The sequence below is a fragment of the Flavobacterium nitratireducens genome (genome assembly GCF_029625335.1).
GTDB classification, from domain to species: Bacteria; Bacteroidota; Bacteroidia; order Flavobacteriales; family Flavobacteriaceae; genus Flavobacterium; species Flavobacterium nitratireducens.
This window is the reverse complement of record NZ_CP121111.1, coordinates 2,249,048-2,306,718: the sequence shown is the minus strand read 5'-3', so window position 1 is coordinate 2,306,718 and position 57,671 is coordinate 2,249,048. Positions and strand designations below refer to the sequence as shown.

The window sequence follows — 57,671 nt, the reverse complement described above, 5'->3', positions numbered from 1 at the left end:
TTATCGATTTTACCATTTTTATTTTTGGTAAACAAAATTAACTTTTGATTAGGCAACAACTCATCTGCAATTTCAACCGCCTCTTCCAAATAACCACCACCGTTGTCCCTCAAATCAATAACAAGCGATTGAGCACCTTGTTTTTTTAAACGAACTAAAGCAACTTTGAATTCCTCGTAAGTGGTTTCGGCAAAACGATTGATTTTAATATAGGCGGTCGTAGGATTCAACATTAATGCTGCATCGACACTTTTAAGAGGAATAATTCCTCTTCTTATCCTAAAATTAATTTTTCTTTTTTCTGATTTTCGATACACTGTTAACACCACCTGAGAACCTTCCTCCCCTTTAAATTTTGAGAACAAAGAATCTGTTGGTAATTTCCGCCCAAACAATTTCAAGCCATCGGCATATAAAATTCGGTCACCTGGTTTGATTCCAGCATTAGCCGAAGGACCATTTTCAATAGGTTCAATCACAGCAACCGTATCTTTAAAAAGAATAAAACGAACACCAATACCAACAAAATCACCTTTCATATTTTCGGCAACTTCTTTTTGTTCGCTTGCTGGGATATAAACAGAATGCGGATCTAGTTGAGCCAAAATATTATCGACTGTTTTGTTTACAATCGAGTCGGTATTTAATTCATCGACATATTCGTTTTCTATAAAGTCTATTAACTTATTTAGTTTCGCTTTAGAATCATTTGAATTCAACGATTGACGTTGAATCGAAAAACCCAAAAACACACCTATTAGTATTCCTACTGAAAGAATAATACTAATGTAAATTGGCATGTATTTGTAATTTATTTTCACCTTAGTCTTCTAATTCTGGGATATGATCGACAACAACTCCCGCTTTTTTCAAAAATTCAATTCCTGATTCGTCACGATATCCATTTTGATACACCACTCTTTTTATCCCTGATTGGTGAATCAATTTACTACATTCTTTGCAAGGAGAAAGCGTGATGTACAAAGTTGCTCCTTCACAGGATTGGGTAGAACGCGCTACCTTAAGAATTGCATTTGCTTCGGCATGCAAAACATCCCATCTTGTTAAGCCTTCCTCATCTTCACAACAATTGTCAAATCCTGTTGGAGTGCCATTATAACCATCAGAAATAATCATTCGGTCTTTTACAATTATTGCCCCCACTTGCTTGCGCTTGCAATACGATAATTGCCCCCATTCCTTCGCTATACGAAGATAAGCCTTATCGTATTTGTTTAATTTTTTTTGTTCCATAATTCTATCTTAACCAAATTTCATTACCTAAAATTATTGGTAAAACTACACCAATAATGAATGCCGACATCACTAAAGTCCAATCTCTTTTAGAAAATCTAAAAACAGTCTGTACAATATAAGCTAAAATTAAAACAACTAAGATAACCACTAATTGAGCCACCTCAATTCCTAATGATGTTTCCAATATTGCTAAAAATTTAGACATCGATGCCTCTTTATGAATATTCCTAAAATGGTTTGTAAATCCTAAACCATGAATTATTCCAAAAAACAGTGTTACTATGAAAACCAAATTCACACTTTCCTTTTTCCCTGATTTGCCTGCAGTAAACAGATGAAACAAAGCAACAATCAAAATAGTAATAGGAATTAACAATTCAATAACAGCAACTTTCACTGTAATAATTCCATACAAAGTTAATAACAAAGCCACCGTATGTCCTACTGTAAAGGAAGTAACTAATGCCAATATTCTTTTCCAATCTTTAAAAGCAAGCGGAATAGACAAGGCTATCAAAAACAAAATATGGTCGTAGGAATAGATATTTAAAATATGTTTTAATCCTAACTGAAAGTAGATTAAAAATTGGGACATCATAGGTATTATTAATTGATAAGGGATGTAAACTTACGATTAATTTTGAAACTCCTCAATTCAATCTAACAATTCCTTGTGAATAATTATATTCCAAATATAATTTCTCTTCAAATAATATTCAAAAGGAAATTAATAATTTAAAAATTGAATTATATTTGTCTAAAAAAACAAGTATTATGTCATTTTCAGATTTATTTGATAGCGAATTTAAAGAAAGAAATAGAGGTCATTTCTCTGCGATTGTTCGTGTTGCTTTAGCAGATGGAATTGTTTCAACAGAAGAAAAAAACTTCTTAAACAAATTAGCAACGAAACTTGAAATTTCTGATTCAGAGTATGAAGAAATTTTAGAGAATCCAACAATACATCCGATTAACCCTCCTTATTTATACTCTCAAAGACTAGAGCGTTTATATGACCTAGCAAGAATGGTTCATGTAGACCACCAGTTGGGAGATAAACAAGAAACAATCTTAAAGAAAATTGCCATTGGTTTAGGTTTTACACCTAGCAATTCTGGATATATTGTGGGTAAAGCATTATCATTAGTAGACAAAAAAGTAGATTTTGACACTTTTGCTTACGAAATGCAAAACATGCACAAATAATATTTTACGTTAACCATACAAAAAAAGCTCTTGAGTAAATCATTCAAGAGCTTTTTGATTTCTAGAAATACTGATTTAACTATTTCTTACTAGCGTTAAGCATAAATTCTTCTGCTTTAGTTACCATGTTATAACTTCCACAGAAAAATGGTACGCGTTCGTGTAATTCAGTTGGTTTAATTTCCATAATTCTTCTAAATCCATCCGATGCTTTTCCACCGGCTTGCTCAGCTATAAAAGCCATTGGATTACATTCATAAAGCAATCTTAATTTTCCTTTTGGTGCTTTAGAACTTGTAGGATAAATATAAATTCCACCTTTAATCATGTTCCTGTGGATATCCGAAACTAAACTTCCAATATATCTTGAAGTATAAGGACGATCTCCTTCTTCTGATTGACAATATTTAATATAATCTTTTACGCCTTGCGGAAACTGGATATAATTCCCTTCGTTAATCGAATAAATATGTCCGTCTTTAGAGAATTGCATATTGGGATGTGACAAATAGAAAGTACCAATTGCAGGATTTAATGTAAACCCATTTACCCCATGACCAGTCGTATAGACTAACATTGTTGATGTACCATAAATTACATATCCAGCTGCCACTTGCATAGTACCCGGTTGCAAAAAGTCTTCAAGAGTAACCGGCGTCCCAATAGGAGTAATTCTTCTGTATACCGAAAAAACAGTACCCACTGAAACATTTACATCAATATTAGAAGATCCACCCAAAGGATCCATCAAAACCACATATTTATTTTATGATTTTTATCTTGTCCTTCGACGGTTATAAAATCATCATTTTCTTCCGAAGCGATACCACAAACTATCTCTCGATTTTTTAATGTTTGAATAAAAATCTCATTAGTATACACATCTAGTTTTTGCTGATCTTCACCTTGAATATTCCTTTCGCCAGCAGCACCAGTTATATCCACCAGACCAGCTTTATTCACCTTGTAACTAACTACTTTTGCGGCTAATCGTATTGAATTGATTATTCTTGATAACTCACCAGATGAGTATTGAAATGCATTTTGATTTTCGATAATAAATTCCCCTAGAGTTTTAGTACTTTGTTCCATTCCGAAATCGATATAGTTATATTTGCGATAACAAATATCGTTTTTTTTGTGATAATGATTCAATAAAACCTACTTAGTTTTTCAGTATTGTATATTTGCTAAGAATTTAAAGTTGCATACAAATAAAAAAAGCCATATTATTTTTCAAACCTTAATAATACGAATTCATGAATATCAGAACTGGTAAAAAAGAAGACATGGCTGCTGTTCTTAAACTCATTCAAGAATTAGCTGTTTTTGAAAAAGAACCTGAAGCAGTTATGATTACGGAAGAGGACTTAATTAGAGATGGTTTTGGAGAACACCCTTTATTTCATGTCTTTGTTGCCGAAATAGATTCTGATTCAAATGAAAAAGAAATCGTAGGAATAGCATTTTATTATTACCGTTATTCGACTTGGAAAGGTAAAATCATCCATCTTGAAGATTTAGTTGTAAAAAATAATATGCGTGGTAAAGGAATTGGATATGCGCTTTATTCAGAAATTATCAAGCAGGCCCAAAAAGATCAAGTACGAAGAATCGATTGGAATGTACTAGACTGGAACACACCAGCGATTGATTTTTATGAAAAAACAGGTGCCAAAGTATTAAAAGAATGGCATGTTGCTCAGATGGATGAAGAAGGAATTGCTAATTTTATGAAAAATAGAGTAAAACAAAATTAGAAAAAACAAAATATGAAAGTATTTAAATTTGGTGGAGCATCTGTAAAAGATGCCGCTGGAATAAGAAACGTTTACGACGTTTTACAAAAAGCAGGGTATCAAGATGTATTGTTAGTTGTTTCTGCTATGGGCAAAACTACTAATGCATTAGAAGTGGTAATTAAAAATTACTTTGACAAATCAGCTGAGCTTAACGCTTCGGTACAAGAAATAAAAAAATACCACAATCAAATTCTTTTGGATTTATTTGAAGATGAAAACCATGAAGTTTTTGCTGCGGTACAAAATCACTTTACCGATTTAGAATATTTCTTAGCGCACAATAAATCGCCTAACTACAACTTTGTTTACGATCAAATTGTAAGTATGGGAGAAATTATTTCGACTACCATTTTAAGTTATTTCATGAACTTCATGGGAATTGAAACCCAATGGATCGATGTGCGCAACTACATCAAAACCAACAACAACTACCGAGATGCTGAAGTGGATTGGGAATTAACTCAAAAAAATATTGCTAACAATATTAAAACTAAAAGCTTAAACATTACTCAAGGTTTCTTAGGTTCTGACGAAAATAACTTTACCACTACTTTGGGTCGTGAAGGTTCTGATTATACTGCTGCTATTTTTGCATATTGTTTGAATGCCGAAAGTGTTACCATCTGGAAAGACGTTCCTGGAGTTATGAACGCTGACCCTAGATATTTTGAAAACGCAAGTTTGCTTAATCAAATCTCCTACAGAGAAGCAATTGAATTAGCGTTCTACGGAGCAACAGTAATTCACCCAAAAACACTACAACCTTTACAAAAAAAGGAAATTCCTTTACACGTAAAATCTTTTATTAATCCATTACTAAAAGGAACTGTAGTAAGCAAAGGAGCTACTCTTGAACCATTTATGCCATGCTTCATTGTTAAGAGAGAGCAATTATTGATTTCTCTTTCATCAATTGATTTCTCTTTCATTATGGAAGAAAATATTAGTGAAATATTTGGTTTATTCCACGAATTCAAAATCAAAGTAAACCTAATTCAAAACTCTGCTATTAGTTTTTCGGTTTGCGTAGAAGATAAGTTTGGCAACTTCAAAGACTTATTAGCAATTTTGTCTAAAAAGTTCAAAGTAGGTTACAACGAAGATGTTACACTTTACACTATAAGACATTTTAATGATGCAGCTGCACAAACAGTTATGGAGGGCAAAACAGTACTGTTAAAACAACTAGGTACTGAAACAATGCAAATTGTGACTAAAGAAAGCTAAGCCTTTTTTATATAACGCTATCAAAGACACTGTTGTTAAACTATTAACTTCAGTGTCTTTTTTTATTCAAATTGCGCATTAAATTATTACATTAGGAAATAATAACTTAATAGTTTGATAATTCATAGGAAAAAATCTAAAAACTTTGTTTGACTATTTTTATCAAAATGTTTAAAACTATGAATTTAAGTACACCAAATAAAACCATACTAGTAGCGCCTTTAAACTGGGGACTAGGCCATGCCACTCGTTGTATCCCTATCATTAAAGCTTTATTAGACAATAATCACATTCCAATAATTGCTTCGGATGGTGTTGCTTTGGACTTACTAAAAAAAGAATTTCCTTATCTAAAATTTCTCGAATTACCTTCCTATGAAATTGAATACGCTAAAAATGGGAAATATTTCAAATGGAAACTTCTTAAAAATTGTCCAAAAATGATAGAAGCTATCCTTGAAGAAAAAAGGTTAGTTAAGAAATGGATAAAGAAACACGATATTGAAGGTATTATTTCAGACAACAGATTAGGTGTATTTAATAAAAAAATACCCTCTGTTTTTATTACGCATCAGTTAAATGTTTTAACAGGCAACACGACTTGGCTCACCAGTCTTTTACATCAAAATATTATAAAAAAATTCACAGAATGTTGGGTACCGGATTCGAATGGCACCACTAATTTAGCGGGTGAATTAAGTCATTTAAAAAACCCTGATTTCAACATTAAATACATTGGTCCAATAAGCAGAATGCACTGTAAAAAAGTAGCTAAAAAATATGATTTAATGATCACTCTTTCAGGACCAGAACCACAAAGAGGAATGCTTGAGGAAAAATTAAAAGCAGAAATAGTTAATTATAATGGCTCTATACTTTTTGTAAAAGGAATTATTGAAAAAGAACAAGTCAAAGAACAAATAGACCATGTTACTTATTATAATTTCATGCACAGTCGCCAGCTGGAACAAGCGCTGAATGAAAGCGAACTAATACTTTGTCGTTCAGGATACACTTCCATAATGGATTTATCAAAACTCAATAAAAAAGCATTTTTCATTCCTACACCTGGGCAATTTGAACAGGAATATTTGGCTCAAAAACTCAAAAAAGAAGGTCTTGTCCCTTTTGTAGATCAAGAACATTTTACGATAAAGGATTTAGAAAAAATAAATAATTTTAAGGGACTATCCGAAATAAAAACCGATTTTAATTGGGTAGAAATTTTTAAGGTTTTTCAATAATAGAAAGTAAAATTTCAATAAAAAAGCTAGATAATCAAATAGACAATCTAGCTTTTTTAGTTAAAATTACATACTTTATTACATTTCGTCAAATTTTTCATGCTTAATAATTTTAGCATGAACCATAAAATAAACGGATTCTGCAATGTTACTGCAATGCTCAGAAATACGTTCCAAATGTTTCAAAACTAAAACAAGATTAGTTCCCGAAACAACTACTTTAGAGTTCGCTTTCATTTCAGCAATAATACCATTAATAAGTTCGTCAACATTAGCTTTTATCGAATTATTTAACGGAAAAATTGAAGCAATAATATCAGAATCTCTAGTTAAAAAACACTCATTCGTTTTTACCATTATTACTTCTACTTCTCTCGCAACATCAGCAATATTAAACTTCCCGATTAAATCGTGCTTTTCTTTGATATTTTTAGTTTTCTTGATGATGCTAATAGCCAGATCCCCAATTCGTTCAATCTCATTACTAATTTGCAATGAAGCCATGATAAATCTTAAATCAGAGGCTACGGGTTGTTGTAGCGCAAAAATTCGTTGACAAATTTCGTCAATCTTAATATCTAATTTATCAATTTTATTCTCAACTTTCTTTATTTCTTTTCCTTCAACTACAGCTTCAGCAAGTACCGCTTTAACTGCTTCACTCACTTGATTTTCTGCTAAAACCCCAATTTTTTGAATTACATTTTTTAATTTATCTAATTCTATTTCAAAGTGTGTCATCCTATTATTTTGTTTTAAAACTGTGTAGATTAAAAATACCTCTTACTTAAGTAATATGCTATTTTATCCAAATCTACCCGTGATATAATCCTCAGTTTGTTTTTTCTCAGGTTTGGTAAAAATTGCATTTGTTTTACCCATTTCAATCAATTCACCCATATAAAAGAATGCAGTATGATCACTGGTTCTTGCTGCTTGTTGCATGTTATGAGTTACAATAATAATGGTATATTGCTCTTTCAATTCGTGAACCAATTCTTCAATTTTAGAGGTAGAAATTGGATCCAGAGCACTCGCTGGCTCATCCATCAAAATAATATCTGGGCTAACCGCCAACGTTCTGGCAATACACAAACGTTGTTGTTGCCCTCCAGAAAGTCCTAAAGCCGAATCACCCAAACGGTCTTTTAATTCATCCCAAATTGCCGCCTGACGTAATGAAGTTTCAACAATTTCGTCTAATTTTTTTTATCATTAATCCCATTAATTCTGGAACCATAAACCACATTTTCATAAATTGATTTTGGAAAAGGATTTGATTTTTGAAACACCATCCCGATTTTTTTTCGGATGTTTACAACATCTACATTCTTATCGTAAATATCAACTCCTTCCACAAGCATTTGACCTGTAATTGATACACTAGGAATCAAGTCATTCATACGGTTAATACATCTTAAAAATGTCGATTTCCCACAACCAGAAGGACCAATTAACGCAGTCACTTTATTAGCTGGAATTTCCATTGTAATCTCCTTTAACGCCTTCTTTTCACCATAATACAATGACAAATCATTTACTTGTATTTTTATGTCTTTCATTTTTATTTTATTATAATCTAAAAGTAAATTTTATTAGTTAATGAGCAAAATTATTTTGCTTTTCTTCTGATTCTAGAACGAATAACTACCGCCACTAAATTTAATGACAAAGTCAAAATCAATAACACTAAAGTAGTTGCAAATTGAATAGGCATTGTCTTTTCAACATCAGAAGATTGAGTAGCCATAATATAAATATGATAACCTAAATTCATAAACTGATCACTCAAAGAACCTGGCAAAGAAGCCAAATAATAAGCTGCTCCAGTAAATAAAATAGGAGCTACCTCACCCGCACCTCTACTTACCGCAAGAATTGTTCCTGTCATAATCCCAGAAATTGAACCCGGAAGAACCACATTTTTAATGGTTTGCCATTTAGTTGCTCCCAATGCCAAGCTGGCTTCGCGCAATTCACGTGGTATGGTTTTTAAAGCCTCTTCTACCGAAACTATAATCACTGGCAATGTTAATAATGACATGGTTAAACTTGCCCAAAGAATATTAGGCTGTCCCCAACGTAATTGTCCTCCATTGAAAGCGTTATCAAACCCTGCTCCGATAAATTGAATAAAAAATCCAAGTCCGAAAAGACCAAAAATAATAGAAGGAACTACGGCTAAAGTTCGAACAGAAAAACGAACTGCAGCGGCAAACTTAGAAGTTTCACTCGCATACTCCGTCAAATAAATTGCTGTAATTGTACCAAAAGGAACTGCAGCAATTGACATCACAATAACCATGATAAAAGTTCCAATCAATGCAGGAAAAATACCTCCTTCGGTCATTCCATTAGTTGGAAAAGAACTGATGAATTCCCATGAAAATTTTTCACGCCCTTCATAAATAATAATTCCTAAGATAACAAAAAGGATAGCAATAATAGTGTAAACTGCTAATTGAGTTAGTCCTACAATAACTTTACCTTTTATATCAGTACTTTTGTTTTGAGTTGAAAGCAAGGAACTGTTGATTTCTTTAGTTGCTGTACTCATGATTTATTTTCCTTGAAATTTCTTAATTAATCTACCTTTTACATAAAATTCAGCCAATGCATTTAATCCAAAAGAAAAAATGAATAACAATGAACCAATAAAAAACAACACACTATAATGTGTTTCTCCAAAAACAGTTTCTGCCATTTCAGCACCAATTGTAGCAGCAAAAGTTCTTACACTTTCAAAAGGATTTGCCGACATTAAAGCCGCATTACCCGTGGCCATCAAAGCAATCATGGTTTCTCCAAAAACCCTTCCTACACCTAAAAGCAAAGCAGCAAAAATACCCGGAGTAGCGGCGGGTAACACCACATAAAAAGCAGTTTGCCATTTATTAGCACCCAAAGCTAAACTTGCTTCAGTATAGGTTTTAGGAATAGACGAAAGCGCATCTTCAGAAATAGTATAAATAATTGGGATAGAAGCTAAAGCCATCGCAACACCACCTACAAAAGCATTTAAACGGGAATCATATCCAAAAATATCCTGGAAAAAAGTTGCCATCACCATCAAAGCAAAGAAACCAATAACTACCGATGGGAATGCAGCAAGCATTTCTATAATCGGTTTAATAATTTCTTTGGTTCTTTTAGAAGCGAAACATGCCGTATAAAGTGCCGCCAAAATAGCAATTGGACCTGCAATAAGCATTGAAATTATAGTCACTTTTAAAGTTCCAATCAATAAACTTAACAATCCGAATCTTGGATTCTCAGAAACAGGAACCCAATCAGAAGTTAATAAGCTATCCCAAATGGAATCTGATTTCTCTTCAATTACTTCTGTTTTTTCTGTGGATTCGTCTCCTGCGACCAATTCTTCTTTTTCAACTCCACCATAGGACTCTGGTTGTAAATCTTCCTTTTCAACCCCACCGTAGGATTCTGGTTGTAAATCATCTGTTTCAACTCCACCATACGATTCTGGTTGTAAATCTTCTTTTTCAACCCCACCGTAGGATTCAGGCTGTAAGTCTTCTTTTTCAACTCCGCCATAGGATTCTGGTTGTAAATCATCTGTTTCAACTCCACCATAGGATTCTGGCGTATTGTTAGCATCCGATGATTGCTGTATTTCCGTTTGAGCTGATTCTTTAGCTGAACTAAAAATTGGCAAAGACTCTTTAAAAACAAAAATAAAGATCAGAAAAATAATTGCAATAGAGAGAAAAGCAACAGATGAAATTATTTTTTCAGCAAGAAACTCCGAAAGCCTAAACTGTTTCTTCAAACTTTCTTTGGTGAAATTTTTTTTGATCGGAATTTGAGAATTCATTTTGAATAATTAAAAATTCATTAATTTATAAATACAACATATCCTTTATCGGGTAGTATAGCCGATAAAGGATAGTATTATTTATCATTTTATTATTTTACTGGAAAATAACCAGTTTCAACAACTAATTTTTGTCCCTCTGGGCTTAAAATCCAATCAATAAATGCTTTTGTTTCGCCAGTTGGTTTCGATTTCAAATACATAAATAAGTATCTTGAAATTGGATAGGTTTTATTTTTGATAGTAGCAGCAGTTGGTAATACACCTTTACTTTTAGCATCTTTTTTCACTTTACAGTCTTTAACACCTTCTGCATAAGCAGCTCCACCGTAACCAATTGAATATTTATCTTTAGCAACAGCATTTACAATCGCAGCAGTACCAGGCAATGTTTGTACATTAGCAGCAAAATCACCATTTACTACATGCTCTCTGAAGAATTCAAAAGTACCTGAACTACTTTCTCTTCCATACAAACGAATCTTAGCATCATCTCCACCTACTTCTTTCCAGTTTGTAATTTTACCAGAAAAAATAGCTCCTAATTGCTGAATAGATAATTCAGAAACTTTATTTCCTTTATTTAAAAACACAGATAAACCATCTTTTGCACATGGAATTTCAATACCTGCTGTTTTAAATTTCTCTTTCAATTTTTTAACCTCAGCCGGTTTTATTGGACGACTTGCATTAGCAATTTCTGTAGATCCATTTAATAAAGCAGCCAAACCTACTCCAGAACCTCCACCTGTAACCTGAATTACGGTACCAGGATGTTTAGCCATATAAACTTCCGCCCATTTTTGAGACAAAATTACCATAGTATCTGATCCTTTTACAGTGATTTTTTTCAAAGCTGTAAAAGATAAACCAACAGTCATTATTACTGCTAAAAGAGCGTATAATTTTAAATTAGATTTTTTCATTTTAATTGTTTTTAATTTAGCACAAAAGTACCCTATATACCTCCTGCCAATGTTAAGTTAACATTATGTTTGTTTTATTAAAAAGCTACCTAATTACCTATAAATTAGAAGTTAAACTGAGCCTGAAGTCTCAACAAATTCCCTTTTTGTCTGTTATTAGGTAATGAACTATCTTCAAAAGTTCTATCCGCTATAACCCATTCCGCTACTAACTCAAATGCCTTGAATGGTTGCCACTCTAAACCTAATTCGTAATCCCTCACTACATAGCTTCTGGCGTCTTTTTCAAATTTCTTACCTCCATTATAATATTGGAATTTAGCAAAAGGATACAATAAGTGGCGTTTAGGCAAATCCAATTTGTAGTTCAAAGTCACATAACCTCCTTCTAGATGTGAAACATCAACAGAATTTGTTACTTTATTATAGCGAGGTCCTTTACCTATATTATATTCTGCTTGCACTCCAAATGGTTTTGGATACAAAATAAAAGAAGCTGCAACCCTTTGATCTAAAGTATTTTGTTTGTTAGCTGTAGTAACGCCTGTAGAAAGCTCACTACCAAAAGCCCATTTTCCTGTGTAAGCCTGAATTCCTGGCTCAATAATTTGATCACCAATAACAAAAGGATAACTCAATCTTGTAACTACGTGTAAATTTCTATTTCCTTCAGACTTATTAGCTGTTTGACCATTATACGCCCCTAATGCAAATACTCCATAATCACCAGATCCTTTATAACCATCTTTCACTAACATTGCAAAACGCTCTCTTACTTCGCTTGGTGCCCAATAAAAGAAAGCTCCCAAATCACGCTCATTTGCAACAGCACTATTTAACGCATCGTTACGATCCAAAGTCAATCTGTTTTGACTTGATTGCATGTTTTCAAAACCATAAGGCACTTTACTTTGCCCTAAACGAACTCTAAATTCTCTTTTTTTATCAAATGACAAATCAAAATAAGCATCTCTAATTTGCATAAAATGATTCACTCCTGATGCAGGCGAACTAGCTAAATCTGGCTGAATATAAATGTATACATTAGGATGAATTTGACCCGAAAATACTAAACGTGCACGTCTAATAAAAAACCCATTATTTGATTTTGCATCCGGAGCTGTTGAAGTTGTCCCCCATGATTTATCACATTGCTCACAAGCTACTTTATCGTTAGTAGACAACAAACCATTGTAACGTACTTGTACATAACCTCTTAAACCGATGTTATCATACCAGTGTTCTTTTTTAGGCTTTGCATTTTCTTGAGCAACCTTAACTTTATTTATCGAATCCAGTACACGAACTACCTCTTTCGCCACTGCCACCTTATCAACCTCTTGCGCATTCATTAAAAACGAAACAAATAGCAAACCTGTAAATAAATATTTTTTCATTTTAACTTTAAATCAATATTATATTATTTTTATGCAAACCTAATATTAAACTTTATCTCAAATATTAAGCGTGAGTTATCATAAAGAGAACTTAACGTAAACATTTGTTCACATTAGCTACTTTTTAATGTGAGAATTTATTTTACCAATATGAGAAAGCCCAACAAATTCAAGCCTTGAAGGAGTTATTTTTAGTTAACATTAAATTAACATTGGACAAAAGCCGAAAAAAACATGATTCTGAAAAACGATAAATTGGCTTGGATTTTGAATAAAAGCAACAAAAAAGGCGTAGTTTATAACTACGCCTTTGGTATTAAAAAAGGAAATAAAGACTACTCTTCGTCTTCGTCCTCGATAATAATTTCTTCTTGTTTTTGTTTTTCCTGTTCTTTTTTAACTGCTTTTTCAATTGTAAAAGAAAACTCAGAACCAACTCCAAATTCACTTTCCACATAAATCTTTTCTTTATGGGCTTCGATGATGTGTTTTACAATAGCCAATCCTAAACCAGAACCTCCTTCGGCTCTAGACCCGCTCTTATTTACACGATAAAAACGCTCAAAAAGCCTTGGGATATTTTGTTTTTCAATTCCTTCACCATCGTCAGTAATTCGAACTAACACTTTTTCTTTAGTCAAATTGACTACGGCCACTTCTGTTGTCCCGTCTTTTTTACCATACTTAATAGAATTTACAATCAAGTTTTCAATCACTTGCTGAATTCTATCTTTATCTGCTTTAACAAAATTAGGACGGATGTACTCGTTTTCGAAACAAAGGGTAATTTTTTTCTTGTCGGCTTTCATTTCTAACAAGTCAAAAACATTTCGAATTAATTCGACAATATCAAATTCAGTAATATCCAAATTCAAATCTCCAGACTCTAATTTGGTAATCATATCCAAATCTTCTACTATATATATAAGACGCTCCACACCTTTGTCGGCACGTTTTAAATATTTTTTACGAATTGTTTTGTCTTCCATCGCTCCGTCAAGCAAGGTAGAAATATATCCTTGAACGGTAAAAAGAGGTGTTTTTAATTCATGAGAAATATTTCCTAAGAACTCTCTTCGGTATTCCTCACGAACTTGCAGCATTTCGATTTCTAGTTTCTTATCTGTGGCAAACTTCTTCACTTCACGTGTTAAAGTTTCCATATCCGTTGTGATAGGCTGATTAATAAGTGTACTAGATTCTAGGAGAGAAACATCGTCGTAAATTTTCTTTACTCTTCTGTAAATAAATTTCTCTACACGATATTGTAACACCAAAAAGGAAAAGAGATAAATTACAAATACAAATACTATCCCAAAAGTCCATAAGCTTTTAGGACTAGTATTAAAAATAAGCATTGCTAAAAAAAGAACAAAGGCAGTAGAAAAAACACTAATATAAAATGCCGACTTAATGGCGAACTTATATGTTTTTTTAAAGCTAATTTTCATTTAATAAATTGTTCTTGATTATACTGAAGTAAATATACATATATATGTTATACTTCAAACTTATAACCTACTCCTTTTATAGTTTTAAAAAGGTCATCGCCTATTTTCTCGCGAAGTTTTCTAATATGAACATCTATTGTTCTTCCTCCTACTACTACCTCGTTGCCCCAAACTTTATCTAAAATCTCATCTCTTTTAAATACTTTTCCAGGTTTTGAAGCTAATAAATAGAACAATTCAAATTCCTTTCTAGGTAACGCAATCTCAACATCGTCTTTAATAATTTTATATTCCTCACGATTAATTTCGATTCCACCTACATTCAAAGTTTCACTGTCTTGCTCACCTGATTCTTTAAGTCTTCGCAATAAAGCTTTTACCTTACTTACTAGTAATTTTGGTTTAATAGGTTTAGTAATATAATCGTCAGCTCCAGCGTCAAAACCAGCTACTTGTGAATAATCTTCACTTCGAGCAGTTAAGAAAGTTATAATAACTTCTCTCAGTTCAGGAATGTTTCTAATGTTTTCACAAGCTTCCATGCCATCCATTTCAGGCATCATCACATCCATAATAATTAGATCTGGTAATTCTTTTTTAGCCTTAGCTATAGCCTCTTTACCATTAGAAGCAGTAACAATTTGGTAGCCCTCTTGAGTAAGGTTATAACCAACAATTTCTAAAATATCTGGTTCGTCATCAACCAATAAAATCTTCGTGTTTTTCTTTTTCATAATCTAGCAAATTTTCTTTTGCGATGTAAATGTAATAATAAAAAAACAGCCCAAAAGTCGTGTTAACCGTAATTTAAAGAGATAACAATTTAGTAATACTGGAGCAACATAATCGTAACAAGTGATTAACATGAACTTTACAAAGCTACCATTTCTTTGCAAAAAATTTAACAAAACATGAAAATTAGATTTATCATTTTAACATTTTTTATTACTGCATTGAGTTTTGCACAAGGTAAAGGTACGATTTCAGGAGTAATAACAGACAAGGATTCTAATAATGAGACATTACCATTTGCCAATGTTTTTATAAAAGGAACTCAAATTAGTGCTACTACAGATATAGAAGGAAAATACACTATTAGTATTGCTCCTGGAAGTTATGTAGTACAGTTTACATTTGTAGGCTACGAACCTAAAGAAGTAGCTATAAAGATAGCTGCCGGTGAAAAATTAGTATTGGATCAGGCATTATCTTCAGGGGCTTATGCACTTAAAGATGTTGTCATCACCTCTACAGTAAATCGTCAAAAAGAAACAGCTTTATTGTTAGAACAAAAAAATGCTGTAGAAATAAAACAAGCTATTGGAGCTCAAGAACTATCAAGAAAAGGAGTTAGTGATGTTGAGGAAGGTTTAACAAAAGTAACAGGAATTGCAAAAGTAGATGGCCGTGGTTTATTTGTTCGTGGACTTGAAGACAGATACAACAATTTATTAATTAACGGCTTACAAGCCCCATCTAATAGTCCTTTCAAAAAAATCATTCCAACAGAATTGTTCCCTACAGATATTGTTGGTGTATTAAACATCTACAAAACATTTAATCCTGACATTTCAGGAGATTTTGCTGGAGCTACTGTTAACATTGAAACTAATGAAGCTAAAAACAGATTAACTAAAATTTCTGTAGGTTTTACTCACGTTACCAACAATAACGGGGAAAGATTTTTAAAAGCACAAGAAGTTAGTTCTACAAAAGGATATTTAGGATTCTTAGGTAATGACAAAAGTTTACCAGGATATTTTGGTGGAAAACCATCTGGATACATTCAATCACCTGCAGAATATTTTGATTACAACAAAAACTCAAATTGGGATGTAAATTCGAATACAAGCCCACTAAATACAAGCATCAATTTTATTCATGGAGATAACCTAAAAATTGGTAAAGAAAATAACAAATTGAGCTATTTACTTAGTTTGAATCAGGACAACACTTACCAAGTTAGAAAAGGAGTTGAAAGAACATTCAATTTTGGTCAAGGAAATTATGACAACAATTTAGCAAACAGCTCTTACGAATACAAAAATACAATTTCAACCTTAGGAAATATCAAATATAAAACAGACCGTTTTGATATCAGCTTAAATTCATTCTTATTAAGAGCTACATCTTCAAAAATAGAAGATCAGTTTGGTTACACAAATAGCCAGACAACCCGTCCTAATTTAATTATAAGATTAAATCAATTTGAAGAAACTCAATATTGGAATAATCAAATCTTAGGTAGTTACAACCTAACAGAAGATAAAAGACATAGCATTAAAGGAGGTTTTTCATATGTTAAAACTTCTTTTGGTCAACCTGATAGAAAGTTCTTAGTTGGAGAACTAAATGGAGAAGAAATAACAGCTAATTATGGAGGAAACAACTTAATTAGACAATACTTAGATATTTCGGGAGATCGTTTCTTTTCTGGTAAATTAGAATATAACTACATCATTAGTACTACTTCAGATGATAAAGAAAATAAATTATCGGTAGGTTATAATGGATTTAGCAACGAGGAAATTTCTTCTTATAGATTTTTATTTGGAAGACCAATATCAAGTTCATTACCAAGTTTTACTACAAATATCAATGAAGTAAATAGAGTGATCGATAATAGCGTTGAAAACGGAAACATTCGTTTTACAGAAACATCTAACGAAGATTATAAATCAAAATTATACCAAAACGTTCAAGCAGGATATTTCAATTTATTTTGGAATTTTGGTGAAAACTTCGAAATCAACGGAGGTATTCGTGCTGAAAAATCTTTAAGAGAAATCAAATTCAGACGTCTTGGATATGGATTAAATAGTAATTTCTCAACATTTACAGATGACAAATTAGATATTTTACCATCGGCAAATGCTAAATTAATTCTAAATGAAAAAAGCAACTTGAGATTTGCAGTTTCTAAAACAATCACAAGACCAGCTTCTGCTGAATTATTACCTATCGAATATTTAAATGCTGATGGTACATCAGTATTAGGTAACAAACCATTAGCATCATCTGTTTATGGTTCTGAAAAAGATTGGAAATCATTAACCAACACGGATAATTACAACTTTGATTTAAAGTATGAAATTTTCCCTGAAAACAATGAATTAATCGCTTTAGGAGTATTTGGCAAACAAATTCAAAATCCAATTGAGCGTTTATTTATTCAAAGTGCCAGTAGTGGAGGACAAATTACAACATTTGATAATTCAAAATCAGCTAGAATTTTTGGAGCAGAGTTAGAATTCCTTCTTTCTTTAAAAAGAATAAATCCTGTTTTAGAAAATATTTCTTGGGGTTTCAATACTTCGTTAATGCATACAAAAGTAAATGTTGATTTAATCAAAAATCCAGCTGAAAATTCAGCTTCAAGAGAATTACAAGGAGCAGCAAAATGGGTAATTAACTCTGATTTAAAATACGAATTTAATTTAGGAAAAGAAATTAAAAACACAACAACATTAGTTTATAGCGTAACAGGTGACCGTATATATGCTGTAGGAACTGCGGGAATTGATCATGTATATGAAAAACCATTCCATAAATTAGATTTTGTTTGGACAACTAAATTGACAAAAAACATAGATACTAAATTATCTGTTGATAATATTTTAAATCAAAACTTTAGGAGAGTTCTAGGTGATTCAAGTAGTAAAATCATTACTGAAAACGATCTTACAGTAAGACAATTTAAAAAAGGAACAGGAATAGGATTTAGTATTAGTTATACTTTCTAAACAATATAAAAAAACTGCTTAGGCAGTTTTTTTTGCTTTATAAACCTCAAACATTCTCTTAACTTTTAATTAATAATAAAACAAGTTAAACATAACAATCTCATAAATTTAAGATAACCTAACATCAATACAAGCACTATAAATTTGCTGAAGTAAAAAATATAAACAATTATGAAAAAATTAATTTTAAGCTTATCTATAATAGCTACATTATTAACTTCTTGTACAAGTTCAGAAAATGACTCAGCTGCTCTAGGACCAGTTGAAGGACAACTTTCTGGTGACATTACTGCTGACAAAACATTGGTTAAAGGAAACTACGAATTAACAAGTGCTGTACGTGTAAAATCTGGAGCAACTTTAACTATTGCTGCAGGCTCAATCTTAACTGCTGATGATGCTAATGGATTAATTTCACTAACTGTTGAAAAAGGAGGTAAATTAATCATGATAGGTACTGCTGCCGAGCCTATTGTTTGTACTTCAAAAACTAAAACTCCTGGTTCATGGGGTGGAATCGTAATGTACGGTGATGCTGCAATTGTACCATCTTCTTCTTCTACAACTGCAACTTCTGAAGACGGAACTAATACAGTTTATGGTGGTTCATCTAATGCAACAAGTGGAACTTTAAAGTTTGTACGTGTTGAATACGCAGGTAGAAAAATTGCAGATGGAACTAAAGAATTGAATGCCTTTTCATTTTATGCTGTAGGTAGCGAAACAGTTCTTGAAAACTTAGTTGCTTACAAAGGATCAGATGATGGTTTTGAATTTTACGGAGGTACTGTAAGCTTAAAAAATGCTATCTCTTATGGAAATACTGACGATTCATTCGACTGGCAAGATGGATGGAGAGGACAAAACAATTCAAACTGGTATGCTTACCAAACAGGTACTGCAAACTACGGAATGGAAATAGAAGCAAAAGGAGTAAACAATAGCTTCTACCCTGTAGTTAGCAACATTACTTTAAAAAGAGCAGCTGGTACAGTAACTGAAGGAGGATCTTCTGCAGCAGAGTATGACGCTATACAGTTTAAAAAACAAGGTAATGGTTTCTACTCTAACATCTTAATCGAGGGATACACTGATGCTAACGCAGTAGCTGTTAGAATCCAAGATCTTGCAACAAATACTGATCAAGTAACAGGAAGTAAAATTAAATTAACTGATGTGAAAATTGCAGGTAGTACACCTTTACAAGGAGCTGGAGCTACAGGTTATACAATTTCTTTCCCAGTAGGTTTTTACACTACAAGTACAACTTCAACAGGTGCTAATTTAACAACAGGTGCTTGGGCAACTGTTGATGGAGTAAGCTTAATCAAATAATTGAAGTATTAAAATATCCTTAAAAAACCTCTCATAATGAGAGGTTTTTTTGATTAGTAAGTATTTTTTATATAACTTTACGATATATAAAATTTATAGAATGATAAAAAACTACTTTTATATTATTCTCTTAGCGGTTTTTTTCTGTTCCTTGAGTATGAATGCTCAGGAAAATAAAACGCAAAACAATCCCAATAGCTCCTCGGTTATTGAGGGCTTGAATTTGTATCCTAATCCTGTATACAATGGAAAGATAACTATCACCACAAAAAATGACGGCGAAAAAGAAATTATTATTTTTGATCTGTTAGGAAAAAAGGTTATACAAACGAATCTGAATGCTAATTCTAGAGAACTTAATATTTCCAGCCTTATACCAGGCGTGTATATTATCAAGATTAACGAACAAAACAGTTCGGCTACACGAAAACTCATTGTTCGATAATAAACAAAAAACATCCTAAAGCTTCAATTGAATTTGAAGCTTTTTTTATTTCTAAAAAAAGGATTAAATGATACCTTTGCAAAAAAAATCTTGATAAGCACTACCGATATATTTACGATTTCCAATCAAAAGCAATTTGAAAAAATAGCTTTAAAAATATTTCGTTTTCAACACGAAAATAACGCGGTGTATCGAAAATTCTGTGATTTCCTAAATACAGATGTGCAAAAAGTCAAATCACTAGAAAAAATTCCCTTTTTACCCATTCAGTTTTTTAAAAGCCACAATGTAGTTTCTAACAATCATCCTATCCAAACTACTTTTACAAGCAGCGGAACAACAGGTATGATTACCAGTAAACACCTAGTAACAGATGTAACTCTCTACGAAGAAAGCTACCAAAAAGGATTCTCCGAATTTTATGGCAATATCGAAAACTATGTGGTTTTAGCCTTACTTCCATCTTATTTAGAAAGAGAAGGCTCTTCCCTAATTTACATGGTCGAAGATTTAATTAAAAGCTCCAATCATCCCGAAAGTGGGTTTTACCTTCACAATCATGATGATTTGATTAAAAAATTAATTGAAATTGATGAATCAGGACAAAATGTAATCCTTATTGGAGTTACTTATGCATTATTGGATTTAATTGAAAAGCAGAAGTTCCAACTCCAAAACACCATCATCATGGAAACCGGAGGAATGAAAGGGAAACGCAAGGAAATGATTCGGGAAGAACTTCATGAAATATTGTGTTCGGGTTTTGGCGTTTCAGCTATTCATTCAGAATATGGCATGACTGAATTACTCTCACAGGCATACTCTCTCGGAAACGGAGTCTTTGAATGCCCTTCATGGATGCAAATTCTCATTCGTGATACCGAAGATGCCTTGAATTATATTCCGCAAGGAAAAACAGGAGGAATCAACGTTATTGATTTGGCTAACATCAATTCTTGTTCCTTTATTGCTACGCAGGATTTGGGTAAAAAATATCCCAACAACTCTTTTGAGGTATTGGGACGTTTTGATAATTCGGATATACGTGGTTGTAATTTGATGGTGGTTTAATAAATCCCCCTTCCATCTTACATTTATTGATTCGCCATAAAACGAATTCCTGCTTCTAATCCAGCTAACTCAGCTAAACCTTTTAATCTCCCTATCAAAGGATAACCTGGATTTCCACTTCGATTAAAGTCGTCTAACATTTTATGTCCATGATCCGGACGAATGGGTATATTAAAATCGATTCTTCCAGTGTTTTTTCTTCGTAATTGTTCTTCAACAACGGCTTTCATAACTCCTGCCAAATCAACTGTGGGATCTAAATGTTCTGTTTCATAAAAATCACCATTGTCTAGTATTTTTGTGCTTCTCAAATGAAGAAAATGAACATGCTCGGCATATTTTTGAAAAATTTCTGCAAGTGCATTATCTTTTCTTGCTCCTAAAGAACCGGTACAAAACGTAATACCGTTATGAAGCGAAGGACAAGCCGTAGACAACCACTCAAAATCTTCTCCTGTACTCACAATACGAGGCAATCCTAATAATGGAAATGGCGGGTCATCTGGATGAACGGCTAAACGCACACCAGATTCTTCTGCTACGGGAATAACTTCCTTTAAAAAATAAGCAAAATGCTCTCTTAGTTTATGTTTATCGATTCCATCGTACTCTGCCAATAATTTCAAAAAGATAGTAATAGGCTCTTTTTCATCTTCTCCTACCGCACCATCAATAAAAGATTGGGTAGCTACTATTATATTATAGGCTAAATTCTTCGCCTCTTCAGGGGTTAATGTTTTATAAACTGCCTCAGCTTTTTTTAGCTGTTCATCGGTATAATCCTGTGAAGCATTGGGTCTGTTTAAAATAAATAGATCAAAAGCGGCGAATAAATCGACTCCAAAATACATAGCCACCGTACCATTTTCCAAGGTTTAATTCAAATTGGTTCTGGCCCAATCCAATACAGGCATAAAATTATAGCAAATGGTTGTAATACCACATTGACCTAAATTTTTGACACTTTCTTTATAATTGGCAATAATTTGATCACGACTAGGCTTTCCTTTCTTAATATCTTCATGAACTGGCAAGCTCTCGACAACATCCCATGTAAGACCATAGGATTCAATATTGTTTTTGGTCTTCATAATCTCTTCTACCGACCAAACTTCACCATTCGGAATATGATGCAAAGCCGTAACGATTCCAGTAGCACCAGTTTGTCTAATTTGTACCAAACTAATAGGGTCTTTTGCTCCAAACCATCGTAATGTCTTTTTTAATTCCATAAATTATTTTTAGTTTCAATAAATAGCATATACTACAAGAAAATCTTGAATCCCAAAAATAGAAAACTTAACTTCTAAAAACATAAAAAACCTGACTACTTTTATATAGTCAGGTTTTTAAAATCTATTTAGAAAATCTATAACTTATTAGACAACTCTAAGCACAAAATAGTTTTTCTTTCCACTTTGCAATAATACAAACTGGTTATTGATTAAATCTTGTGTAGAAAGCACAAAATCTTCTTTTACTTTCTCTCTATTTACCGAAATAGAATTAGCCGTTAATGCACGTCTAGCTTCACCATTCGATTTCATAAATCCTGTTTTTTCATTTAAAACCGTCACAATATCGATTCCTGCTTCGATTTCAGATTTTGCCACTTCAGCCTGAGGAACACCATCAAAAACTTCTAAGAAAGTTTTCTCATTTAATTGTTTCAAATCATCTGCAGTAGAATTTCCAAACAAAATATTGGAAGCCTTGATTGCATTTTCTAAATCTTCTGCCGAGTGAACCATAATTGTAATTTCCTCAGCCAATTTTTTCTGCAATAATCTTAAATGCGGTGCTTCTCTATGTTTTTCAGTTAAATCTTCGATTTCTTCCTTAGACAAGAAAGTGAAAATCTTGATGTATTTTTCAGCATCCACATCCGAAGTATTCAACCAATATTGGTAGAACTTATATGGAGAAGTTCTAGCAGCATCTAACCAAATGTTCCCACCTTCTGATTTACCAAATTTAGTTCCATCTGCTTTTGTAATCAATGGACACGTTAAAGCATAAGCTTTACCTGCTTCAATTCGGCGAACTAATTCAGTTCCCGTAGTGATATTCCCCCATTGGTCACTCCCTCCCATTTGTAATGTACAACTTTTTGCTTTGTACAAATGCAAGAAATCATAACCTTGAACTAATTGATAGGTAAACTCAGTGAATGACATTCCTTCAGCCGACTCAGAAGACAAACGCTTCTTAACCGAATCCTTAGCCATCATGTAATTTACTGTAATATGTTTCCCCACATCACGAATGAAGTCTAAGAAAGAAAAGTTCTTCATCCAGTCGTAGTTGTTCACTAATTCAGCCGCATTAGGTGCATCTGAAGTAAAATCAAGGAAACGACCTAATTGTGCTTTAATCGATTCTTGATTATGACGCAATGTTGCTTCGTCTAATAGATTTCTTTCGTTGGATTTTCCAGACGGATCACCTATCATCCCAGTTGCTCCACCTACTAAGGCCAATGGTTTGTGTCCCGCTATTTGAAAATGTTTCAACAACATTACTCCAACTAAATGTCCTATATGTAATGAATCTGCAGTTGGGTCAATCCCCACATACGCCACACGCATTTGTTCCATCAAATGTTCATCAGTGCCTGGCATAACATCGTGGAGCATACCTCTCCAAGTTACTTCTTCAATAAAATTTTTCATCTTTTGTAATCAATTTACTTTCGTCAGTAAAGCCTTTTCGGCTTTGTGTGGGCAAAGATAGCTTTAATTAGACAATTTGAAAATTTGAAAATGAACCAATTTTAAAAAAATATCTAAAAAACTAATTGTTACCTTATAAAATTGATAAATTGCTACATTTGCATTTATGATTTTAGTCACAGGAGGAACAGGTTTAGTAGGAGCACATTTATTACTTCGTTTAGCAGAAAATGGAGCAAAAATGCGCGCCATTTATCGTGATGAAAATGGAATTCAAAAAACAAAATCCTTATTTGAACATTACCAAAAATCAACATTATTTAATGCTGTCGAATGGATTAAAGGAGACATCCTTGACATTACAGCGCTAGAAGATGCATTTATAGGAATCACTCAAGTGTATCATTGTGCTGCATACATTTCGTTTGACTCAAAAGACGAAAATAAACTACGAAAAATAAATATCGAAGGCACGGCTAACATTGTCAATTTTTGTTTAGCCAAAGGTGTTGAAAAACTATGCCATGTAAGTTCTATAGCCGCTTTAGGTGACTTAGCTGCTCATGAAACAAGTATTACCGAAGAAACCGAATGGAATCCTGAAAAACACCATAGTGATTATGCTATTTCAAAATATGGTGCCGAAATGGAAGTTTGGAGAGGACAACAAGAAGGTTTACAAGTCATTATTGTAAATCCAGGAATCATCATTGGACCTGGTTTTGAAAATCAAAGTAGCGGACAATTGATTAAAAAAGTCGCTGATGGATTGTTATTTTACACCTACGGAAAAACGGCTTTTGTTGTAGTCGATGATTTAGTAGGAATCATGATTGAATTAATGGAAAGTTCCATTTGCAATGAACGTTTTATTCTTATAGGACAAAACATCGTTTTCAGAGACCTCTTTAACACCATAGCCAACACATTAAAAGTAAAAAGGCCTAGCATCGAAGCCAAGCCTTTTCTTATAGGTCTAACGTGGAGATTGTATTGGGTCCTTTCTCTATTTTCTACCAAACCAAAGCAAATTTCAAAAGACAGCTTACAATCTTTATTAAATAAAAAGGAATTTTCTAATCAAAAAATCAAATCTGCTTTGCAAACTTCTTTCATAGATGTTCAGCAATATATTAAAGATAACTTTTCGGTTAATTAACGGCTTTACTGGTTTTAATCGTTGCGGCTTTGGTAGTTGAAAGTATTTTTTTCTTGGTGCTAATTGTTTTTTTCTTCAAAAGCAGTGAATCTTTTTTCTTTAGCTTTTTTAATGAATCTTTCTTAGCCAAAGCTACTTTTTTAGCATTAGCAAGTGAGTCCATTTTTTCTTTTTTAGCTTGAATTAAAGAATCTTTCTTGATTTGTTTTTTAACCAAGGAATCATAATGAACTTTATTTCTTTCCATACGTTTCACAACACTATCATACATCGCTTTGTATTTTTCAAAATCTGATGCATAATAAATGTTGCTTTGCGCAAATTGAGCACTATCAACTTTGTATTTTCTTAAAATAAATTCCTTTGGATTTACTATGTATTTCTCGGTAGTACCAGGTTCATTGTATTTTATCACTTCAAGCAGCGATAAATCATATATAATGTTTTCCATCACCTCTCGATCAATAAGACGTTCTGGTTCTTTAACCGCATCGTCTTTACAGCTTAAGAACAACATTACAATTACTAAAAATGAAACCGTTTTTTTCATGACCTATCTATCAAATAATAGTCTCTTTCCAGCGCGAATATCTTTTACTTTAAAAGCATTATACACTAATTGACCGTTTACAAAAGTATGCGTAATTCTTGATTTGAAAGTATATCCTTCAAAAGGTGACCATCCGCATTTAGCAAAGATATTCTCTTTTTTTACACCCCAAGGCAAACCTGCATTTACAATTACCAAATCGGCATAATAGCCTTCTCTAATAAAACCACGTTTTTCAATCTTGAAAATTTTAGCCGGATTGTGACACATTTTCTCTACGATTTTCTCCACGCTAATTTTTCCTTGGTGATATGCTTCAAACATTGCTACTACTGCGTGTTGTACTAATGGCCCACCAGAAGGTGCTTTCAAATACGATTGCTTTTTCTCTTCTAGAGTATGTGGGGCATGATCAGTTGCAATTACATCAATACGATCATCTAACAAAGCTTTCCACAAAGCGTCTCTATCCTTAGCTGTTTTAACTGCTGGATTCCATTTGATAAAATTCCCTTTCGTTTCATAATCATCATTGGTAAACCATAAGTGATGCACACAAACTTCAGCTGTAATTTTCTTTTCTTCCAATGGGATTTTATTGGTAAACAAATCCATCTCTTTTGCAGTTGAAAGATGGAAAACATGCAAACGAGCCCCTGTTTTCTTAGCCAATTCAATTGCTTTTGAAGAAGACAAATAACAAGCTTCTTCGCTTCTTATTAAATGATGCGCCGTTACTGGAACATCCTCACCATATTCTGCTTTGAATTTTTCAGAATTAGCTTTAATAGTCGCTTCATCTTCACAGTGAACTGCAATAAGCATTGGTGATACTTGAAAAAATTCTTTCTAAAGTTGCCTGATTATCTACTAACATATTCCCGGTTGAAGAACCTAAGAATATTTTAATTCCAGCCACATTTTTAGGATTGGTTTTTAAAACCTCTTCTAAATTATCATTTGTTGCTCCCATCATAAACGAATAATTCGCAAATGATTTTTCGGCAGCAATTTTATATTTTTCTTCTAAAATTTCTTGCGTAACCGCATTAGGAACCGTATTAGGTTGCTCAATATACGAAGTAATTCCTCCTGCCACTGCCGCTCTGGATTCGGTCTCGATATCACCTTTATGTGTTAAACCTGGTTCTCTAAAATGCACCTGATCATCAATAGCGCCAGGCATTAAAAAATTCCCTTCGGCATCAACAATTTTACAATCGGATGATTTTGCACTAATGCTTTCTGAAATTTCAACAATTAAGTCATTCTCAATTAATACATCGCCTTCAAAAATTACTCCTTCATTTACTATTTTGGCATTCTTAATTAAAACCCTGTTCATTGTTTTTGTTTTATAATCTGTTAACTAATTTTTTTAAACGTAAGGCAACCACCCCAAAAACAGCTTCGACAATTATAGAATTACTCATCTTAGATTGTCCTTTCGTTCTATCGGTAAAAATAATAGGAACTTCGGTAATTTTAAAATTATTACAAAAAGTACGGTACTTCATTTCTATTTGAAACGCATAACCTACGAACTTAATTTTGTCAAGGTTGATTTTTTCTAAAACCTCTCTTTTGTAACATACAAAACCAGCTGTGGCATCATGTATAAGCATTCCAGTAATCATTCGAACATAAACGGAAGCAAAATAAGACAGCAGCACCCTGTTTAATGGCCAGTTCACTACATTTACTCCGGTTACATAGCGTGAACCGATAGCTAAATCGGCATCACCAAAATGACAAGCATTATACAACTTTTCTAAATCATGCGGATTATGTGAAAAATCGGCATCCATTTCGAAAATAAATTCATAATTATGTGCTAATGCCCACTTAAAACCATGAACATAAGCAGTTCCTAAACCTGATTTTTGTTTTCGGCTTTCTAGAAATAAACGCCCCTCAAATTCTGTTTGTAACAAACGAACTCTATCGGCCGTATGATCTGGAGAATTATCATCCACTATAAGTACATGAAAATGTTTGTGCTGCGAAAGTGTTGCCCTTATTATACTTTCTACATTTTCAATTTCGTTATAGGTTGGAATTATAACAATACAATTATTCATATTTTCTAGAAATTTCACCGCAAAAGTAACCTTTTTATAGCATTTGAAACATAATAATTGTATATTAAAAATATTGATTTAAAATTTTACTAATTTTGCTCTTACTATGACAGAATATCTCCTACATCCGAGAATTACAGAAAGCAAAGACTGGGCAACAGCATTATTTGTTCTGGCCTTTGGAATTATTGCGATAATTAAAGCCGTTTATGGCAATCGCTTTAGTGATTTTATTAATCTCATTTTCTCCGACAAATATTCTAAAGTCTATCGTGATAGCAGTCAATTAAAAAGCAGTTTTACTATTTCTTTATTTTTAGTTCAAGTAATTTCATTTGCCTTTTTTATCCAAATTTCGTTGAGTTTATTTGGCTATGCCTCAAAAACCGATTGGATCTTATACATTCGTATCGTAACTTTTCTCCTCTTTTTCATTTTATCGAAGTTTTTAGTCGAAAAAATTATCGCTACAACTTTCAATATTGAAGAATTTATGGAGCAATTTAACCTCCAAAAAATCACTTATCGAACGTATATTGGAATTATCATTCTTCCTATCAATATTATACTTTTTTACTATAATGCTGTTTCACAGAATATTCCTATAGCAATAATTACCATTATACTATTGCTAAGTGTACTAACATACTCACTTGCTATAAAAAAATATCAAAATGTAATATTCAGTAAGTTGTTTTATTTTATTTTATATCTTTGCACCCTCGAAATAGCTCCCTATTTTTTTATGTATTATTTGTTTACAAAAGGGAGCGCTTAGAAAAATGTTAAAATATGAAAGTGAAAACAATTTTGGTATCGCAACCAGAGCCTAAAGTAGAGAACTCACCTTACTTTGAACTCCAACAGAAACATAAAATCAAAATTGATTTCCGTCCTTTTATCCACATAGAAGGAGTGAGCGCTAAAGAAATTAGACTTCAAAAAATTGATCTTAACAATTTTACTGCAATTATTTTAACAAGTAGAAATGCTGTGGATCATTTTTTCAGAGTTGCTGAAGAAATGCGTTTTAAAGTTCCTGAAGGTTTAAAGTATTTTTGTCAATCAGAAGCGATTGCTTTCTATTTACAAAAGTATGTTGTTTACAGAAAACGTAAAATTTATGTTGGCGCAAAAGATTTTGCCGACATGGCTCCGTTAATCAAAAAATACAAAGAAGAAAAGTTCTTACTTCCTGCTTCTGACCAATTGAATGCAGATGCACCTCAAACCTTAAACAACTTAAAAGTAGATTGGACTCAAGCTACTTTCTATAGAACGGTAATGAGCGACTTGTCTGATTTAGCGGATGTTTATTATGATGTTTTAGCATTCTTTAGCCCAACAGGAATCAAATCATTATATAAAAACTTCCCTGATTTCCAACAAAACAATACTCGAATTGCGGTTTTTGGACCAACCACTCAAAAAGAAGCTTTAGACCACGGACTAAGAGTAGACATTATGGCTCCAGCTCCAGGAACACCTTCGATGACAATGGCATTGGAAAAATACATAGCTGAGGTCAATAAAGGAAAATAATAGCTTCCTTTTTACATATATTTAAGCCGCGAAAGTCGCGGCTTTTTTTATTCCAGTTATCGAAATTAATTTTAAAATCAAATTAAACCCTAATCCTTTTTTGAGGTCTTAAAAAGAAAACCAACTTTAATATTAAATCTATGAACAAATTCAAAATTATTGCATTGATGCTTCCTTTAGCAGCTGTACTTAGCAATTGTAGTTCGGCCAAAAAAAAACAAAGACTATGTTGATGTAAAAAAAATTACTTACACTAACGATGTAAAACCAATCATCGAAAATAGCTGCACCCCTTGCCACATACCTCCTCAAGGACGCAAAGAACCTTTTGCTAACTACGAACAAGTTAAAACCCATATAGCTGCCATTCTGGAGAGAGTCAACTTACCTCAAGACAATCGTAAATTCATGCCTCCTGTAAACAAAAAGCCAGCATTAACCGAAGCTCAAGTTGCACTTTTAGTTGAATGACAAAAACAAAATATGCCGGAATAACATCCGAAAATATTCAATAAAAAAATTCCAAATTCCAATAACACTTCAACAAGCTCAGTGTGACCATTGGAATTTGGAATTTATATTTTGTAATTTATTTTTCTATTCTCTCCTATTTCCTCCTAAATAAATAGAAAGATAATACAATAAGGTTGCAATCGAACCCAAAGCCGCTACTACATAAGTACGAGCTGCCCATTTCAACGAATCTTCTGCTCCAGCATACTCCGCTGGATTCAACATATTTTTAGCTTTTAACCAAGCCAAAGCACGATTACTCGCATCATATTCTACTGGTAAAGTAACAATCGAGAATAAGGTTGTTGTAGCAAACAAAATGATACCAAAAAGCAATAGCCCCGGAAATGTTTTCAATGTAAAAATACCAGCTAGCAAAATCCATTGCATATAAGACGAAGCTATATTTACAAAAGGCACTAATTTAGATCGCATAGTCAGCCACTCATAACCACGTGCGTGTTGAACCGCGTGACCACATTCGTGAGCAGCCACTGCTGCCGCTGCTGCATTGCGTTCGTTATAAACAGCTTCACTTAAATTCACTGTTTTATCTGCCGGATTATAATGATCTGTTAATTGACCTGGAGTCGAAATAACTCGAACATCATAAATTCCATTATCCGATAACATTTTCTGAGCAATCTCAGCACCACTCATCCCATTTTGCAAACGCAATTGTGAATAATGCTCAAACTTACTTTTTAATCGCGAACTTACTAACCAGCTAAAAAGCATTATTGCTCCTGCAAGAATTAAATATCCACTTCCCATATCTTTTTATTTTTAGTTTTTGTTTTCTTAACAACCAACAAATTATGAACCAAATTACAAAAATGACAATTTGACACTAGTTAAAAAATTCCAAAAAAAAATCCAAATCCCAATTACACTTCGACAAGCTCAGTGTGACAATTGGAATTTGGAATTTTAAAATATTGGAATTTATTTCTACCCCCACCAAATTAATAATTTTCCCAGGAACGATAATCACCTTATTTGGTGTTCTACCGTCTAATTGTTTTTGGGTTCTTTCGTCTTTCATTACGATTTCCTCAATTTGCTCCTTAGTTAAATCCAAAGGCAATTTAATAGTAAAACGCATTTTTCCGTTGAAAGAAACCGGATATTCTTTTTCTGATTCTACTAAATGTTTTTCTTCGAATTTAGGGAAAGCCACCGTTGCAATCGAACCTTCATGTCCTAAAGCGCTCCATAACTCCTCAGCAATATGCGGAGCATAAGAAGAAATTACAACAGCCAATGGCTCTAGAATTGCACGAGAATGACAATTTTGAGAAGACAATTCGTTAACACAAATCATAAACTGAGAAACCGAAGTATTGAATGAGAAATTCTCGATATCCTCCGCTACTTTTTTGATGGTTTTGTGCAAGGTTTTTAAGTTGTCTTTCGTTGGTTCATCATTCGTAACAATCAAACCATTATCATCAAAATACAAACGCCATAATTTTTTCAAGAAACCAAAAACTCCCGAAATACCAGCTGTATTCCATGGTTTTGCCTGCTCTAATGGCCCTAAGAACATTTCGTACAAACGCAATGTATCCGCACCATATTCTGCACAGATATTGTCAGGCGTAACTACATTGTATTTGGATTTCGACATTTTTTCAACCTCGCGACCTACAATGTATTTTCCGTTTTCTTCTGTGATGAATTCTGCATTGGCATAATCTTCTCTCCAGGCTTTGAATTTTTCGATATCTAATTCATCAGAAGCGTTTACGAAATTGACATCAACATGTATTTTTGTTATGGTAAAAGCATCAACAATATCTACAACATTATTTGCATTTATTAGTTTATGTAATTCTTGATTTGATTTTGATGTTAAACTGAAAGAAATAAAAACTGGAGATTTTTTGTTGTCAAAATAATCAATTCTATAAACAAAAGCACTTGTTCCCAAAATCATTCCCTGATTGATCAGTTTTTTGAATGGCTCTTCAGTTGGCGCAAAACCTTTGTCTTTTAAGAATTTATTCCAAAAACGAGAATACAACAAGTGACCTGTTGCGTGCTCACTTCCTCCAATATACAAATCAACCGATTCCCAATATTTCAATGCGTCCTGACCAGCAAATTCATTTTCATTGTGCGCATCCATATAACGCATCCAATACCATGAACTTCCCGCCCAACCCGGCATAGTGTTTAATTCTAACGGGAATACTGTTTTATTGTCTGCCAACTGCGTACTGACCACTGCATTCTGAACTGTGTCCCAAGCCCAAACTGCTGCATTCCCTAACGGAGGCAAACCATCTTCTGTTGGTAAATATTTCTCCACTTCCGGCAAAATAATTGGCAAATGTTGTGCATCAATCATTTTTGGCAAACCATTCACATAATAAACCGGGAATGGCTCTCCCCAATAACGCTGACGAGAGAAAACCGCATCACGTAAACGGTAATTTACCTTCCCGTAACCTTGTCCTAATTTTTCTAATTCGGCAATTACTTTCTGGGTCCCATCTTTGTAACCCATACCATTTAAGAAATCAGAGTTCACTAATTGGAAACCTTCTTTGGCACCAAAAGCTGCTTCCGAAATATCTTTATCTACAATATTTTTAATTTCAGGCATTCCATTAGTTCCTTTGAAGAAATTTGCAAAAGCATAATCTCTTTCATCTCCACAAGGAACCGCCATTACAGCACCTGTTCCGTATCCTGCCAACACATAATCCCCAATCCAAACTGGAATCGCTTCTTTAGTAAATGGATGTTCTGCATAAGCTCCAGTAAATACACCTGAAATGGTTTTTACATCCGCCATACGCTCACGCTCCGAACGTTTAGCGGTTTTTTCGATATAAGCCTCAACCGCTTCTTTTTGTTCCGGAGTAGTGATTTGAGCTACCAATTCGTGTTCTGGTGCCAAAGTCATAAAAGTCACTCCAAAAATAGTATCTGGTCTTGTTGTAAATACGTCAATCTTAAGTTCCTCACTTCTAACTTCTAACTCCTGACTTCTAACTTTGAAAGTCACCATCGCACCAACCGATTTTCCAATCCAGTTTCTTTGGCTTTCTTTAATCGATTCGCTCCAATCAATCGAGTCCAAACCTTGTAATAAACGCTCGGCATAAGCCGAAATACGCATGCTCCATTGGGTCATTTTTTTACGAACTACAGGATATCCTCCACGTTCTGAAACTCCGTTTACAATTTCGTCATTGGCTAAAACAGTTCCTAATCCTGGACACCAGTTTACTTCGGTCTCTGCTAAATAGGTCAAACGGTATTGCAACAATATTTTTTCTTGTTCTTCTTTTGCGAAAGCATTCCACTCAGCAGCAGAAAAAGATTGAATAGAATCATCGCAAACTGCATTTACATTTGTATTCCCTTCTTTTTCAAAAATGGCAATTAAAGTCGAAATATCTTCGGCCTTATCTGAATCTTTGTTGTACCAAGAATTGAATAATTGGATAAAAATCCATTGCGTATGTTTGTAATAATCCGGATTTGAAGTTCGCACTTCTCTGTCCCAATCAAATGAAAATCCTATTTTATCCAATTGCTTGCGGTAACCTGCAATTTGGTTTCCTTCTTTATCCACACCACCGTCAATATTCACGCGAGTTGTATCTTCCGGACGTTGCCCTGTTTGAATCGCATATTGTTCGGCTGGCAATCCAAAACTGTCGTAACCCATTGGGTGCAACACATTAAATCCTTGATGTCTTTTATATCTTGAATACACATCCGAAGCAATATATCCCAGCGGATGCCCCACGTGTAATCCAGCTCCCGAAGGATAAGGAAACATATCTAAAACGTAGTGTTTTGGTTTAGCTGAATTATTTTCGGCTGCAAAAGTTTTATGATCAGCCCAGTATTTTTGCCATTTGGCTTCTATTTCGTTCGGATTGTATTTCATTCCTTTTATTTTAATTTTAAATTAAACCCATTCAGGGTTTTGAACCCTGAATGGGTTACAAAAAAATTGAGCCGCAAATTTACGCTTATTGCACATTGCACCAAAGTAATTTTGAGAAAAGAAGAAATAAAACAAATACGGAGTGAAATTCGAATGAGTTTAAAACCTATATTTGCAAACCATTGAAAGAGTTTACACTATACCTATATTGATGAAAAAAAAGCTTCTATTTCACCTGTTTTTCGTTACCTCATTATTTTTTGTTGGAAAAATTTTCGCCCAAGACAATAGCGCAATCACCCATTTGTTGCTGCAAAAAAAACTGATTACTCAAAAAGAAGCCGATTCAATATTAAATTTAAACACTGTTCCCCAAAAGACCAATTTAGAAAACAAAAATTTCACTTTAGGATTAGAATTTCGTCCAAGAATGGAATATCGAGATGGTTACAGACAATTAAGAACTTCGGATTCGAAAGCAGCTTTTTTTGGCACACAAAGAAGCCGATTGAATTTTTCATACGACCAACCAAAATTTAAATTTCATACTTCGATTCAGGATCTCAGGGTTTGGGGGCAATATGGCCAAACTTCAAGTTCTGGTTCTTTGAATGTATTTGAAGCCTATGTCGAGGCAGGAATTACAGATCATTTTTCGGTAAAAATGGGTCGCCAAAAACTGGAATTAGACAACGGCCGACTTTTTTCGGCGGCCAACTGGAGTCAGGCAGCCAGAGCTCACGATGGAATCAACCTGATTTACAATAGTAAAAACATACATTCTGAATTCATCTCGGCTTTCAATCAAACTTCCGAACGAATTTTCGAAACCAATTATGCACCAACAACATTTACCAATTATAAAATGCTTCATGTGCATTACTTAAAGGCAAAATTGAGTCCTCATTTTAACCTATCTACACTCAATTCGGCTGATGGTTATGAAAGTAAAATCAATCCAAGAACCATGTACACACGTGCTACTTCGGGTGGTCGAATTGAATTTGAAAAAGAAAATCTATACCTAACGTTGAGTGGTTACTATCAATATGGTCAATTACAGGATGGAAATAAAATTTCGGCCTATTATTTTCAACCTGAAATTCAATGGAAGAAAAACAAATTTACCACACGCTTAGGAGCAGAATACATGAGTGGCGATAATGCTGATAAACCCAGTTCAACCTCTAAATCTTTTGTTACGCTTTATGGTATAGCCTGGCGTTTTATGGGTAACATGGACTATTTTATCTCTTTTCCATCTGATTTAAAAAATGGTGGATTAATCAATCCTTACCTACACCTTATTTATGATGTGAATAGCAAACTATGTCTGCGTTCTGATTTTCATTTGTTTTACTTACAAAACAAAGTAAAAGACAATTTGAATAACAATATCAAACCTTATTTGGGTTTTGAAAACGATTTATCCGCTCATTACAAATACAATAACTTTACGATGATTGATTTTGGTTTTTCCTTCATGGCTGCCGAAAAAAGCTTGGAGAAAATCAAAGGAGGAAATAGCAACATCACTCCCGTATGGAGCTATTTAATGATCACTTTTAAACCTGAATTATTTAGCTTAAAGAAATAATTCAATATTATAAGACAATAAAAAACAAATAACTACGTATAAATACTTATTTTTGAAAAATATTTTTTCATAAAACAGTACCAAAAATGGATTATACTACCATAGGTTTGCTTTTTTTATTTGCATTAGTCGCCTTTTTATATTCCTCTGTTGGTCATGGCGGTGCTAGCGGTTATCTGGCGATTATGGCATTAGCAGGAATAGCTCCAGCCATGATGAAACAATCCGCTTTAGTGATGAATTTAGCGGTATCCTTATTTTCTTTTATAGGTTTTTATAGAGCTGGTGCATTTAAACTAAAACTTTTTCTTCCGTTTATGTTAGCCAGTATACCCTTAGCCTATTGGGGTGGAACCATGAGTTTACCAGATGCTATTTATAAAAAAATATTGGGGATTTGCATTTTTATTTCGATCATTCGCCTTATCTACCAATTTGAAGACAGCAAGGAACCTAATCGAGAAATCCCTTTATGGGCTGGATTATTTTCAGGAGGTAGTATCGGATTACTTTCGGGACTACTGGGCATTGGCGGAGGAATTATTTTAAGTCCGCTGATGTTATTAATGCGTTGGGCCAAATTAAAAGAAACGGCGGCTGTATCGGCATTGTTCATTTTTGTTAATTCCTTGTCTGGATTATATGGTCAAGTTCAAAAAGGTGGATTTAATCTAACCGAAGATTTACAAATAGCTGTCATGGCAACAATAATAGGTGGACTTTTGGGATCTTATTTTGGTAGTCAAAAATTCAACAGCAAAACATTAAAATATCTTTTAGCACTTGGATTAACTATTGCAGGATTAAAATTGCTTTTTACATAAAATTTTCAAGTTTTAGCATACAAATAATGAAACTTTGATCGTTATTAACTTCATATAAAGAAATTCTTTATTATTTTTACCCCATAATTAAAGTAAACTATGAGTTCTTCATTTGATAAGTTCCAAAAACGCAGGTTAATTTCCTCTTATTTTTCGGTAGTTTTAAGTATTTTCTTGGTATTATTTTTACTAGGAACACTAGGACTTTTTATCATCAATTCTAAAAAATTAGCCGACGACTTTAAAGAAAAAATCGCCATGACGGTTTTCTTTAAAAACGAAGCTAACGATACGATTCTGAAAAATTTTGGTGCTGAACTAAAAGAGCTCCCTTTGCTAAGCAAATTGTATATGTAAGTAAAGAAGATGCTGCTCAACAACACACCGACATTATTGGTGAGGATTTCCTAACTTTTTTAGGAGAGAATCCTTTGCAAAACTCATACGACATCCATATCAAAGCAGCTTATGTAGAAAAAGATAGTGTAGCTAAAATTGAACGTCAGCTACGTATGAAAAACCCAATGATTTCAGATATCGTTTACGATAAACAATTGGTAAACCTCGTAAATGATAACATCAAGAAAGTGAGTATGTGGATTTTGATTATTAGTGGTTTCTTGACTTTTATCGCTGTTTTATTAATTAACAGTTCGTTACGACTTTCTATTTACTCGAACCGATTTATCATCAAAACCATGCAAATGGTAGGTGCAACAAAATCATTTATTAGAAAACCCTTTGTACTGCGCAGTATCAAACTAGGAATGCTTGGGGCTGCTTTAGCCATCTTAGCTCTCATTGGACTTTTATCTTATGTTCATTCTAATTTCCCTGACTTAGGAATCCTGGAAAACAAAGGACTTATTGCACTTGTACTTCTTGGCGTATTTGGATTTGGGGTTTTAATAACTTGGTTAAGCACTCATTTTGCTACACAACGATTTTTAAATCTAAGAACAGACGACTTATATTAGTTTTTTAAATGTAGATTTAAAAGTAGAAAAGACATAAACTTAAAATATAGGGATGAGATTGCTTCGTCCCTCGCAATTAAAAGATGGAAAACAATAAACAAGAATTCTTATTTGATAAAGTAAACTACAAATTTCTATTTATAGGAATTGCTGTAATTACGATAGGTTTTATTTTAATGTCAGGTGGTGGCAGCGATGATCCTAAGGTTTACAGCGATGCTATTTTTGACTTTAGAAGAATCCGATTAGCACCAACAACCGTTTTAATTGGTTTTGGAATTACCATTTATTCCATTTTTAAAAAAATAAATAGTTATCGTTTTTAGGTAAAAAGGCTTCTACAAGCTCAGCCTGAAAACTAAAAACTGAAAACTGATTACTACAAAATGAACACATTACAAGCTATTGTTCTTGCTATCATTGAAGGAATTACCGAATTCTTACCTATTTCTTCAACCGGACACATGATTATTGCGTCTACTTTTTACGGAATCGCACAAGAAGATTTCACAAAGCTTTTTACTATTGTTATCCAATTAGGTGCTATTCTATCTGTTTTGGTATTGTACTTCAAACGCTTTTTTCAATCTTTTGATTTTTATTTCAAATTATTGGTAGGCTTCATTCCTGCTGTCGTTTTAGGTTTGCTTTTCAGCAAAAAAATCGACGAATTATTAGAAAGTCCAGTAATGGTAGCCATCTCATTATTAGTGGGTGGAATCATTTTACTGAAAGTAGATGATTGGTTTAATACTTCCGAAGAAACTGAAATCACTTATACTAAAGCAGTAAAAATTGGATTGTTTCAATGTTTAGCCATGATTCCAGGAGTTTCCCGAAGTGGCGCATCCATTGTTGGAGGAATGTCTCAAAAATTATCCAGAACTGCTGCTGCCGAGTTTTCATTTTTCTTGGCAATCCCAACAATGTTGGGAGCAACTGCTAAAAAATGTTTTGATTATTACCAAGACGGTTATGTATTAACTGGTGACCAAATTAACCTATTAGTTATTGGTAATATTGTAGCTTTTATTGTTGCACTTTTAGCCATCAAATCGTTTATTACTTTTTTAAGTAATAGAGGATTTAAAATTTTTGGTTATTATCGTATTGCTGCTGGATTAATCCTGTTGATTATCCATTATTTCATTCACCCTCTGACGGTTATCTAATGACGCGCGAAGAATATCTAGAAGGACAAGTTTTATTAATAGACAAACCTTTGAAATGGAGTTCATTTCAAGCGGTGAATAAATTAAAATATTTACTCATCAACAAAGTAGGATTGCCTAAAAAATTCAAAATCGGTCATGCTGGAACTCTCGATCCATTAGCGACTGGTTTGTTACTAATTTGCACTGGAAAATTCACCAAAAGAATTGCTGAACTTCAGGGACAGGCCAAAGAATATACCGGTACTTTTTATATTGGCGCCACTACGCCTTCTTATGATTTAGAAACCGAAATCGACGCTAATTTTCCAACAGCACATATTGACGAAGCTTTAATTCACGAAACGGTGAAACAATTTTTAGGCGAAATTGATCAAAAACCACCCATTTTTTCGGCTATCAAAAAAGACGGAAAACGCCTTTACGAACACGCCCGTGCCGGAGAAGAAGTGGAAATTTCCAGTCGAAAAACTACCATTCACGAATTTGAAATCACCCGAATTGCATTACCCGAAATTGATTTCAGAGTAGTTTGCAGCAAAGGAACTTACATTCGTTCTCTAGCTTATGATTTTGGAAAAGCCTTGAATTCTGGTTCGCACCTAACCGTTTTGCGTCGTACTAAAATTGGCGATTATGATGTAAAAAACGCTATCGATATTACGCTGTTTGAAGAAAGTATAATTTCAACTCACAACAACAACCAATCTTAATTTTAACTAACTTTAGTATATCAAGAATAAGGTGTCTATTTCATACTGATTATTAAAAAATACAATTATGAAAACCCTAACTTACATACTAATATTAATAGGATACTCATTACCTAATTTCGCTCAATTTCAACAAGGTTCCTACACCTATTTCGGTGTATCGGTTCCACTAAAAGAAAATGTAAACCGGGGCGACGACGAATATTGGTTTTTACCTGATGGCTTAAGTTTAAAATTCGGAGAGGGCATTCATTTTAACCGAACAATATCCATAGGATTACATTCTGGAATTGACTGGATAGGTTCCAGAAAATTAGTAGTAATTCCTGCCTATGCCAATCTTAAATTAAGTTTACAACTTGGCCCTGAAGATTTTTTATACATCCAACCTGCTTACGGCAAGTCCATAGTCTTAGGTCGTGGAAATCTACATGAAGACTTTCAAAAAATAAGCCTAGGATATGAAGGCATTGAAGGTTATTCTTTTTTTATTGAACTCACCCAATATGGATTTAAATTGTACACCCCTGATAAAGTGACCACGTTCAGCTTGGGGTTGGCATTTACAGCATTCAACAAAAAAACAAGAACCAACATCAATAAAATAAAACCATAAAAGCTTTTTTGGAAAACTAATTTAAACCTACTTTTACTTTTTCCAAAATTTCATTCTGAGATAGCTCTTGATCCAATTCTAGCATCATAGTCATAATTTCGTTTTGAGTCGTCATTCCTTTATCATGCAAATACCACAACTGCAATTCTGTTTTGATGGTCTCATCAATAACCCCGTGCTCTTTTTTATAATTTACAATCAAATCAAAAGCGGGTTTAGGTCTTGGTCCCCATTGTGCTACCACATTTGAAGTCTCTTTTTCTAGAACTATCAATTTAGGGATTGCTCTGGCGTTATTGGTCAAAAATTGATCCATTACGTCCAAATGCTCATCTCTAAGCACAATTCTAATCTCAATTTTACCTTCACTAGCCTCACTCATTTTATTAAAAACAGGCAAAAGTTGGGCAGCATCGCCACACCAACCTTCTGAAATCACAATCCAAACAAACTCATTCTGTAATGACTTTAGTTGATCAATGCTATCCTCCGAAATTTTCATGGTTTTATCCAAACGATTCATACGAGTCTCGTTTAAAGCACTATAATGGGTTAATTCTTCCGTTTGTTGATGTCCTGTTGACTTTCCTTCTTTTAATAAATCGCTTACTAATTTTCTATATGCCGGATAGGTATAGCTTTCCGTTAATGCTCTGGCAATTGATGAAATCATATCTTTTAATTTTTAAACAAAAATACAGCACAAAGAATGGATTTACTATGACAAAAATCACATTCAAATGAACAAAAGTCGTAATTTTATAAAAAACAACCCCAATAATGAACTTACACACAAAATCAATTGGCTTAGCGCTTTCGGGTGGTGGGACAAAGGGTTTAGCCCATGCGGGTGCTATCAAATTTTTAGAAGAACAAAACATACGTCCCACAAAAATTGCAGGAACCAGTGCAGGTTCCATTGTTGGTGCTATGTATGCTTGGGGCAAAACTCCCGAGGAAATCTTAGACTTTTTCAAGTCCATCTATTTTTTTCATTGGCGACATATTACATTTACTAAAGCAGGTTTGATTGATTCGGAAGCCTTCAAAGATTATTTTCATGCTGTTTTTAAAGAGGCGAAACTATCTGATTTGGAAATCCCTACCCAAATCACCGCTACCGATATGATTAAAGGCCAACTTAAAATATTTGATTCAGAAACCAAGATTGTCGACGCACTCATCGCCTCGTGTTCGTTCCCTGGAGTGATTTCGCCGTATCAAATTAATGGCAATCACTATAGCGATGGCGGTATTTTAAATCATTTCCCAACTGATTTACTTCGAAAAAATTGCGATACTATTATTGGCGTCTATGTAAGTCCTATTAACAACATTAAACCAGAGGATTTAAATTCTATTCGAGCGGTTACCACAAGAGCATTTGATATCCTTTCGGAACACGCTAATATATCGAAATTCAATCAATGTGATTGGATTATTCAACCTAAAGAACTGAGTGTTTATAGTACCTTCGAAACCAATAAAACGAAAATGGATACGATTTTCAATTTAGGCTATGAGGCTGCCAAATACAGCTTTGAAAACAAAATTTATAAAATTTAAGTCGTGCTATTTCAGAAAAAAAGAATATCCCTATATTTGCACCAATCAACGCAACATACACATGAAATACAAAAGAATTCTTCTAAAATTAAGCGGAGAAGCTTTAATGGGAGACCGTCAATATGGAATTGACCCTGTAAGATTAGCTGAATATGCTGAAGAAATCAAAAAAGTACACGCAAAAGGAGTAGAAATTGCCATCGTAATTGGCGGAGGAAATATCTTTAGAGGAGTTGCAGGAGCAAGCAACGGAATGGACAGAGTGCAAGGAGATTATATGGGAATGCTTGCAACCGTTATAAACGGAATGGCTTTACAAGGTGCTCTTGAAGAAAAAGGCATGAAAACACGTTTACAAACTGCTTTAAAAATGGAGTCTATCGCTGAACCTTATATTAAAAGAAGAGCCGACAGACACTTAGAAAAAGGAAGAATTGTAATTTTTGGAGCTGGAACAGGAAACCCTTACTTTACAACCGATACAGCTGCTGTATTACGTGGAATCGAAATCAACGCTGATGTGATTTTAAAAGGAACACGTGTAGATGGAGTTTACGATTCTGACCCAGAGAAAAATGCTTCGGCAGTTAAATTCGACTTTATCTCATTTGATGATGTAATCAAAAAAGGACTAAATGTAATGGACACTACAGCCTTTACTTTAAGCCAAGAAAATAAATTACCTATCCTTATTTTTGACATGAACAAAAGCGGAAACTTAGAAAGAATCTGCGATGGAGAAAATATTGGAACTGTAGTAAATATATAAATAGCAGATGGCAGTTTACAGATAGCAGGAAATCTGAAATCTAAAATCTAAAATCTAAAATCTGAAATAAAATGACTGAAGAAATTGAATTTATATTAGATAGCGCTCAAGAATCTATGGAAGGTTCAATCGCTCACTTAGAAAAAGAATTTCTAAATATACGTGCTGGTAAGGCTTCTCCTGCTATGTTGGGGAGTGTTTTTGTAGACTATTACGGCTCATCAACACCTTTAAATCAAGTTGCTAAAATAAGCATACCTGATGCTAGAACAATAACTTTGCAGCCTTTTGAAAAAAGCATGTTGCAAACCATTGAAAAAGCAATCATGATTGCTAACCTAGGATTTAATCCAATGAACAATGGTGATGTAATCATTATTAGTGTTCCACCTTTGACAGAAGATCGTCGTCGTGAATTAGCGAAACAAGCTAAAGCGGAAGCTGAAGATGCTAAAATCGGGATTAGAAATGCTAGAAAAGATGCGAATACTGACATCAAAAAACTAGAAAAAGAAGGAACTTCTGAAGATGTATGTAAAAGTGCCGAAGAAGATGTTCAAAATCTAACGAATACTTACATTAAAAAGATTGACGAACTTCTTGTTCTAAAAGAAGCAGAAATCATGAAAGTATAACTTTCAAACAAAAACATATTGAAATCCGTCCTGATGTTCTGTCTCGACGGATTTTTTATTCCTACTTTTGCCATACCAAAATGAATTCACTTACGTTTTGATACAAACCCACTCTATGAAGCATCTTTTTTTGTTTTTATTCTTTAGCCTTTCGCTTCAAGCACAATTTCGAATCAATGGAATTGTTAAAGAATCCAGCACAACAAAAACACTTGCTTTTGCTACTATTACAACTAACAATGGTGTTATTAGCACTTCAGATGTAGATGGAAAATTCAGCATCCTATCTCAAAACCCTATTTCCTATTTTTATGTTTCCTACATTGGTTACCAAAAAATAAAAATAAATGTTGCGCAAAACAATCATTTTTACCCGGTGCTGCTTACGCAAAAAACAGACAAGCTCAATGAAGTAGTAGTCAATTCGGAAAATGCGGCAACTGCCATCATCAAAAAAACCATTGCATTAAAAGACAATAATAATCCTCAAAAAAGACTTCAAAGTTTTGAATTCAAAACCTACAACAAATTAGTTGTTTCGGCCAATCCTGATTCGATTGCTGGAAAAATAGATTCCATTATCGTCAAAAAAACAAAAGAAGGTGTCTATTTTAAAATTGACTCTGCCAATTACAAATTCAAAACTACCGTAAGCAAACGCCATTTATTCCAAACGGAAAAAGTGTCACAATATCAGTTTAGTAACAAAACCTTAAAAGAAACCATTCTGGGGACTAAAATGGCAGGATTAAAACAACCGCTATATGAAATCCTTGCTTTTAACCTACAATCTTTTTCCATATACGAACCCAAATACGAACTTTTTGAAACCAAATACAACAGTCCTATAGCTGATGATGCTATTAGGGAATACAACTATAAACTTTTGGATACAGTAGTCATCAGTGGCAGAAATGCTTATATGATTTACTTTAAAAACAAAAAGAAAAGCAAAGCCAAAGGACTAGAAGGTATTTTGTATGTTGACCAAAATAATTACGCTATCACTAAAGCTATAATGCGTATTAGAGGGCTACTGGACATCAGCGGGACTCATGAATTCGAATACAATCCAACAGAAAATATTTGGTTTCCAAGACACAAAAATTTCCAAATTATCAAAGGAAAAAACGATGATGATATTAAAATATTCGGTGGTACGATTCAATTTGATGGCGACATGAAACAGGATTTAAGTCCGAGAAAAAAACAACCATCGGATTATATTTATTTACTGTCTGACAGCTATAATTTTGACATTAAAAACAACACCGAAGTCCAAATTTTGAATCCAAATTTTGCTGTAGAAATAGATAAAACTGCTTTTAAAAAAGAAGATTCTTTTTGGAAAAATTATCGAAAGGACAGCATAGACAACAGAAGCAAAAGAACTTACAACGAACTTGATAGCATTTCAGTAAGAAGAAAAATTGCAAATCGTGTACAATTTGGCAAGAAAGCAATCAATGGGTATTTACCTATTGGCTTTTTTGATTTAGACTTGCGTAAAATATTTAGCTACAACAATTACGAAGGTTTCCGTTTAGGCTTAGGCGGGGTAACCAATGACAGACTTTCTAAACTGTTCCGAATAGATGGCTATTATGCCTATGGAACCAAAGATGGAATTTTTAAAGGGAGTATTGGAGCTGCGGTTAAAATGGATAGCCGTACCAACTCTTGGTTAGGGTTTTCCTATACAGATGATATTCGAGAAATTGCGAGTACCTCATTTTCTATCGAAAAAAAGCCTTTCAAAATTTACGACCCAAGACCAATAAATATCAGCACTTTTTACAATTACATAAGTTGGAAAACCTATATAGAAACGAAGAAAATCCCAAAAACCGAAAGCGTTTGGGAGATTTCTAAAAGCGAGATAACACCAAAATTTGATTATGCGTTCCATCTAAAAGACAAACTATTTACAGCTTACAACATATCGACTGCTATGGTTTCCTTACAATGGAGTCCTTTTAGCGATTACATGCAAACCCCAACTGGCCGAATTGAAACAGAAAAACGCTATCCAAAATTCACCTTTCAATTTACTCAAACCATAGGTAATCTATGGAAAAATGATTTTGATTTTAGCAAATTTGACTTCAAAACCGAATATGAAAAAAAATACCTCAACGGTCATAAAACCTCTTTATTAGTTCAGGCAGGTTATGCCAAGGGGGATGTTCCATTGACCCATTTGTACAATACCTCTCCAAATAATATTACTAAAGAAACCATTATCCAAAGAATTACTTTTGGAGGAAAAAACAGTTTTGAGACCATGTTTTTCAATGAGTTTTTCTCTAATAAATATGCCTATTTTCAATTCAAACACGCTTTTAACCGTGTCACCTTATTGAAAAAAATAAAGCCATCACTGGTATTAGTTTCCAGAATGGCTTGGGGAAATCTAGAACATCCCGAACAACATCTGGGATTAAATTTCAAAACCTTAAAGGATGGTTTTTTTGAATCGGGAATCGAATTAAACCAAATTTTTAATGGCTTAGGATTAACTACATTTTTCCGTTATGGTTCTAATCAGCTACCAAAACTACAAGACAATATTACCATCAAATTGAGTTATGTACTGAATTTAGGTTTTTAGTGATTGGATACAAATTTCAATCCAATAATAGAACCTATCAAAGTAACAATAAAGAATAATCGCCAGAAAGTAGCTGGTTCTTTAAAAACAAAGATTCCTACTAGAACTGTTCCTACAGCTCCTATTCCTGTCCAAACCGCATAAGCAGTCCCAATAGGCAATTCCTGCGTGGCTTTGTACAATAAAAACATACTTGCTGTAAGACTCAACAAAAATCCCAACATCCAGTATGCCGATTCCATTCCAGTAGTTTCTTTGGCCTTTCCCAAACAAGAAGCAAAAGCTACTTCAAACAAACCACCAATTATTAATAAAATCCAACTCATCTTTAGGCTCTAATAATTAATACAGAAGAAAATCCTAGAGGTAAATTCACGTCTGTATCAAGCACTGCTTTCCAACTTTCTAAACTAATCAACATTAAATCTTGTTCTTTTAAAAAGTTAGTATCCATAACATCCTGATTAATTACACTGATATTATTTGGAAATTTTTGCAACAAAACCGAAACCGCACTTTGCATCACAAAATTATTTTTCAAAATACCATTCATATCTAAAATATTGATTTTAGAATTGCTATTAAAAACCATTTTCTGAACAATATCAATCAAAATGGCATCATCCGATTTGATTATAGGCACAAAAACCTGATTCAACGCTTCAAAATCATTATCGATTAAAATTCCCAAAGGTTTTTTGGTCTTAGCCACAATTTGTCTGGTGCGTTCATCAAAAGGCGAATTTTCAAACAATCCTTCTTTTCCTTTGAACTTATCAATCAAACGATCTGGATTAATAATTCTTGTGGTAAATCCAATTACTTTACCCAGCAAACTTCCTTCAAAAATAGATTTACCCACACCCACCAATAATAAATCATAATCACCGTTATTCGCCACATCAGCTATTTCAGTTTCAATATCATTGGTCACTTTAAAAATAGAAAGCAACTTTACCCCTAAATGATCTGATTCATCATAAATAGGTTCGAAAGTTTCTCTTTCAATTTCTTCCATATTAAAGGAGTGCAATTCATCACTTTGCGACAAATGCATAGCTGTAATTACCGTTGCCGTTTTTTGTTTTTTAGTTAAACCATTAGCCAAATGCAACAAGGCTTTTCCTTTTTCATTATTACCAAAGGAGATTAGAATACGATACTTATCTTCATCAATCAACTCAGCAGTTTCTGATTCGCGTGTATTCTTAAAAATCAAATCCAACAAATCTAGCGCAGGCCCCGTCATAAAAGTAGTTACCAATGCCATAATGACCATCATCGTAAAAACTTCAGGTGTAAGTACTTTAAGTTCTAGACCAATATTTAATACAATTAGTTCCATCAATCCTCGAGTATTCATCAATGCTCCGATGGTAAAACTATCATGCCAATTTTGACCCACAAACCTTGCTGCTAAAGCACTCCCCACAAACTTACCTATAACAGCTACAGCTATTATTCCTGCTGTAACTTTCCACAAATAAGGATCATTTAGTAAGCCTACTTGAGTATTCAATCCTGTAAACACAAAAAACAAAGGCAGCAATAGAATAACAGAAACATCTTCGACCTTTTCGATAAAAATCATTCGGAACTTAGCAATATCTGGCATAATAGCCCCCATCATAAATCCGCCAAAAAGAGCATGAATTCCAATAACTTCGGTAGCATAAGACGAAATAATCAACAACAGAAAGAAAATTGCCATTACAGGCTTCCCAATATTTTCTTTTTCAGCATATAAATCCCCTATTCTTTTCAAGAATGGCTTTACGATAAAAAGCATCGCCAAAACATACAGTAATGCTAGAAAAATCACATACAGTGAACCAACAAAATCACCAGCCTTTACAATGGCAATAACCACAGCTAGTAAACACCAAGCGGTAATATCATCGGCAGCAGCACAGGTAATTACAATGGCACCCAAACGGGTTTTGTGAATCCCTCGCTCCTGAACAATACGAGCCAAAACCGGGAAAGCCGTTATACTCATGGCAATTCCCATAAAAAGACTAAAAGAAAGAAATTCTACACCTTGAGGGGCAAACTGATTATAGACAAAATAAGATAAGCCAATCCCCATAGCAAAGGGAATAATAATACTGGCATGACTAATTACAATAGCTTCACTTGCTTTGTTTTTCAAAACTTTCACATCCAGTTCCATTCCGATTACGAACATGAACAGAATTAATCCTATCTGACTTAAAAATTTCAAATTGCCTAAAGACGCCACCGGAAATAATGCCGCAGAAAATTCTGGAAAGTACATTCCCACCAAGGAAGGTCCAAGAACAATACCCGCAATAATTTCTCCAATAACCGTGGGTTGTCCTATTTTTTTGAAAAACCAACCAAAAATTCGAGCCGTTAGAATAATCATTACAATTTGTGCCAAAAGAATGGCCAAAGGGTCCTGAAAATTATGCAACATGGATTGGATAAAATCATCAAAAGAATTCCCTTGAGTAGAAATAACAAGATTCGATTTCTTTAATTCTAACAATTTTCCTTTCTCGATTATCATATAAATTAAAGCCGAGAAAAATCCTGTTACACCCAAATAAAACAGCGAATTTTTATATTTTTTCAAAACCATAGTTCAAAAAATAATTAATTTTTATTCCACACAAAGATGCTAAATTCTTTGTTAGAATTTACAAGCCTAAAATTAAGTTTACGATTTCATAAATAAGGGCTTAAAAAAACCTAAATTTAATTTAAAATTTACAAATCGTACTGCGCTTTCCTGCTGATTTCACTACATTTGCAGCCTTTAAATATCAATTATGATCAAGTGGTTTAGTTTGGGATTTTGGGAGTTAATTGCTCGTATTGTTCTTCGAAATAAAATTTTAATGTTATCCATTATCGTTGCGATAACTGTTTTTTTAGGAATGCAATGGAAAAATATCCATTTTACATTCACTGAAGCCAATATGTTACCAGAAGACAATATTGCAAATGTAGAATACAATGCGTTCTTAAATAAATTTGGTGAAGAAGGAAACTTAGTTATTATTGGGGTAAAAGACAATACTTTATTTACGCCAAAAGCCTTCAAAGCTTGGAATACACTAATGAACAGTCTAAAAAAAGACAAAGCAATTGATTTAGTTATTTCCATCAACGATTTAAAAAAACTTCAAAAAAACGATTCCCTACAAAAATTCGAATTAATCCCTTTTGTAGACCAAAAGCAAGCACTGGACAAAGGCTATCTGGAAAAAATCAGGAAAGAACTTTTTAATGATATGCCTTTCTACGAAGGATTGCTATTCAACAAAAAATCCGGAAGCATTCGTTCGGCAGTTTACATGGATAAGAAAATAGTAAACACCGCAGCCCGTAAAGATTATATTCTGGACAAATTAGTTCCTGCTGTGGAAAAATTTGAAAAAGAAACCAATATTGATTTGCGCGTTTCAGGTATGCCCTATATCCGAACGCTAAACGCCAAAACAATTACTGACGAAATCAGTCTTTTTATTGGAGCTTCGTTATTAGTTACTTCCTTATTGTTTTTCTTCTTTTTCCGAAGCTTTAGAGCTACCTTAATCTCCATCATTATTGTGGTTATCGGGGTAATGTGGTCTTTTGGTGTTTTAGGATTAATGAATTACGAAATCACGGTTCTAACTGCCTTAGTACCTTCATTGATTATTGTTATTGGGATTCCAAACTGTATTTTCCTAACGAATAAATACCATCAGGAATACAAGGTACACCGCAACAAAGTAAAAGCATTACAAAGGGTAACAACCAAAATTGGTATGGCAACTTTAATGACCAATGTTACTACAGCAATTGGTTTTTTCACCTTTATTTCTTCCAATAACAAGTTGTTAATAGAGTTTGGAAATGTAACTTCCATCAACATCATGCTATTATTCTTTTTGTGTATTGTAGTTATTCCTATTTTTCACAGTTACATACCTGCACCTAAAGACCGCCATATTGAGCACTTAGACCGTGGATCAGTAAAAAAATTCATGGATTGGATTTTGCACAACATAAAATACAACCGTTTTTCTGTTTATGTAGTAGCCATTTCATTGTTAGTAATCAGTATTATTGGAATTTACGAAATGCGTATTTCGGGAAGTTTAATCGAAGACATGCCTAAAAAAGAAGCCTTTTTCCAAGATATTATTTTCTTCGAAAAAGAATTTGATGGGGTTATGCCATTAGAAATTATGATTGACACTAAACGCAAAAAAGGTGTTATGAAACTTTCTACGCTTAGACGTATGGACGAACTTGAGAAAGCCATAGATGAAATTCCAGAACTATCTAAACCTATTTCCATTGTTAATTTAGTTAAATATTCCAAACAAGCTTACTACAATGGAAATCCAGAATATTATGATTTACCTACTTCGCAAGAGCAGGGATTCATCCTATCTTATGCTAAAAATGCCACAAAGAATTCCAAAGAAAATTTAATGAAAAGCTATGTGGATTCGACAGGTCAATTTGCCCGAATCACTACTTTCATGCGTGATGAGAACGGAAGTGCGATACCAAAAGTGGAAGCTGAAATTAGAAAACAAGCCAATAAAATTTTCCCACCAGACCGTTACAATGTTACAATCACTGGTAAGGCTTTGGTATTCCAAAAAGGAACGGGTTACTTACTAGACAACTTACTTTCGTCATTAGTATTTGCCTTTTTCTTAACGGCATTATTAATCGGATTTATGTTCCGTTCATTCAAAATGATTCTGGTTTCTATTATTCCAAATTTACTACCATTATTGTTAACCGCAGGATTGATGGGCTTTTTAGGAATCCCATTAAAACCATCAACAATATTGGTGTTCGGAATTGCGTTTGGACTTTCGGTAGACGACACGGTCCGATTCTTAGCACAATACCGAGAAGAATTAAAGAAAAACAATTGGAAAATCCGTAAATCAGTATATGCTACATTTAACGATGCCGGTTTAAGTATGTTTTATACTTCTATCGTATTGTTCTTTGGATTCTCTGTTTTCATGCTTTCAAGTTTTGGAGGAACAATTGCTCTGGGTGGATTAATTTCATTAACCTTATTATTTGGAATGTTGTCTAACTTAATGTTATTGCCTTCATTAGTATTGACCTTAAACAAAACATTAGCTAACGAACAGGAATTTATAGAACCTAAAATTGACATCATTGAGCATAGTGATGAAGAGATCGACGCTTTAGATAAAATCAAACTTTAAACTTTTAGAAATAAAAACAACTAACAATGTTAATCGATCAACAAGTTACATTAGTTAACAAATACATAGACAAATCTATAGACTTTGGTTTTGAATACGCTCCAAAATTAGTAGGAGGAATTATAGTTTTAGTAATTGGTTTATGGTTTACTAAAATCGTTACAAAAGCGGTTGGAAAATCTTTAGAAAGATCGAAAATTGACCAATCATTGATTCCATTCTTAAGAAGCCTAACTAATATTACACTAAAAGTTTTAGTTGCCATAACAGTTATGGGGATGATTGGTATCCAAATGACTTCGTTTGTAGCAATTCTTGGAGCAGCTGGTTTAGCAGTAGGTATGGCATTATCAGGCACCTTGCAAAATTTTGCCGGAGGCGTTATTATTTTAATCCTGAAACCATTCCGAATTGGTGATACTATCGAGGCACAAGGTTTTATTGGTACGGTAAAAGAAATCAGTATTTTTTCTACAATGCTTAACACTGCCGATAAAAAACTAGTCATTATTCCTAACGGTCCATTATCAACAGGCGCTTTAACAAACCATTCGGCTGAACCTACAAGAAGAGTAGATTGGACTTTTGGAATCGCTTTTGGTGATGATATTGAAAAATTTAAAAAAGCCATGACTCATTTTATCGAACAGGATGCTAGAATATTAAAACAACCTGCGCCATTTATTGGAATCGCTTCTTTAACTGATAGCACAGTAACTATTGCTGTAAAAGTTTGGGTAGACGGATCCAATCACACCGCAGTATTTTTTGACATGAACGAAAAAGTATATACGCAATTTACCGATTACAATCTTCATATTTCAGCTCCTCATGTAGACAGCCCTGCGAAGAAATAAGAGGCATTTTTTTTAATAAAAAAAGAAATAGTATAAAATCCTGACCTATAAACCGTCAGGATTTTCTTTTTTGAATAAGGCTATTATCATTAATTCATCAAAAAAAACGCTTGATTTTTTTTGAATAACAAAAAAGAATCTTAACAATACCTATAATCAGCAAATAGTATTGACTAGAGAAGTATTTGCAGAAAAAAATCTTATTTTTACTTAAGTACTTTACAAAAATAGGAACGAAATATTTCCCTTTTTGGAAGGCTTACAAAAGAATGATACCACTAATTAGCATACTAACAATATGGGACATACGAATTCTGAATCAGAAAGATTAGCCGTTTCTGATAATTACAGAAATTGGAAAAAATGGGGACCTTATTTAGCCGAAAGGCAATGGGGAACCGTTCGTGAAGATTATAGCGAACACGGAGAAGCTTGGGAATTTATAGACCATGACAAAGCCCGAAGCAACGCTTACCGCTGGGGAGAGGAAGGTATTGGTGGTTTTTGTGACTCCAGAGAAATTTTATGTTTGGCGCCTGCCTTTTGGAATGGCAAAGATCCTATTATCAAAGAACGTTTATTTGGTTTAACCAATAATCAAGGGAATCATGGCGAAGACGTTAAGGAATTGTACTTTCACCAAGTTTCTACTCCTACACATACTTATAACCGCTATTTATACAAATACCCACAAAACGAATTTCCATATAGCGATTTAGTCAACAACAACCGTCGCAGTCGTGAGGAACCAGAATTTGAAATTTTAGACACGAACAGTTTTAACAACAACGCCTATTTTGATTGTTATATCGAATATGCCAAAGCCAATGTAGACGATATTTTAATGAAGGTGACTGTAGCAAACCGTGGAGAAGCAGCAGCCAGCATTCACGTGTTACCACATTATTGGTTCCGAAATTTTTGGAAACACAACAACCGTCATCCAAGACCCAATATGGAATCCTATGGGGATAATGTGGTGCTTTCTAAAAGTAGCCGAATAGGCGATTACTACCTGTACCATGAAGGAGGACAACAATTGTTTTGTGAGAATGAAACTAACAACAAACGTATTTACAACTTTGCTAACGAATACGAATATGTCAAAGATGGGATTAACAACCATGTTGTAAACGGAGAAGCTACTGTAAATCCAAACAAAACAGGAACCAAAGTAGCCATTTGGCATCAGTTAGACTTACAAGCAGGAGAAGAAAAAACCATCCGAATCCGTTTAAGCAATTCGGTACTGGAAAATCCATGGGCTGATTTTGAATCGGTATTTGATAAAAGAAAACAAGAGTGTGAAAATTTTTATAACGAAACCATAAACGAAAAAATACCCGAAGCCCATCGTGCCATTGCCAAGAGTGCTTTTTCAGGTTTATTATGGACTAAACAATTCTACTATTTCAATATTCACAAATGGCTGTTTGGAGGCATTGAGGAAACTCCGGCCAATAGAAGTAATTTGCGCAATTACAGTTGGCAACACCTAAACAATCGCCATGTAATTTCGATGCCAGACAAATGGGAATATCCATGGTATGCCGCTTGGGACTTGGCTTTTCACATGGCTTCCTTTGTGGAAATTGACCCCTATTTTGCCAAACAACAATTGTTATTGGTTTTACAAGAAAGCTATATGCATCCTAACGGCCAAATTCCAGCTTACGAATGGAATTTTAGCGATGTAAATCCTCCTGTACACTCTTGGGCGGTTTGGAAAGTCTATGAAAAAGACAAAAACCGTACAGGAAAAGCTGATACGCCATTCCTTGAAAAAGCCTTCCAAAAACTACTCATCAACTTTACTTGGTGGGTGAACCAAAAAGACACCAGTGGAACCGACTTATTCGAGGGCGGATTCTTAGGATTAGATAACATTGGGGTTTTTGACCGCAATCACATGCCCGAAGGAATAAAAAAAATGCAACAAGCCGATGCGACTAGTTGGATGGCAATGTTTTCGTTGAACATGTTGCGTATGTCATTAGAACTGGCAATCACTAACAAAATATACGAAGAGATTTCGGCGAAGTTTTTCCGACACTTTTTGAATATTGCCTGGGCCATGCACCACATTGGTAAAAAAGATATTTCTCTTTGGGACGACCAAGACAATTTTTACTATGATGTGGTACAAATGTCGAATGGAAAAACCGAGCGCTTACGAGTACGTTCTTTAGTGGGTGTGATTCCATTGTTTGCAGTCGAAATCATGCACAAAGACTTATTTGATGAGTTGCAAGAATTTAGAAATCGTGCCAATGAAATCATAAGAACCCGTCCCGATTTAGCTTCTCTAATTTCCAACTTAGAAAAAGCCAATGCAGATGGGAATTTCTTGTTCTCCATAATGCGTGGTTTTAGATTGGAAAACCTATTAAAACGTTTGTTAGACGAAAATGAATTCCTCTCCGATTACGGAATTCGCTCGTTGTCTAAATACCATAAAGACCATCCTTTTGTGTTTAACAATTCTCACCAAATTCAATATGAACCAGGAGAAAGCCGTTCAGGGATGTTTGGAGGAAATTCAAACTGGCGTGGTCCTATCTGGATGCCTTTAAACTACATGATAATTCAATCGTTGCGTCAATATTATAAATTTTATGGACCAACATACATCTATGAATTCCCAACAGGTTCTGGCAACAAATTGAATCTAAAACAAATTGCTAACGAGTTGACAAAACGCTTAATCCGATTGTTTGAACGCAATAGCGAAGGTAAATTCCAATACCATTCGGACGATCACGAAATGCATTTTGCCAAAAACGAGCATTTTAGAAACGAACATCTTTTCTATGAATTTTTTGACGGAGACACCGGAAAAGGTTTAGGCGCTTCACACCAAACGGGTTGGACGGCTCTGATTGCTAATTTGATTTTGGAATTAGACGAATAAACTATTTTTTTACAACTTATAAAATCCTGTCTTGTTTTGAGGAACGAGATGGGATTTTCTGTTTTTAACAATGCAATTATTTACGAAATTTTCGACTTAATATAATTACAAAATCATTAAGCCAATTGCTATTATTATAGATTAAATCATCCTCGTCTACTAAATATTCTGATAGATTTTTTTTCTTGTTTTCTATAACAAAATAACTGTCCAAAACAGAAATAGGTGAAATACTAACTAAATATTTCAACCAAATAAATAATCCTAAAACTCTAAAAAGGATTGCCAGTTTTGAAAAAAATCGTATAGCTTGATGTTCTTTATTCTCTTTAATTGCCTTTCTAACGAAATAGAAAAATTGAATACCTAATAATATTATTATAAATATAGAACTAAACTTTGAGTCATAGCTATTTTCTAAACTCAAGAGAAAGAAAACCAACATAAATACCGTAACAACAATAGCTATTATAGTATTTACAATTAAAAAATAACTTGCCCATTTTAATTCTATTTCAAATTTTTCCAAAATATATTTCTGTTTTAAAATCGAAACAAATAAAGTTAAAAGCTTACACAAATAATTACAATACAATTTTAATCCTAATGAAATATAGCTTTAAAACAGTACGAAAATTCTGTTTGACAAAGTTTTTTTATATAATTGAAAAGCTTCCCTAAGAATTGAACTCCTTAAGTTGCTAGACATTAGTTTTAATTTGAACTTTGACATTAATTATTTTTTTAAATGAAAAACTTCTTTGTAACTATTATTTTTCTGTTAAGTCTTAAAGGATTTTTACAAGACTTTAATTACGGATTGTTAATTGGCGGAAATTACTAAGATATAGAAATTGATGGTCCAATAAATGGAGGAGCAGCAAATAGTGATATCAATTTAGGGTTATTTGGAGAATATGTTATGAACGATAACCTCGCGTTAAAACTATACGGCATCTACAATACTACAAACGAAGTTGCTAGTTACGATACGCCTAATGCTGGAAGGCTTTTTGAAAGAGTAAGATTAAAAACATTGCAAGCACACTTATTGACAAAATTTGATGTAAATAAAGAATACAACAAAGGATATTATGTAACAGGAGGATTTAGATTGACTTCAATTTTAGATAAAACTGCTCGTACAGATCAAGAACTTCTTGAAGACTTTCATAGAAAATCAAATATTGGGGTTCTTCTTGGCATGGGAGTTAACTTTTCTAAATCTTTAAGCATCGAAGTTTTAGCAGATCGAAATTTAACGAATACTTTAGATAGCGAAAATAACACAGCTAAAAATTATGGCTTTTATTTGAATTTACTATTCGATATAAGCACATTGATTTCAAAACAATAATGTCTCGAACTGACCCCAAACTGCTGCTCGATTACATCGAGTACCTATTTAAATTAAAATAAAAATCGTAGCGTTTGCAACGCGGCTAATCCAAACTTGACTAGCTTAAATACTATATTCCGTACCTACTTCGGATGGATTGAAATCCATCCCTACAAAATATGCCGAGCCTACGGCTCTGTTTAAAACCTCAATAAAACGAAGTTCCGTAGGAACGAAGCTTTTGTAGCCCCGAAATTTATTTCGGGAAAAATAATAGGCCACGAATAAATAGCTCCGTAGGAGCGGTATATTTATAGTCCTGTAAGGATGACATATATTTCGTTCACACATTTCTAGCCCCGGTAGTAGCGGCATCCTTGTGGGGCTTGGCTTTTGCCCCACAAGATAAAGCGGATAACGGGATAATGCTCCTAATAAGAATTGAATCGAGTTTACTGCTTTGAAAAAATGAATTATATTTGTCTGTGTAAAACAGGATGAATTCTAATCGATATTTATAGATAAATGAAGCATACAAAAGTTAAAGACTTATTGAATAGCGCAGTAACACTACAGGAGGTAAATGCAAAAGGATGGGTAAGAACTTTTAGAAACAATCAGTTTATTGCTTTGAATGATGGTTCGACTATCAATAACATCCAATGTGTGGTAGATTTTGAAAATACCCCAGAAGATATTTTAAAAAGAATTACTACGGGTGCGGCGGTATCGGTAACGGGTACTTTGGTTGAAAGTAAAGGTGCTGGTCAGAAGGTAGAAATTCAGGTGGCTAAATTGGAAATCTTAGGAGATTCAGACCCTGAGAAATTCCCAATGCAGCCTAAAAAACACTCTTTGGAATTTTTACGTGAAAATGCGCATTTGCGTGTGAGAACCAATGCTTTTGGGGCGATTATGAGAGTACGTTCGGTATTATCCTTTGCGGTGCACAGCTATTTTCAACAAAAAGGTTTTGTATATGTTAATACGCCAATTATCACCGGAGCCGATGCTGAAGGAGCTGGAGAGATGTTTCAGGTGACTTCGTTACCATTGGAAAACTTACCAAAAAACGAAGAAGGCAACATCGATTACAAAAAAGATTTCTTTGGAAAACATACGAATCTAACGGTTTCAGGTCAGCTGGAAGGGGAAACTTTTGCGATGGCTTTGGGACAAATTTATACTTTCGGACCTACTTTTAGAGCCGAAAATTCGAATACTTCTCGCCACTTAGCCGAATTTTGGATGATTGAACCAGAAGTAGCCTTCAATGATTTGGATGACAACATGGATTTGGCCGAGGATTTTATCCAATATGTGATTAAATACACCATGGAAAAATGTTCTGACGACTTGAAATTCTTAGAAAGTCGTTTGTTAGAAGAAGAAAAATCAAAACCTCAGGCAGAAAGAAGCGAAATGTCGTTGCTTGAAAAATTGAATTTTGTTCTAGACAATAAATTCAAACGTGTTTCGTACACGGAAGCCATCGATATTTTAAGAGATTCGACACCTAATAAAAAGAAAAAATTCCAATATATCATCAACGAATGGGGCGCCGATTTACAATCGGAACACGAGCGTTATCTGGTAGAAAAACACTTTAAATGTCCGGTAATCCTGTTTGATTATCCAGCCAATATTAAAGCGTTCTACATGCGTTTGAACGAAGACGGAAAAACGGTTCGTGCCATGGATATTTTGTTCCCTGGAATTGGTGAAATTGTAGGTGGTTCACAAAGAGAAGAGCGTTATGATGTTTTAATCGAAAAAATGAAAGCCCTAGGAATTAGTGAAGAAGAATTATGGTGGTATTTAGACACTAGAAAATTTGGAAGCGCGGTTCACTCTGGTTTCGGACTAGGATTTGAAAGATTAGTTCTTTTTGTAACAGGAATGAGCAATATTCGCGATGTGATTCCGTTTCCAAGAACACCAATGAATGCGGAATTTTAAATAAAGTTATATGTTAAATGTTAGAAGTTAAGCGTCACACTTCAACTTACAACTCATAACCCATAACTCATAACTGAAAATAGATGCTAAAGCAATTTTTAAATTTAAAATTATCTCAAAAATTATCTCCACAGCAAATACAGCTGATGAAGTTAATTCAATTGCCTACGCAAGCTTTTGAGCAACGTCTTTTAGAAGAAATGAACGAAAACCCGGCTCTCGAATCCGGAAAAGATGAGGATGATTACGAAAAAGACGAATTTGAAAATGACGATTACGATGATTATGAGGATTCAGAAAGCATTGATGCAGATGACATCAACATTGACGAATACCTAAGTGATGATGATACTCCTGATTATAAAACCCAAGCCAATAATTACAGTGATGACGATGAAAATCGCGAATCACCCTTAGCGGCTCCTATCAGTTTTCATCAGGATTTAATCAATCAACTGAACACTTTTATTCTGGAAGATCACGAAAGAGAGATTGCCGAATTCTTAGTGGGAAGCATTGACGATATGGGTTACATCCGCCGAA

45 protein-coding genes and 6 pseudogenes (2 of these 51 running past the window's edge) are annotated in these 57,671 nt (G+C 33.8%); 28 read left to right on the top strand and 23 right to left on the bottom strand.

The annotated features are described in order from the left end of the window. The 3 genes in view from P5P90_RS10850 to P5P90_RS10840 are tightly spaced (at most 4 nt apart) and all read right to left on the bottom strand, a layout consistent with a single transcriptional unit that may run on beyond the window. Positions 1 to 821, bottom strand: partial view of a S41 family peptidase gene (locus tag P5P90_RS10850; RefSeq protein WP_278034704.1) — the 5' portion only. 754 nt of this gene lie to the left of the window's left edge; 821 of the gene's 1,575 nt are visible here — the first part of the coding sequence; the start codon lies at positions 819 to 821; the stop codon falls past the left edge of the window. A 1-nt stretch (position 822) separates the two neighbouring features. Continuing rightward, on the bottom strand, positions 823 to 1,254 hold the full coding sequence (locus P5P90_RS10845) for a deoxycytidylate deaminase (RefSeq protein ID WP_278034703.1): 432 nt from the start codon (positions 1,252 to 1,254) through the stop codon (positions 823 to 825). Positions 1,255 to 1,258: 4 nt separating this feature from the next. Then, positions 1,259 to 1,852: a HupE/UreJ family protein gene (locus P5P90_RS10840; RefSeq protein ID WP_278036514.1), complete on the bottom strand. Its 594-nt coding sequence runs from the start codon at positions 1,850 to 1,852 to the stop codon at positions 1,259 to 1,261. 158 nt (positions 1,853 to 2,010) lie between these two features. Between P5P90_RS10840 and P5P90_RS10835 the strand changes: the two genes are divergently transcribed. After that, the gene (locus tag P5P90_RS10835; RefSeq protein WP_278034702.1) at positions 2,011 to 2,463 is read left to right on the top strand and encodes a TerB family tellurite resistance protein; all 453 of its coding nucleotides are present in this window, start codon (positions 2,011 to 2,013) and stop codon (positions 2,461 to 2,463) included. A gap of 79 nt (positions 2,464 to 2,542) precedes the next feature. Here the strand turns inward: P5P90_RS10835 and fbp are convergent. Then, positions 2,543 to 3,555 (bottom strand): annotated as a pseudogene (gene fbp, locus P5P90_RS10830) (class 1 fructose-bisphosphatase). A gap of 167 nt (positions 3,556 to 3,722) precedes the next feature. Here fbp and P5P90_RS10825 point away from each other — a divergent pair. The 3 genes from P5P90_RS10825 to P5P90_RS10815 all read left to right on the top strand — a co-directional run bounded on the left by P5P90_RS10825 (position 3,723) and on the right by P5P90_RS10815 (position 6,736). Continuing rightward, positions 3,723 to 4,223: a GNAT family N-acetyltransferase gene (locus tag P5P90_RS10825; protein WP_278034701.1), complete on the top strand. Its 501-nt coding sequence runs from the start codon at positions 3,723 to 3,725 to the stop codon at positions 4,221 to 4,223. A gap of 12 nt (positions 4,224 to 4,235) precedes the next feature. Further along, positions 4,236 to 5,492, top strand: coding sequence for an aspartate kinase (locus P5P90_RS10820; protein ID WP_278034700.1), 1,257 nt, complete (start codon positions 4,236 to 4,238; stop codon positions 5,490 to 5,492). 179 nt (positions 5,493 to 5,671) lie between these two features. Continuing rightward, a complete protein-coding gene (locus P5P90_RS10815) occupies positions 5,672 to 6,736 on the top strand; it encodes a glycosyltransferase (protein WP_278034699.1) in 1,065 nt (354 codons plus the stop codon). A gap of 78 nt (positions 6,737 to 6,814) precedes the next feature. Here the strand turns inward: P5P90_RS10815 and phoU are convergent, their stop codons facing one another. The 8 genes and pseudogenes from phoU to P5P90_RS10775 all read right to left on the bottom strand — a co-directional run bounded on the left by phoU (position 6,815) and on the right by P5P90_RS10775 (position 15,079). Then, on the bottom strand, positions 6,815 to 7,477 hold the full coding sequence (gene phoU / locus P5P90_RS10810; protein WP_278034698.1) for a phosphate signaling complex protein PhoU: 663 nt from the start codon (positions 7,475 to 7,477) through the stop codon (positions 6,815 to 6,817). Positions 7,478 to 7,540: 63 nt separating this feature from the next. Beyond that, a pseudogene (pstB, locus tag P5P90_RS10805) lies at positions 7,541 to 8,298 on the bottom strand (phosphate ABC transporter ATP-binding protein PstB). A 50-nt stretch (positions 8,299 to 8,348) separates the two neighbouring features. Beyond that, positions 8,349 to 9,293: a phosphate ABC transporter permease PstA gene (pstA, locus tag P5P90_RS10800; protein WP_278034697.1), complete on the bottom strand. Its 945-nt coding sequence runs from the start codon at positions 9,291 to 9,293 to the stop codon at positions 8,349 to 8,351. A gap of 3 nt (positions 9,294 to 9,296) precedes the next feature. Continuing rightward, positions 9,297 to 10,571: a phosphate ABC transporter permease subunit PstC gene (pstC, locus tag P5P90_RS10795; RefSeq protein ID WP_278034696.1), complete on the bottom strand. Its 1,275-nt coding sequence runs from the start codon at positions 10,569 to 10,571 to the stop codon at positions 9,297 to 9,299. Positions 10,572 to 10,663: 92 nt separating this feature from the next. After that, entirely contained in the window at positions 10,664 to 11,497 is an 834-nt protein-coding gene (locus tag P5P90_RS10790) for a phosphate ABC transporter substrate-binding protein (RefSeq protein WP_278034695.1), read from the bottom strand. 104 nt (positions 11,498 to 11,601) lie between these two features. Continuing rightward, on the bottom strand, positions 11,602 to 12,894 hold the full coding sequence (locus P5P90_RS10785) for a porin (protein WP_278034694.1): 1,293 nt from the start codon (positions 12,892 to 12,894) through the stop codon (positions 11,602 to 11,604). Between the two features lie 335 nt (positions 12,895 to 13,229). After that, complete coding sequence (locus P5P90_RS10780) at positions 13,230 to 14,345, bottom strand: sensor histidine kinase (protein ID WP_278034693.1); 1,116 nt, start codon at positions 14,343 to 14,345, stop codon at positions 13,230 to 13,232. A 47-nt stretch (positions 14,346 to 14,392) separates the two neighbouring features. Beyond that, complete coding sequence (locus P5P90_RS10775) at positions 14,393 to 15,079, bottom strand: response regulator transcription factor (RefSeq protein ID WP_278034692.1); 687 nt, start codon at positions 15,077 to 15,079, stop codon at positions 14,393 to 14,395. 177 nt (positions 15,080 to 15,256) lie between these two features. Here P5P90_RS10775 and P5P90_RS10770 point away from each other — a divergent pair, with 177 nt between their 5' ends. The 4 genes from P5P90_RS10770 to P5P90_RS10755 all read left to right on the top strand — a co-directional run bounded on the left by P5P90_RS10770 (position 15,257) and on the right by P5P90_RS10755 (position 20,939). After that, on the top strand, positions 15,257 to 18,088 hold the full coding sequence (locus P5P90_RS10770) for a TonB-dependent receptor (RefSeq protein ID WP_278034691.1): 2,832 nt from the start codon (positions 15,257 to 15,259) through the stop codon (positions 18,086 to 18,088). Between the two features lie 171 nt (positions 18,089 to 18,259). Continuing rightward, a complete protein-coding gene (locus P5P90_RS10765) occupies positions 18,260 to 19,423 on the top strand; it encodes a hypothetical protein (RefSeq protein WP_278034690.1) in 1,164 nt (387 codons plus the stop codon). 100 nt (positions 19,424 to 19,523) lie between these two features. Beyond that, positions 19,524 to 19,868: a T9SS type A sorting domain-containing protein gene (locus P5P90_RS10760; protein ID WP_278034689.1), complete on the top strand. Its 345-nt coding sequence runs from the start codon at positions 19,524 to 19,526 to the stop codon at positions 19,866 to 19,868. A gap of 90 nt (positions 19,869 to 19,958) precedes the next feature. After that, positions 19,959 to 20,939, top strand: a complete 981-nt coding sequence (locus tag P5P90_RS10755; RefSeq protein WP_278034688.1) for a LuxE/PaaK family acyltransferase — start codon at positions 19,959 to 19,961, stop codon at positions 20,937 to 20,939. A 23-nt stretch (positions 20,940 to 20,962) separates the two neighbouring features. Here P5P90_RS10755 and uxuA read toward each other — a convergent pair. Further along, a pseudogene (gene uxuA, locus P5P90_RS10750) lies at positions 20,963 to 22,171 on the bottom strand (mannonate dehydratase). Positions 22,172 to 22,318: 147 nt separating this feature from the next. Next, complete coding sequence (gene tyrS / locus P5P90_RS10745; RefSeq protein WP_278034687.1) at positions 22,319 to 23,611, bottom strand: tyrosine--tRNA ligase; 1,293 nt, start codon at positions 23,609 to 23,611, stop codon at positions 22,319 to 22,321. Between the two features lie 166 nt (positions 23,612 to 23,777). On the opposite strand from tyrS, the gene P5P90_RS10740 reads away from it, so the two are divergent. Next, positions 23,778 to 24,770, top strand: coding sequence for an NAD-dependent epimerase/dehydratase family protein (locus tag P5P90_RS10740; protein WP_278034686.1), 993 nt, complete (start codon positions 23,778 to 23,780; stop codon positions 24,768 to 24,770). Here the strand turns inward: P5P90_RS10740 and P5P90_RS10735 are convergent. The 3 genes and pseudogenes from P5P90_RS10735 to P5P90_RS10725 form a co-directional block, all read right to left on the bottom strand. After that, the gene (locus P5P90_RS10735; RefSeq protein WP_278034685.1) at positions 24,763 to 25,320 is read right to left on the bottom strand and encodes a DUF4296 domain-containing protein; all 558 of its coding nucleotides are present in this window, start codon (positions 25,318 to 25,320) and stop codon (positions 24,763 to 24,765) included. The genes P5P90_RS10740 and P5P90_RS10735 overlap by 8 nt on opposite strands. Positions 25,321 to 25,323: 3 nt before the next feature. Continuing rightward, positions 25,324 to 26,665: pseudogene (locus P5P90_RS10730) on the bottom strand (dihydroorotase). A 10-nt stretch (positions 26,666 to 26,675) separates the two neighbouring features. After that, positions 26,676 to 27,401 (bottom strand): polyprenol monophosphomannose synthase, encoded by a 726-nt coding sequence (locus P5P90_RS10725; protein ID WP_278034684.1) that lies wholly within the window; start codon positions 27,399 to 27,401, stop codon positions 26,676 to 26,678. A 106-nt stretch (positions 27,402 to 27,507) separates the two neighbouring features. Here P5P90_RS10725 and P5P90_RS10720 point away from each other — a divergent pair, with 106 nt between their 5' ends. Both P5P90_RS10720 and P5P90_RS10715 read left to right on the top strand, forming a co-directional pair. Continuing rightward, on the top strand, positions 27,508 to 28,179 hold the full coding sequence (locus P5P90_RS10720; protein ID WP_278034683.1) for a DUF4271 domain-containing protein: 672 nt from the start codon (positions 27,508 to 27,510) through the stop codon (positions 28,177 to 28,179). Positions 28,180 to 28,193: 14 nt separating this feature from the next. Further along, complete coding sequence (locus P5P90_RS10715) at positions 28,194 to 28,943, top strand: uroporphyrinogen-III synthase (RefSeq protein WP_278034682.1); 750 nt, start codon at positions 28,194 to 28,196, stop codon at positions 28,941 to 28,943. Between the two features lie 597 nt (positions 28,944 to 29,540). Here the strand turns inward: P5P90_RS10715 and P5P90_RS10710 are convergent. Continuing rightward, entirely contained in the window at positions 29,541 to 30,230 is a 690-nt protein-coding gene (locus P5P90_RS10710) for a zinc metallopeptidase (RefSeq protein ID WP_278034681.1), read from the bottom strand. 76 nt (positions 30,231 to 30,306) lie between these two features. Further along, positions 30,307 to 33,366: a leucine--tRNA ligase gene (locus P5P90_RS10705; RefSeq protein WP_278034680.1), complete on the bottom strand. Its 3,060-nt coding sequence runs from the start codon at positions 33,364 to 33,366 to the stop codon at positions 30,307 to 30,309. A 211-nt stretch (positions 33,367 to 33,577) separates the two neighbouring features. On the opposite strand from P5P90_RS10705, the gene P5P90_RS10700 reads away from it, so the two are divergent. The 7 genes and pseudogenes from P5P90_RS10700 to P5P90_RS10670 all read left to right on the top strand — a co-directional run bounded on the left by P5P90_RS10700 (position 33,578) and on the right by P5P90_RS10670 (position 39,265). Then, positions 33,578 to 34,963: an alginate export family protein gene (locus tag P5P90_RS10700; protein ID WP_278034679.1), complete on the top strand. Its 1,386-nt coding sequence runs from the start codon at positions 33,578 to 33,580 to the stop codon at positions 34,961 to 34,963. Between the two features lie 86 nt (positions 34,964 to 35,049). Beyond that, positions 35,050 to 35,787 (top strand): sulfite exporter TauE/SafE family protein, encoded by a 738-nt coding sequence (locus P5P90_RS10695; protein WP_278034678.1) that lies wholly within the window; start codon positions 35,050 to 35,052, stop codon positions 35,785 to 35,787. A gap of 99 nt (positions 35,788 to 35,886) precedes the next feature. Further along, a pseudogene (locus P5P90_RS10690) lies at positions 35,887 to 36,764 on the top strand (cell division protein FtsX). Between the two features lie 83 nt (positions 36,765 to 36,847). Further along, positions 36,848 to 37,090 carry a DUF3098 domain-containing protein gene (locus P5P90_RS10685; protein ID WP_278034677.1) on the top strand — a complete coding sequence of 81 codons (243 nt, stop codon included), beginning with the start codon at positions 36,848 to 36,850 and terminating at the stop codon, positions 37,088 to 37,090. Between the two features lie 60 nt (positions 37,091 to 37,150). Then, a complete protein-coding gene (locus P5P90_RS10680; RefSeq protein ID WP_278034676.1) occupies positions 37,151 to 37,936 on the top strand; it encodes an undecaprenyl-diphosphate phosphatase in 786 nt (261 codons plus the stop codon). Continuing rightward, positions 37,936 to 38,649, top strand: a complete 714-nt coding sequence (gene truB / locus P5P90_RS10675) for a tRNA pseudouridine(55) synthase TruB (protein WP_278034675.1) — start codon at positions 37,936 to 37,938, stop codon at positions 38,647 to 38,649. Before P5P90_RS10680 ends, truB begins: the two co-directional genes overlap by 1 nt. A 67-nt stretch (positions 38,650 to 38,716) precedes the next feature. Next, positions 38,717 to 39,265, top strand: coding sequence for a hypothetical protein (locus tag P5P90_RS10670; RefSeq protein ID WP_278034674.1), 549 nt, complete (start codon positions 38,717 to 38,719; stop codon positions 39,263 to 39,265). Between the two features lie 16 nt (positions 39,266 to 39,281). Here P5P90_RS10670 and P5P90_RS10665 read toward each other — a convergent pair whose 3' ends face one another. Next, positions 39,282 to 39,938 carry a thioredoxin family protein gene (locus P5P90_RS10665; protein WP_278034673.1) on the bottom strand — a complete coding sequence of 219 codons (657 nt, stop codon included), beginning with the start codon at positions 39,936 to 39,938 and terminating at the stop codon, positions 39,282 to 39,284. A gap of 107 nt (positions 39,939 to 40,045) precedes the next feature. Between P5P90_RS10665 and P5P90_RS10660 the strand changes: the two genes are divergently transcribed. The 4 genes from P5P90_RS10660 (at position 40,046) to P5P90_RS10645 (ending at position 44,846) form a co-directional block, all read left to right on the top strand. Next, entirely contained in the window at positions 40,046 to 40,831 is a 786-nt protein-coding gene (locus tag P5P90_RS10660) for a patatin-like phospholipase family protein (RefSeq protein ID WP_278034672.1), read from the top strand. A 61-nt stretch (positions 40,832 to 40,892) separates the two neighbouring features. After that, entirely contained in the window at positions 40,893 to 41,600 is a 708-nt protein-coding gene (gene pyrH / locus P5P90_RS10655; protein ID WP_278034671.1) for a UMP kinase, read from the top strand. A gap of 71 nt (positions 41,601 to 41,671) precedes the next feature. Then, positions 41,672 to 42,235: a ribosome recycling factor gene (gene frr / locus P5P90_RS10650; protein ID WP_278034670.1), complete on the top strand. Its 564-nt coding sequence runs from the start codon at positions 41,672 to 41,674 to the stop codon at positions 42,233 to 42,235. A gap of 115 nt (positions 42,236 to 42,350) precedes the next feature. Continuing rightward, entirely contained in the window at positions 42,351 to 44,846 is a 2,496-nt protein-coding gene (locus P5P90_RS10645; RefSeq protein ID WP_278034669.1) for a DUF5686 family protein, read from the top strand. Here the strand turns inward: P5P90_RS10645 and P5P90_RS10640 are convergent. Both P5P90_RS10640 and P5P90_RS10635 read right to left on the bottom strand, forming a co-directional pair. Beyond that, positions 44,843 to 45,172: a DMT family transporter gene (locus P5P90_RS10640; protein ID WP_278034668.1), complete on the bottom strand. Its 330-nt coding sequence runs from the start codon at positions 45,170 to 45,172 to the stop codon at positions 44,843 to 44,845. The genes P5P90_RS10645 and P5P90_RS10640 overlap by 4 nt on opposite strands. Positions 45,173 to 45,174: 2 nt before the next feature. Next, positions 45,175 to 47,445, bottom strand: coding sequence for a cation:proton antiporter domain-containing protein (locus P5P90_RS10635; protein ID WP_278034667.1), 2,271 nt, complete (start codon positions 47,443 to 47,445; stop codon positions 45,175 to 45,177). Between the two features lie 196 nt (positions 47,446 to 47,641). Between P5P90_RS10635 and P5P90_RS10630 the strand changes: the two genes are divergently transcribed. The 3 genes from P5P90_RS10630 to P5P90_RS10620 all read left to right on the top strand — a co-directional run bounded on the left by P5P90_RS10630 (position 47,642) and on the right by P5P90_RS10620 (position 53,830). Then, positions 47,642 to 50,062, top strand: coding sequence for an efflux RND transporter permease subunit (locus P5P90_RS10630; protein WP_278034666.1), 2,421 nt, complete (start codon positions 47,642 to 47,644; stop codon positions 50,060 to 50,062). Positions 50,063 to 50,088: 26 nt separating this feature from the next. Beyond that, positions 50,089 to 50,919, top strand: a complete 831-nt coding sequence (locus P5P90_RS10625) for a mechanosensitive ion channel family protein (protein ID WP_278034665.1) — start codon at positions 50,089 to 50,091, stop codon at positions 50,917 to 50,919. A 298-nt stretch (positions 50,920 to 51,217) separates the two neighbouring features. Continuing rightward, the gene (locus P5P90_RS10620; protein WP_278034664.1) at positions 51,218 to 53,830 is read left to right on the top strand and encodes an MGH1-like glycoside hydrolase domain-containing protein; all 2,613 of its coding nucleotides are present in this window, start codon (positions 51,218 to 51,220) and stop codon (positions 53,828 to 53,830) included. Between the two features lie 76 nt (positions 53,831 to 53,906). Here the strand turns inward: P5P90_RS10620 and P5P90_RS10615 are convergent, their stop codons facing one another. Next, positions 53,907 to 54,359 carry a hypothetical protein gene (locus P5P90_RS10615; protein WP_278034663.1) on the bottom strand — a complete coding sequence of 151 codons (453 nt, stop codon included), beginning with the start codon at positions 54,357 to 54,359 and terminating at the stop codon, positions 53,907 to 53,909. Between the two features lie 318 nt (positions 54,360 to 54,677). Between P5P90_RS10615 and P5P90_RS10610 the strand changes: the two genes are divergently transcribed. The 3 genes and pseudogenes from P5P90_RS10610 to rpoN form a co-directional block, all read left to right on the top strand. Next, positions 54,678 to 55,187: an outer membrane beta-barrel protein gene (locus P5P90_RS10610; RefSeq protein WP_422851738.1), complete on the top strand. Its 510-nt coding sequence runs from the start codon at positions 54,678 to 54,680 to the stop codon at positions 55,185 to 55,187. Between the two features lie 507 nt (positions 55,188 to 55,694). Continuing rightward, a complete protein-coding gene (gene asnS / locus P5P90_RS10605) occupies positions 55,695 to 57,128 on the top strand; it encodes an asparagine--tRNA ligase (protein ID WP_278034661.1) in 1,434 nt (477 codons plus the stop codon). 83 nt (positions 57,129 to 57,211) lie between these two features. Then, positions 57,212 to 57,671, top strand: a pseudogene (gene rpoN / locus P5P90_RS10600) (RNA polymerase factor sigma-54); it runs 1,002 nt beyond the window's last position.

What these genes read in the sequence shown, in the direction of transcription:
- P5P90_RS10645 (WP_278034669.1), top strand. Translation starts at nt 42,351, where the DNA reads ATGAAGCATCTTTTTTTGTTTTTATTCTTTAGCCTTTCGCTTCAAGCA.
- P5P90_RS10680 (WP_278034676.1), top strand. Translation starts at nt 37,151, where the DNA reads ATGAACACATTACAAGCTATTGTTCTTGCTATCATTGAAGGAATTACC.
- P5P90_RS10620 (WP_278034664.1), top strand. Translation starts at nt 51,218, where the DNA reads ATGGGACATACGAATTCTGAATCAGAAAGATTAGCCGTTTCTGATAAT.
- P5P90_RS10760 (WP_278034689.1), top strand. Translation starts at nt 19,524, where the DNA reads ATGATAAAAAACTACTTTTATATTATTCTCTTAGCGGTTTTTTTCTGT.
- P5P90_RS10640 (WP_278034668.1), bottom strand. Translation starts at nt 45,172, where the DNA reads ATGAGTTGGATTTTATTAATAATTGGTGGTTTGTTTGAAGTAGCTTTT.
- P5P90_RS10845 (WP_278034703.1), bottom strand. Translation starts at nt 1,254, where the DNA reads ATGGAACAAAAAAAATTAAACAAATACGATAAGGCTTATCTTCGTATA.
- pyrH (WP_278034671.1), top strand. Translation starts at nt 40,893, where the DNA reads ATGAAATACAAAAGAATTCTTCTAAAATTAAGCGGAGAAGCTTTAATG.
- P5P90_RS10820 (WP_278034700.1), top strand. Translation starts at nt 4,236, where the DNA reads ATGAAAGTATTTAAATTTGGTGGAGCATCTGTAAAAGATGCCGCTGGA.
- P5P90_RS10785 (WP_278034694.1), bottom strand. Translation starts at nt 12,894, where the DNA reads ATGAAAAAATATTTATTTACAGGTTTGCTATTTGTTTCGTTTTTAATG.
- P5P90_RS10695 (WP_278034678.1), top strand. Translation starts at nt 35,050, where the DNA reads ATGGATTATACTACCATAGGTTTGCTTTTTTTATTTGCATTAGTCGCC.
- P5P90_RS10700 (WP_278034679.1), top strand. Translation starts at nt 33,578, where the DNA reads ATGAAAAAAAAGCTTCTATTTCACCTGTTTTTCGTTACCTCATTATTT.
- P5P90_RS10815 (WP_278034699.1), top strand. Translation starts at nt 5,672, where the DNA reads ATGAATTTAAGTACACCAAATAAAACCATACTAGTAGCGCCTTTAAAC.
- P5P90_RS10660 (WP_278034672.1), top strand. Translation starts at nt 40,046, where the DNA reads ATGAACTTACACACAAAATCAATTGGCTTAGCGCTTTCGGGTGGTGGG.
- pstA (WP_278034697.1), bottom strand. Translation starts at nt 9,293, where the DNA reads ATGAGTACAGCAACTAAAGAAATCAACAGTTCCTTGCTTTCAACTCAA.
- P5P90_RS10770 (WP_278034691.1), top strand. Translation starts at nt 15,257, where the DNA reads ATGAAAATTAGATTTATCATTTTAACATTTTTTATTACTGCATTGAGT.
- truB (WP_278034675.1), top strand. Translation starts at nt 37,936, where the DNA reads ATGACGCGCGAAGAATATCTAGAAGGACAAGTTTTATTAATAGACAAA.
- P5P90_RS10725 (WP_278034684.1), bottom strand. Translation starts at nt 27,401, where the DNA reads ATGAATAATTGTATTGTTATAATTCCAACCTATAACGAAATTGAAAAT.
- P5P90_RS10715 (WP_278034682.1), top strand. Translation starts at nt 28,194, where the DNA reads ATGAAAGTGAAAACAATTTTGGTATCGCAACCAGAGCCTAAAGTAGAG.
- P5P90_RS10685 (WP_278034677.1), top strand. Translation starts at nt 36,848, where the DNA reads ATGGAAAACAATAAACAAGAATTCTTATTTGATAAAGTAAACTACAAA.
- P5P90_RS10720 (WP_278034683.1), top strand. Translation starts at nt 27,508, where the DNA reads ATGACAGAATATCTCCTACATCCGAGAATTACAGAAAGCAAAGACTGG.
- P5P90_RS10790 (WP_278034695.1), bottom strand. Translation starts at nt 11,497, where the DNA reads ATGAAAAAATCTAATTTAAAATTATACGCTCTTTTAGCAGTAATAATG.
- P5P90_RS10735 (WP_278034685.1), bottom strand. Translation starts at nt 25,320, where the DNA reads ATGAAAAAAACGGTTTCATTTTTAGTAATTGTAATGTTGTTCTTAAGC.
- pstC (WP_278034696.1), bottom strand. Translation starts at nt 10,571, where the DNA reads ATGAATTCTCAAATTCCGATCAAAAAAAATTTCACCAAAGAAAGTTTG.
- P5P90_RS10710 (WP_278034681.1), bottom strand. Translation starts at nt 30,230, where the DNA reads ATGGGAAGTGGATATTTAATTCTTGCAGGAGCAATAATGCTTTTTAGC.
- tyrS (WP_278034687.1), bottom strand. Translation starts at nt 23,611, where the DNA reads ATGAAAAATTTTATTGAAGAAGTAACTTGGAGAGGTATGCTCCACGAT.
- P5P90_RS10630 (WP_278034666.1), top strand. Translation starts at nt 47,642, where the DNA reads ATGATCAAGTGGTTTAGTTTGGGATTTTGGGAGTTAATTGCTCGTATT.
- asnS (WP_278034661.1), top strand. Translation starts at nt 55,695, where the DNA reads ATGAAGCATACAAAAGTTAAAGACTTATTGAATAGCGCAGTAACACTA.
- P5P90_RS10840 (WP_278036514.1), bottom strand. Translation starts at nt 1,852, where the DNA reads ATGTCCCAATTTTTAATCTACTTTCAGTTAGGATTAAAACATATTTTA.
- phoU (WP_278034698.1), bottom strand. Translation starts at nt 7,477, where the DNA reads ATGACACACTTTGAAATAGAATTAGATAAATTAAAAAATGTAATTCAA.
- P5P90_RS10775 (WP_278034692.1), bottom strand. Translation starts at nt 15,079, where the DNA reads ATGAAAAAGAAAAACACGAAGATTTTATTGGTTGATGACGAACCAGAT.
- P5P90_RS10740 (WP_278034686.1), top strand. Translation starts at nt 23,778, where the DNA reads ATGATTTTAGTCACAGGAGGAACAGGTTTAGTAGGAGCACATTTATTA.
- P5P90_RS10780 (WP_278034693.1), bottom strand. Translation starts at nt 14,345, where the DNA reads ATGAAAATTAGCTTTAAAAAAACATATAAGTTCGCCATTAAGTCGGCA.
- P5P90_RS10625 (WP_278034665.1), top strand. Translation starts at nt 50,089, where the DNA reads ATGTTAATCGATCAACAAGTTACATTAGTTAACAAATACATAGACAAA.
- P5P90_RS10765 (WP_278034690.1), top strand. Translation starts at nt 18,260, where the DNA reads ATGAAAAAATTAATTTTAAGCTTATCTATAATAGCTACATTATTAACT.
- P5P90_RS10670 (WP_278034674.1), top strand. Translation starts at nt 38,717, where the DNA reads ATGAAAACCCTAACTTACATACTAATATTAATAGGATACTCATTACCT.
- P5P90_RS10665 (WP_278034673.1), bottom strand. Translation starts at nt 39,938, where the DNA reads ATGATTTCATCAATTGCCAGAGCATTAACGGAAAGCTATACCTATCCG.
- frr (WP_278034670.1), top strand. Translation starts at nt 41,672, where the DNA reads ATGACTGAAGAAATTGAATTTATATTAGATAGCGCTCAAGAATCTATG.
- P5P90_RS10825 (WP_278034701.1), top strand. Translation starts at nt 3,723, where the DNA reads ATGAATATCAGAACTGGTAAAAAAGAAGACATGGCTGCTGTTCTTAAA.
- P5P90_RS10705 (WP_278034680.1), bottom strand. Translation starts at nt 33,366, where the DNA reads ATGAAATACAATCCGAACGAAATAGAAGCCAAATGGCAAAAATACTGG.